Source organism: Oscillibacter sp., from assembly GCF_032018205.1.
In the GTDB taxonomy this organism is placed as follows: domain Bacteria; phylum Bacillota; class Clostridia; order Oscillospirales; family Oscillospiraceae; genus Oscillibacter.
Genome location: NZ_DALZOY010000011.1, coordinates 57,420 through 112,553, shown reverse-complemented (window position 1 = coordinate 112,553; position 55,134 = coordinate 57,420). Strand labels below are relative to the sequence as shown.

62 protein-coding genes (1 of these 62 cut by a window edge) are annotated in these 55,134 nt (G+C 58.5%); all 62 read right to left on the bottom strand.

Translation table 11 applies throughout. The features are described from left to right. On the bottom strand, window positions 1-762 hold a 762-nt coding region (locus RTU96_RS10175; RefSeq protein ID WP_312636476.1), incomplete at its 3' end, for a DUF3794 domain-containing protein. A 168-nt stretch (window positions 763-930) separates the two neighbouring features. Next, complete coding sequence (locus tag RTU96_RS10170; RefSeq protein ID WP_293007591.1) at window positions 931-1,092, bottom strand: hypothetical protein; 162 nt, start codon at window positions 1,090-1,092, stop codon at window positions 931-933. A 143-nt stretch (window positions 1,093-1,235) separates the two neighbouring features. Continuing rightward, entirely contained in the window at window positions 1,236-2,123 is an 888-nt protein-coding gene (gene rsgA, locus RTU96_RS10165) for a ribosome small subunit-dependent GTPase A (protein WP_312636474.1), read from the bottom strand. Continuing rightward, on the bottom strand, window positions 2,116-4,137 hold the full coding sequence (gene pknB, locus RTU96_RS10160; protein ID WP_312636473.1) for a Stk1 family PASTA domain-containing Ser/Thr kinase: 2,022 nt from the start codon (window positions 4,135-4,137) through the stop codon (window positions 2,116-2,118). Before pknB ends, rsgA begins: the two co-directional genes overlap by 8 nt. 1 nt (window position 4,138) lies before the next feature. Then, window positions 4,139-4,894 carry a Stp1/IreP family PP2C-type Ser/Thr phosphatase gene (locus RTU96_RS10155; RefSeq protein WP_312636491.1) on the bottom strand — a complete coding sequence of 252 codons (756 nt, stop codon included), beginning with the start codon at window positions 4,892-4,894 and terminating at the stop codon, window positions 4,139-4,141. Window positions 4,895-4,899: 5 nt separating this feature from the next. Further along, window positions 4,900-5,931 (bottom strand): 23S rRNA (adenine(2503)-C(2))-methyltransferase RlmN, encoded by a 1,032-nt coding sequence (rlmN, locus tag RTU96_RS10150; protein ID WP_312636472.1) that lies wholly within the window; start codon window positions 5,929-5,931, stop codon window positions 4,900-4,902. After that, window positions 5,928-7,265 carry a 16S rRNA (cytosine(967)-C(5))-methyltransferase RsmB gene (rsmB, locus tag RTU96_RS10145; RefSeq protein ID WP_312636471.1) on the bottom strand — a complete coding sequence of 446 codons (1,338 nt, stop codon included), beginning with the start codon at window positions 7,263-7,265 and terminating at the stop codon, window positions 5,928-5,930. Before rsmB ends, rlmN begins: the two co-directional genes overlap by 4 nt. Beyond that, window positions 7,262-7,987 (bottom strand): zinc metallopeptidase, encoded by a 726-nt coding sequence (locus RTU96_RS10140; RefSeq protein WP_312636470.1) that lies wholly within the window; start codon window positions 7,985-7,987, stop codon window positions 7,262-7,264. The genes rsmB and RTU96_RS10140 overlap by 4 nt, the downstream gene beginning before the upstream one ends. A 13-nt stretch (window positions 7,988-8,000) precedes the next feature. Next, window positions 8,001-8,918: a methionyl-tRNA formyltransferase gene (fmt, locus tag RTU96_RS10135; protein WP_312636469.1), complete on the bottom strand. Its 918-nt coding sequence runs from the start codon at window positions 8,916-8,918 to the stop codon at window positions 8,001-8,003. 5 nt (window positions 8,919-8,923) lie between these two features. Further along, window positions 8,924-9,448 carry a peptide deformylase gene (def, locus tag RTU96_RS10130; protein ID WP_312636468.1) on the bottom strand — a complete coding sequence of 175 codons (525 nt, stop codon included), beginning with the start codon at window positions 9,446-9,448 and terminating at the stop codon, window positions 8,924-8,926. A 28-nt stretch (window positions 9,449-9,476) separates the two neighbouring features. Next, the gene (priA, locus tag RTU96_RS10125) at window positions 9,477-11,942 is read right to left on the bottom strand and encodes a primosomal protein N' (RefSeq protein WP_312636467.1); all 2,466 of its coding nucleotides are present in this window, start codon (window positions 11,940-11,942) and stop codon (window positions 9,477-9,479) included. A gap of 24 nt (window positions 11,943-11,966) precedes the next feature. Next, a complete protein-coding gene (gene rpoZ, locus RTU96_RS10120; RefSeq protein ID WP_294854149.1) occupies window positions 11,967-12,212 on the bottom strand; it encodes a DNA-directed RNA polymerase subunit omega in 246 nt (81 codons plus the stop codon). A gap of 57 nt (window positions 12,213-12,269) precedes the next feature. Next, a complete protein-coding gene (gene gmk, locus RTU96_RS10115) occupies window positions 12,270-12,866 on the bottom strand; it encodes a guanylate kinase (protein ID WP_294854146.1) in 597 nt (198 codons plus the stop codon). 1 nt (window position 12,867) lies between these two features. Next, window positions 12,868-13,125: a DUF370 domain-containing protein gene (locus RTU96_RS10110; protein ID WP_293010454.1), complete on the bottom strand. Its 258-nt coding sequence runs from the start codon at window positions 13,123-13,125 to the stop codon at window positions 12,868-12,870. 4 nt (window positions 13,126-13,129) lie between these two features. After that, window positions 13,130-14,008, bottom strand: coding sequence for a YicC/YloC family endoribonuclease (locus tag RTU96_RS10105; protein WP_312636465.1), 879 nt, complete (start codon window positions 14,006-14,008; stop codon window positions 13,130-13,132). Window positions 14,009-14,038: 30 nt separating this feature from the next. Then, window positions 14,039-14,689 carry a DnaJ domain-containing protein gene (locus RTU96_RS10100; RefSeq protein ID WP_312636463.1) on the bottom strand — a complete coding sequence of 217 codons (651 nt, stop codon included), beginning with the start codon at window positions 14,687-14,689 and terminating at the stop codon, window positions 14,039-14,041. After that, window positions 14,686-15,585, bottom strand: coding sequence for a DUF5685 family protein (locus tag RTU96_RS10095; protein WP_312636461.1), 900 nt, complete (start codon window positions 15,583-15,585; stop codon window positions 14,686-14,688). The genes RTU96_RS10100 and RTU96_RS10095 overlap by 4 nt, the downstream gene beginning before the upstream one ends. Before the next feature lie 11 nt (window positions 15,586-15,596). Continuing rightward, on the bottom strand, window positions 15,597-16,004 hold the full coding sequence (locus RTU96_RS10090) for a SoxR reducing system RseC family protein (RefSeq protein WP_312281710.1): 408 nt from the start codon (window positions 16,002-16,004) through the stop codon (window positions 15,597-15,599). 32 nt (window positions 16,005-16,036) lie between these two features. Further along, entirely contained in the window at window positions 16,037-17,320 is a 1,284-nt protein-coding gene (locus RTU96_RS10085; protein WP_312636460.1) for a CdaR family protein, read from the bottom strand. Continuing rightward, the gene (gene cdaA, locus RTU96_RS10080; RefSeq protein ID WP_312636459.1) at window positions 17,307-18,191 is read right to left on the bottom strand and encodes a diadenylate cyclase CdaA; all 885 of its coding nucleotides are present in this window, start codon (window positions 18,189-18,191) and stop codon (window positions 17,307-17,309) included. Before cdaA ends, RTU96_RS10085 begins: the two co-directional genes overlap by 14 nt. Before the next feature lie 235 nt (window positions 18,192-18,426). Further along, entirely contained in the window at window positions 18,427-19,563 is a 1,137-nt protein-coding gene (locus tag RTU96_RS10075; RefSeq protein ID WP_312636458.1) for an aminotransferase class V-fold PLP-dependent enzyme, read from the bottom strand. Window positions 19,564-19,654: 91 nt separating this feature from the next. Beyond that, window positions 19,655-19,906: a DUF3343 domain-containing protein gene (locus RTU96_RS10070; protein ID WP_312636457.1), complete on the bottom strand. Its 252-nt coding sequence runs from the start codon at window positions 19,904-19,906 to the stop codon at window positions 19,655-19,657. 151 nt (window positions 19,907-20,057) lie between these two features. Next, window positions 20,058-20,540, bottom strand: coding sequence for a 2-C-methyl-D-erythritol 2,4-cyclodiphosphate synthase (ispF, locus tag RTU96_RS10065; RefSeq protein WP_397356819.1), 483 nt, complete (start codon window positions 20,538-20,540; stop codon window positions 20,058-20,060). Continuing rightward, window positions 20,537-21,268, bottom strand: a complete 732-nt coding sequence (gene ispD / locus RTU96_RS10060; protein WP_312636456.1) for a 2-C-methyl-D-erythritol 4-phosphate cytidylyltransferase — start codon at window positions 21,266-21,268, stop codon at window positions 20,537-20,539. Before ispD ends, ispF begins: the two co-directional genes overlap by 4 nt. 40 nt (window positions 21,269-21,308) lie before the next feature. Then, the gene (locus tag RTU96_RS10055; RefSeq protein ID WP_312636455.1) at window positions 21,309-21,788 is read right to left on the bottom strand and encodes a CarD family transcriptional regulator; all 480 of its coding nucleotides are present in this window, start codon (window positions 21,786-21,788) and stop codon (window positions 21,309-21,311) included. Between the two features lie 179 nt (window positions 21,789-21,967). Beyond that, complete coding sequence (locus RTU96_RS10050; RefSeq protein ID WP_312636454.1) at window positions 21,968-23,314, bottom strand: butyryl-CoA:acetate CoA-transferase; 1,347 nt, start codon at window positions 23,312-23,314, stop codon at window positions 21,968-21,970. Window positions 23,315-23,701: 387 nt separating this feature from the next. Continuing rightward, window positions 23,702-25,648, bottom strand: a complete 1,947-nt coding sequence (locus tag RTU96_RS10045) for a bifunctional 4-hydroxy-3-methylbut-2-enyl diphosphate reductase/30S ribosomal protein S1 (protein ID WP_312636453.1) — start codon at window positions 25,646-25,648, stop codon at window positions 23,702-23,704. Then, window positions 25,645-26,280 carry a lysophospholipid acyltransferase family protein gene (locus tag RTU96_RS10040; RefSeq protein ID WP_312636452.1) on the bottom strand — a complete coding sequence of 212 codons (636 nt, stop codon included), beginning with the start codon at window positions 26,278-26,280 and terminating at the stop codon, window positions 25,645-25,647. The genes RTU96_RS10045 and RTU96_RS10040 overlap by 4 nt, the downstream gene beginning before the upstream one ends. Beyond that, window positions 26,277-26,951: a (d)CMP kinase gene (gene cmk / locus RTU96_RS10035; RefSeq protein ID WP_312636451.1), complete on the bottom strand. Its 675-nt coding sequence runs from the start codon at window positions 26,949-26,951 to the stop codon at window positions 26,277-26,279. Before cmk ends, RTU96_RS10040 begins: the two co-directional genes overlap by 4 nt. A gap of 11 nt (window positions 26,952-26,962) precedes the next feature. Beyond that, window positions 26,963-28,198: an NAD(P)/FAD-dependent oxidoreductase gene (locus RTU96_RS10030; RefSeq protein WP_312636450.1), complete on the bottom strand. Its 1,236-nt coding sequence runs from the start codon at window positions 28,196-28,198 to the stop codon at window positions 26,963-26,965. After that, window positions 28,191-29,057 (bottom strand): MurR/RpiR family transcriptional regulator, encoded by an 867-nt coding sequence (locus tag RTU96_RS10025; protein WP_312636449.1) that lies wholly within the window; start codon window positions 29,055-29,057, stop codon window positions 28,191-28,193. The genes RTU96_RS10030 and RTU96_RS10025 overlap by 8 nt, the downstream gene beginning before the upstream one ends. A 273-nt stretch (window positions 29,058-29,330) precedes the next feature. Continuing rightward, entirely contained in the window at window positions 29,331-30,038 is a 708-nt protein-coding gene (locus tag RTU96_RS10020; protein ID WP_312636448.1) for a pseudouridine synthase, read from the bottom strand. 130 nt (window positions 30,039-30,168) lie between these two features. After that, a complete protein-coding gene (locus RTU96_RS10015; RefSeq protein ID WP_312636447.1) occupies window positions 30,169-31,281 on the bottom strand; it encodes a D-alanyl-D-alanine carboxypeptidase family protein in 1,113 nt (370 codons plus the stop codon). 42 nt (window positions 31,282-31,323) lie between these two features. Then, the gene (gene ytfJ / locus RTU96_RS10010; RefSeq protein WP_293009119.1) at window positions 31,324-31,722 is read right to left on the bottom strand and encodes a GerW family sporulation protein; all 399 of its coding nucleotides are present in this window, start codon (window positions 31,720-31,722) and stop codon (window positions 31,324-31,326) included. 13 nt (window positions 31,723-31,735) lie between these two features. Further along, a complete protein-coding gene (locus RTU96_RS10005; protein ID WP_312636446.1) occupies window positions 31,736-32,410 on the bottom strand; it encodes a hypothetical protein in 675 nt (224 codons plus the stop codon). Between the two features lie 40 nt (window positions 32,411-32,450). Then, window positions 32,451-33,065, bottom strand: a complete 615-nt coding sequence (gene scpB / locus RTU96_RS10000; protein ID WP_294854810.1) for an SMC-Scp complex subunit ScpB — start codon at window positions 33,063-33,065, stop codon at window positions 32,451-32,453. 19 nt (window positions 33,066-33,084) lie between these two features. Next, window positions 33,085-33,870: a ScpA family protein gene (locus RTU96_RS09995; RefSeq protein ID WP_312636445.1), complete on the bottom strand. Its 786-nt coding sequence runs from the start codon at window positions 33,868-33,870 to the stop codon at window positions 33,085-33,087. A 12-nt stretch (window positions 33,871-33,882) separates the two neighbouring features. Then, entirely contained in the window at window positions 33,883-34,539 is a 657-nt protein-coding gene (locus RTU96_RS09990) for a site-2 protease family protein (RefSeq protein ID WP_312636444.1), read from the bottom strand. Between the two features lie 146 nt (window positions 34,540-34,685). Then, window positions 34,686-35,975 carry an L-serine ammonia-lyase, iron-sulfur-dependent, subunit alpha gene (locus tag RTU96_RS09985; RefSeq protein ID WP_312636443.1) on the bottom strand — a complete coding sequence of 430 codons (1,290 nt, stop codon included), beginning with the start codon at window positions 35,973-35,975 and terminating at the stop codon, window positions 34,686-34,688. A gap of 278 nt (window positions 35,976-36,253) precedes the next feature. Next, entirely contained in the window at window positions 36,254-37,936 is a 1,683-nt protein-coding gene (gene recN, locus RTU96_RS09980) for a DNA repair protein RecN (protein ID WP_312636442.1), read from the bottom strand. A 40-nt stretch (window positions 37,937-37,976) separates the two neighbouring features. Continuing rightward, a complete protein-coding gene (locus RTU96_RS09975) occupies window positions 37,977-38,432 on the bottom strand; it encodes an arginine repressor (RefSeq protein WP_312636441.1) in 456 nt (151 codons plus the stop codon). Then, entirely contained in the window at window positions 38,422-39,312 is an 891-nt protein-coding gene (locus RTU96_RS09970) for an NAD(+)/NADH kinase (protein WP_312636440.1), read from the bottom strand. The genes RTU96_RS09975 and RTU96_RS09970 overlap by 11 nt, the downstream gene beginning before the upstream one ends. Then, on the bottom strand, window positions 39,309-40,133 hold the full coding sequence (locus RTU96_RS09965; RefSeq protein ID WP_312636439.1) for a TlyA family RNA methyltransferase: 825 nt from the start codon (window positions 40,131-40,133) through the stop codon (window positions 39,309-39,311). Before RTU96_RS09965 ends, RTU96_RS09970 begins: the two co-directional genes overlap by 4 nt. 33 nt (window positions 40,134-40,166) lie before the next feature. Then, window positions 40,167-42,035, bottom strand: a complete 1,869-nt coding sequence (gene dxs / locus RTU96_RS09960; protein WP_312636438.1) for a 1-deoxy-D-xylulose-5-phosphate synthase — start codon at window positions 42,033-42,035, stop codon at window positions 40,167-40,169. 23 nt (window positions 42,036-42,058) lie between these two features. Continuing rightward, window positions 42,059-42,622 carry a hypothetical protein gene (locus tag RTU96_RS09955; protein ID WP_312636437.1) on the bottom strand — a complete coding sequence of 188 codons (564 nt, stop codon included), beginning with the start codon at window positions 42,620-42,622 and terminating at the stop codon, window positions 42,059-42,061. 794 nt (window positions 42,623-43,416) lie between these two features. Beyond that, window positions 43,417-44,295: a farnesyl diphosphate synthase gene (locus tag RTU96_RS09950; protein WP_312636436.1), complete on the bottom strand. Its 879-nt coding sequence runs from the start codon at window positions 44,293-44,295 to the stop codon at window positions 43,417-43,419. Next, window positions 44,288-44,545 (bottom strand): exodeoxyribonuclease VII small subunit, encoded by a 258-nt coding sequence (gene xseB, locus RTU96_RS09945; RefSeq protein WP_293009767.1) that lies wholly within the window; start codon window positions 44,543-44,545, stop codon window positions 44,288-44,290. Before xseB ends, RTU96_RS09950 begins: the two co-directional genes overlap by 8 nt. Further along, window positions 44,545-45,801, bottom strand: coding sequence for an exodeoxyribonuclease VII large subunit (gene xseA, locus RTU96_RS09940; RefSeq protein ID WP_312636435.1), 1,257 nt, complete (start codon window positions 45,799-45,801; stop codon window positions 44,545-44,547). The genes xseB and xseA overlap by 1 nt, the downstream gene beginning before the upstream one ends. A gap of 21 nt (window positions 45,802-45,822) precedes the next feature. Continuing rightward, a complete protein-coding gene (gene nusB / locus RTU96_RS09935; protein ID WP_312636434.1) occupies window positions 45,823-46,275 on the bottom strand; it encodes a transcription antitermination factor NusB in 453 nt (150 codons plus the stop codon). 24 nt (window positions 46,276-46,299) lie between these two features. Beyond that, window positions 46,300-46,674, bottom strand: coding sequence for an Asp23/Gls24 family envelope stress response protein (locus RTU96_RS09930; protein WP_293009770.1), 375 nt, complete (start codon window positions 46,672-46,674; stop codon window positions 46,300-46,302). Window positions 46,675-46,766: 92 nt separating this feature from the next. Beyond that, window positions 46,767-47,336: a SpoIIIAH-like family protein gene (locus tag RTU96_RS09925; RefSeq protein WP_294854073.1), complete on the bottom strand. Its 570-nt coding sequence runs from the start codon at window positions 47,334-47,336 to the stop codon at window positions 46,767-46,769. Window positions 47,337-47,359: 23 nt separating this feature from the next. After that, window positions 47,360-47,869 (bottom strand): hypothetical protein, encoded by a 510-nt coding sequence (locus tag RTU96_RS09920; protein ID WP_293009772.1) that lies wholly within the window; start codon window positions 47,867-47,869, stop codon window positions 47,360-47,362. Then, the gene (locus RTU96_RS09915; RefSeq protein WP_312636432.1) at window positions 47,856-48,332 is read right to left on the bottom strand and encodes a stage III sporulation protein AF; all 477 of its coding nucleotides are present in this window, start codon (window positions 48,330-48,332) and stop codon (window positions 47,856-47,858) included. The genes RTU96_RS09920 and RTU96_RS09915 overlap by 14 nt, the downstream gene beginning before the upstream one ends. A gap of 16 nt (window positions 48,333-48,348) precedes the next feature. After that, entirely contained in the window at window positions 48,349-49,422 is a 1,074-nt protein-coding gene (locus RTU96_RS09910) for a stage III sporulation protein AE (protein WP_312636430.1), read from the bottom strand. Then, complete coding sequence (locus RTU96_RS09905; protein ID WP_312636489.1) at window positions 49,419-49,808, bottom strand: SpoIIIAC/SpoIIIAD family protein; 390 nt, start codon at window positions 49,806-49,808, stop codon at window positions 49,419-49,421. Before RTU96_RS09905 ends, RTU96_RS09910 begins: the two co-directional genes overlap by 4 nt. Continuing rightward, a complete protein-coding gene (gene spoIIIAC / locus RTU96_RS09900; protein WP_293009776.1) occupies window positions 49,808-50,002 on the bottom strand; it encodes a stage III sporulation protein AC in 195 nt (64 codons plus the stop codon). The genes RTU96_RS09905 and spoIIIAC overlap by 1 nt, the downstream gene beginning before the upstream one ends. 25 nt (window positions 50,003-50,027) lie before the next feature. Continuing rightward, window positions 50,028-50,525, bottom strand: a complete 498-nt coding sequence (locus RTU96_RS09895; protein WP_312636429.1) for a stage III sporulation protein AB — start codon at window positions 50,523-50,525, stop codon at window positions 50,028-50,030. Next, window positions 50,522-51,427, bottom strand: coding sequence for a stage III sporulation protein AA (locus RTU96_RS09890; RefSeq protein ID WP_312636428.1), 906 nt, complete (start codon window positions 51,425-51,427; stop codon window positions 50,522-50,524). The genes RTU96_RS09895 and RTU96_RS09890 overlap by 4 nt, the downstream gene beginning before the upstream one ends. Before the next feature lie 113 nt (window positions 51,428-51,540). Continuing rightward, window positions 51,541-52,383, bottom strand: a complete 843-nt coding sequence (locus RTU96_RS09885; RefSeq protein ID WP_312636427.1) for a hypothetical protein — start codon at window positions 52,381-52,383, stop codon at window positions 51,541-51,543. Between the two features lie 260 nt (window positions 52,384-52,643). Then, on the bottom strand, window positions 52,644-53,561 hold the full coding sequence (gene tsf, locus RTU96_RS09880; RefSeq protein ID WP_312636425.1) for a translation elongation factor Ts: 918 nt from the start codon (window positions 53,559-53,561) through the stop codon (window positions 52,644-52,646). Between the two features lie 54 nt (window positions 53,562-53,615). After that, complete coding sequence (rpsB, locus tag RTU96_RS09875) at window positions 53,616-54,359, bottom strand: 30S ribosomal protein S2 (RefSeq protein ID WP_312636424.1); 744 nt, start codon at window positions 54,357-54,359, stop codon at window positions 53,616-53,618. 233 nt (window positions 54,360-54,592) lie between these two features. Continuing rightward, on the bottom strand, window positions 54,593-55,134 hold the final stretch of the coding sequence (locus tag RTU96_RS09870; RefSeq protein ID WP_312636423.1) for a methyl-accepting chemotaxis protein. 1,576 nt of this gene lie beyond the right edge of the window; the window shows 542 of its 2,118 coding nt (coding positions 1,577-2,118); its start codon lies beyond the right edge, outside the window — the gene reads right to left on this strand; its stop codon occupies window positions 54,593-54,595.

Genomic DNA, 55,134 nt, shown 5'->3' with positions numbered 1-55,134 from the left:
CACACAGCCCTCGGCCGCGCCGTCCACCTCCATAATCTGAGAAAACGGCAGCTCACCGGAGGTGGAGCAGCATCTTCCCTCCAAGGAGCGGTACAGGAGACAAACTGTAAAGATTCCCTTCAAAATCAGCTTGCTCCCCACCACCTTTGTCTCCGTCACACAAACGGAGACGCGACTGGAGAGGATTTCCGCAGCGCCCTCCCTGCCCGGGGACAGGTCCAGCTCGTCGGAGAATGTAAAATCTTTTTCTGCGATATGTGTCAGTGCGGTGGTATGCTGCACCTCCCGCCGCTTTTCAACGCACAAGGCTGCGTCTGTCTCCGCGTCGGTGCAAAATTCCGTCTCCGCCCGGCGATATCCGGTAAGGCGGGTGACAAGCCGACAACGGGTAAACACCTTACGGGGATTCAGCGCACGGGTTTCCATCAGCTCAGGCTCTGTGTCCGCTGCCAAAAGCACACACTCCGGCATGGCCTTGGCGTCCGACTCGGCGGAAAAAGGCATGGCAAAATCCAGCGTGCGCACGCCGCTCTCCCCATCCGGGGTATAGAGCACCGTTATCCGCACGGTGCCGGAAATTTCCGCCTTTCCGTCCCTCAGCTCTCGGCTGTGGAGATAGATTTTTCCCTCCGTGTCGATGATGCGGGCAATGTCGGGGCAGTAATCCGGCACAATTGTCTCCGCCGTTTCCTCCTGCGTCAGCACAAGCTCCCCGCCCACGTCATAGGCGTCGAAGCGGGCTTTTTTTAAATCCAGTTCCATTCAGACCATCCTTTCCCGGCCATTGTGATTCTGGCCTATCCTATGCCGGGAGGATGAGGGTTATTCCTTGATCCCGAACAACCTGCGCAACAGGCCGCACAGCGCTTTCGGCGACTTCCAGACGACGATTTTCATATACACGCACTCCTTTTCCAAATCAAACTCATCTCAGCGCCGAAGACAGGCGCTCCCGCAGGCGATCAGGAGCAGTGCGACGATAAACAGCAGAAAGCCCGTAGGAAAAATCGCCGCAATTAAAATGCCCAGCCCCAGCGACACCGCACATACGCCCAGCCAGCAGCCTCCTCCCCCTCCACGGCCACACCACATATCCGCCGCACCTCCTCTCGTACTCCAGTATATACCCGGAAAGAAAAAAGCGTGCGGAACAAAGTTCCAAAGCGGGGAAATTTCTACGCGAAAAAGAAAAAAAAAAAAAGGGCGGATACCGAAAATGAGTTACCCGCACTTTTTTATTTCTTCTGCTCCGTCCATTCCTTGAGGGGCTTCAACTCCTCGTAAAGCCGGAGATAGCTGTCGTGGCGGCTCTTTTGAAGCTTTCCGTCCATAAGGGCCTCCAGCACCGCGCAGCCCTTTTCCTTCGTATGGCTGCACCCCACAAACCGGCAGCCCTCCACATACGGCGCAAAGTCCGGAAAAGTCTCGGGAAGGCGGTGTTTCAGCTCCAAATCCAGTTCCTCGGAATCAAAAGACGCAAAGCCCGGGGAATCCACCACCTCTGCGCCGCAGGACAGGTGAAAAAGTTCTACGTGACGGGTGGTGTGCCGTCCCCGGCCGAGGGCCACGCTGATTTCTCCCACCTTCAGCCCAAACTCCGGGTCCAGCGCATTTAAAATGCTGGACTTTCCCACGCCGGAGTTTCCTGTAAAGGCAGATAGCTTTCCAGCTATTAACGGCTTCAGCTCCTCCAGACCCGCCCTTGTTTCCGCGCTGACGCGGACCGTGGAAAAGCCCGCGGCGCGGTAAATCTCATACAAACCGTCGGCACTGTTCAAATCGCATTTGTTCAGCACCACCACCACGCCGCAGTCCTTCAGCGCCGCGATGGCGGAGAGCCGATCGATGAGATAAGGGTCGGTTTTTGGAAGGGCCTCCGAGGCAATGATCACAATCTGGTCCACATTTGCCACGGAAGGGCGGCGAAAGGTATTCTTTCGGGGCTTTATGGCCTCTACATAGCCTTCGCCGCCGCCAAGCTCCCGGATTTCCACCCGGTCCCCCACCAAGGGAGAAACGCCCTCTTTGCGAAATTTTCCTCTGGCGCGGCAGCAAAAAAGCTCCCCGTCGCACTCCACATAGTAAAACCCGCTGAGGGCCTTTTGAATCCGGCCCTCACGCATCAAAGCTTACCGTGCGTGTTTCAAACAGCGTTCCGTCGTAATACACCTGTACCGTGCCGGTGCCGGTGCCATACAAGTCCACGGTAGTAGTTCCGTCGCTGCAATTCACATTGCCGTCAAACTGTGACTGTCCATCCAGCAACACCACCATATGAACGGTTTCCCGCCCATCCTGCGGCAGCGAGAAGGTCGCTGGCTGGAGAATCAAATTTTCCGAGGGGGGATTCGTACCCGCAGGACCCTTGCTGACGGAGAGGATAATTTTGTCGCCCTTGTTGGCCTTCGTGTTTCCGGCGGGGTCTTGCGCCACCACCATACCGACAGCCTCGTTGCTCTCCACATCTTTTACCTCTACGTCAAGCCCCAGACTTGTGGCCAGTTCCTTTGCCTTGTCAACGGGAAGCGCGGTCAGGGGAAGCACATCCACCGGAATTTTCTCCGGTCCCGTGCTAACGTACAGTATTACGGTGTCGCCCTTTTTCAGGGTAGCCCCCGCCTCCGGATCCGTGCGAATGATGGCGTCCGCCGTCACGTCGTCGCTGCTCTCCTCAATCGATTGAATATCCAGCTTCAAATCGGTGATGAGTGTTTTCATATCCACCTTTGCAACCTGAATATTCTTTCCAATCAGGCCGTCCGGCATCGTGTCGGTTCTCTCCCCGGCGCTGACGGTGACATCAATGACAAGGTTGGTCTTTTTCGGCATGTTCTCCGATGGGTCCTGCTTGAGAATCACATCCACAGGCGCATCGTCATAAACCCTGCTCACCACATTGATTGTAAAAATCCCGTCAACCTCGGGAAGCGCATTGGCCTCGTCCACCGTCAGTCCCAGCACATTTGGAACGAGATATTTGTCTCCCGCATCCATGGAGCCGAACACCGCCCTGGCCACAAAAAACACCGCCACCAGCGCCACCACCACCACACCGACAATCATTGCCGTGCGTTTTTGAGGGGACAGCTCTCCTTCGGACTTTCGGGGCGGGTCCCGGTCGTAATCCGAATCGTACTTCCGATCTCTGCTCCGTCCGTATTCCCGCCCGGTATCCCTTTCGCGGGAAAGCTCCCTGGCGGCATGGTGCTGCGCGGCGGCAGCCACCACGGCGCCGGTGCGCAGCGGGCGGGTTGGCTCGTCAGGCTCCTCCGGGCGAAGGTCCTTGGGATCAATGTCCAAATCCACGCCGGGATTTTTACGGAAGGCATCTAGATCCAGAATCATGGCTTCGGCGGAGTCATACCGCCGATCCCGGTCTGGGGCCATGGCCTTCATGCAGATCAACTCCAGCGGCTCGGGGATACCAGCGTCAATCTCCCGGGGCGCCAGCGGAATGGAACTGAGATGCTGAATGGCCACCGACACGGCGGAATCACCCTCAAAAGGCAGGCGGCAGGTGAGCATCTCATAAAGCACCACTCCGGCGGAATAAATGTCGGAGCGTGCGTCTGTCCGGTCGCCCCGGGCCTGCTCCGGAGAGATATAGTGGACGGAGCCAAGGGCCTCCTGCGTCAGGGTCTGGGCAGAGTTTTCAAGGCAGGCAATGCCGAAATCAGCCACCTTCACGCTGCCGTCCCGCAGAACCATGATGTTCTGGGGCTTGATGTCCCGGTGGACAATTCCCCGGCTGTGGGCGTGGGAAAGGCCGCGCATAATCTGGGTGATAAAGTGCAAAGACTCTCGCCAGTCCAGTTTTTCCCGCTTCTCCATGTACTGCTTGAGAGTAATGCCGTCAATTAGCTCCATGACGATGTATTCTACCTCCGCGCTTTGGGACACGTCATACACCGAAACGATATTGGGATGAGACAGCATGGCGACAGCCTTGGACTCCGCGTGGAACCGGCGGCGAAACTCCTCATCCTGCGCCAAATCGCTCTTGAGAATCTTCACGGCCACCAGCCGGTTCAGGCGGTGGCATTTGGCTTTGTATACCACGGCCATGCCGCCGGTCCCAATCCGCTCCAGAATTTCGTAGCGGTTGTCCAGCATTTTTCCAATATAAGAATCCACCATGTCACACACCCCCCTTTCCGTCTGTTTCGCGCATCAGCACGGCGGTTACATTGTCGTTTGCGCCGCGCTCCTTAGAGAGATCCAGAAGCCTTGAAAGGCAGTCCTCTCCCGTCTTGGCACGGTTCACCTCGTCCAGCATTTCCTGATCCGACACGGTGTCTACCAGCCCGTCGCTGCACAGCAGAATGATTTCCCCCGGCTCCATGGGGCATATGTAGCCGTCGCACTCGATCAGCTCATCCGGCCCCAGCGCCCGGGTAATCAGATTGCGGTTTGGATGGCGGCGGGCCTCCTCGGCGGTAATGTCCCCCCGCTCCACCATGCTCTCCACCAACGAGTGGTCCCGGGTAATCCGCTGGATGCACTCTTTTGTAATATGATACGCACGGCTGTCGCCCACGTTGCTCACCACAGCGCCGCCTCCATAGCCCACGGCAGCCACCAGCGTGGTTCCCATGTTCTGAAATTCCTCGCTCTGCCGCGCCGCTTCCCAGACTGCCTTGTTTGCAAGAGACACCGCAAAGGATGACGCCTCCCGGAGCTGACCCGGCGTCATCTCCGGGCGCAGAACGCGCCGCACCTCCCGCATATAGGTATCCACCGCGATATGGCTTGCCAGACGGCCGCCGGCGGTGCCGCCCATGCCGTCGCATACCACGCAGACGGTGTGTCCGCTGTCCGTGCGCTCCCGCACGGCAAAAGCGTCCTGATTGTCTTTACGGACCAGACCCACGTCCGTAATGCCCCAAACCTGCATGTCGGTCACACTCCTTTCCTCTCTTCCATGGCCTTCCGACGGAGCTGACCGCAGGAGGCGTCGATATCCCCCCCCAAGCTCCGCCGCACTGTGGCGGTGACACCATGGGACTCCAGCCGCTTTTGAAACGCCGCCGTCCGTTTGGAAGGCTTGAACGGGCTTTCCACCACGTCGTTCAGCGGAATGAGATTCACATGCCCCGGCATCCCTCTTAACTTTTGGGCAATGAGGTCCGCCTGCCAGTCACCATCGTTCACGCCGTCGATCATGGCGTACTCAAAGGAAATGCGCCGCCCTGTTTTTTGAAAGTAACGATGGCATGCGGCAAACAGGTCCTCCACGGGATAGGCCCGGTTCACCGGCATGATTTTAGAGCGGGTTTCCCCATCCGGCGCGTGGAGAGAGACGGACAGCGTAAGCTGAAGACTCAACTCGGCAAGGCGCTCGATGCCGGGAATGATGCCGCAAGTAGACAGGGAAATATGCCGCATGCCGATGTTCAGCCCCTCCGGGCAGTTCACCAACTCCAAAAACCGCAGCACGTTATCAAGATTGTCCAGCGGCTCCCCAATCCCCATCAAAACGATATTGGAAACCGGCAGACCGGCGTCCTTCTGGGTAAAAATTACCTGATCCAGTAGCTCCCCCGGCGTCAGGTTTCTGACCTTTCCCGCCACAGTGGATGCGCAGAATGCACAGCCCATCAAACAGCCCACCTGAGAGGAGATGCAGACGGTATTCCCGTGGTGATAGCGCATGAAAACCGATTCTATGCAGTTTCCGTCGCTTAGCTCCCAAAGGTATTTCACGGTGCCGTCCAGCTTGGAAACCTGCTTGCGCACGGCCACGGGCGGCGTGAGAATGCATGTACGCTCCAGCTTTTCCCGGAGAGACTTTGGCAGGTTTGTCATCTCATCAAAGGAAGTCGCGCCCCCATGGAGCCAAGAGAACACCTGCTTTCCACGAAAGGAAGGCTCTCCCATGTCCTTCAGGGTACAGGTCATTTCCTCCGGCTTCTGGGATTTCAAGTCAATCATTGTGGGACGTCCCCTTCAGCACGCCGCAGGCGGCAGATGTAGAATCCATCGGTCCCATGGCGATGGGGCCAGAGGGTCAGCTCTCCCGGCTGCTCCCCGAGAGGGCGGGGCAGCGTAAAGCTTTCCCGGGAAAATTCCGGGTGGGCGGCGAGAAATCCGTCCACAATCTGGCCGTTTTCCTCCGGAAGCACGGTACAAGTGGAGTAGATCAGCGTACCGCCGGGCTTTACATACCGCGCCGCGTTTTCTAAAAGCGCGGACTGAGCTACGGTAAGTGTAAACAGGTCGTCGGGGGATTTATACCGAACGTCCGGTTTTTTCCGAATAATACCAAGACCAGAGCAGGGTGCATCCACCAGCACCACGTCGGCGCTGGTAGCCCACACAGGACGGAAAACCGTCCCGTCTGCGGCAACGGTCTCAATAGATGTAATTCCCAGCCGCGCAGCGCCCTCTTGAATGCGGACCAGCTTCTTTTCGTGGAGGTCACAGGAAAAAAACTCTCCCCCGTCCCCCATCAGCACCGCCGCGCCAAAGGACTTTCCTCCCGGAGCGGCGCACACGTCAATGACCCGCTGCCCCTTTTCGGGCGCGGCAACCAAGCCCACCAGCTTCGCTGCGGGGTCCTGCACGAAAAACTCGCCCTGTCCAAACGCCTCCAGCGCCGTCAGATCGCCGGAGGAAGACAGCTCCAGACAATCCGGAACCCACGGATGTGGCGTGACTCCTACTCCTGCTGCTGTGAGCTTTGCGGTTAGCTCTTCCGGCGTGGTTTTCAGCGTGTTGACCTGTACCGTCAGGGGCGCAACACCGTTGTCGGCAGCAAGGAAAGCCTCCGCTTCCTCCCGGCCCAGCAGCGCCAAAAGCCGCTTTACCAGCCACTTGGGGTGGCTGTACTTGATGGAAAGATACTGCGCCTCATCCCTGTCTGGAATGGCTGGAAGCGTGTCCCTGTTCAAAGATACCTTCCGCAAAACAGCGTTCACCAGCCCGGATGCCGCACCACGTTTATTTTTCTTTGCCAGCTCCACGGCTTCGTTTACCGCCGCCCGGTCCGGCACCTTGTCCAGAAACAAAATCTGATATGCACCCAGCCGCAGAATGTCCGTAAGCGGTATCTGTAAATGGCTCACCTTCTGGGAGCAGTAGGCCCCCAAATAAAAATCCAGTAGGGCGCGGTTTTGCAAAACGCCGTAGACCATGCGGGTGGCCAACGCGGCCTCCGCGCCGGTCAGTCCGTCTCTCCGGAGCTGGGCCTTTAAAGAAGCGTCCGCCCATGCGGCATTGGACGAGACGGCGCCCAGCACTCGCAGGGCGGTATCCCGGGCGCTCATCTGCGGCCTCCCCGTCGGTTGCCGCCCCGGGCCGCAAAAATGGCCACGAACCGCATAAGCTGCAAAAGGCTGGTTAAAAGCGCCGCCACATACGTCAGCGCAGCCGCCTGCAGGACCTTTTTCGCGCCTCCAATCTCCTCTTCCGCCAACAAACCCTCATTCTCAATGGTTTCGATGGCTCGGGCGGAGGCGTTAAACTCCACCGGCAGCGTCACAAGCTGAAAGAATGTGGTGATTCCGAACAAAATGATGCCCGCCAAAAATAAAGACTGGCTGTACATCAGCATTCCGATCAGCAGCAGGATAAAGGAGAAGCGGGAGCCAAAGCTGGTTGCGGGAATGATGAGATTGCGCAGCCGGACGGGGGCGTACCCAACGGCGTACTGCACCGCGTGCCCCGCTTCGTGACAGGCAACGCCCACCGCCGCCACCGTGGCCGCGCCGTACACGTCCTCGGACAGATAGATTGCGTTGGACCGAGGGTCATAGTGATCGGTAAGCCGTCCTTGAGTGGGATGAATTGTCACACCGGTGACCCCGTGGGCCCGCAGTACCGCATCGGCGGCTTGCGCCCCGGTCATACGGCGGCGGTTGGTTTCTTTGCTGTAACGGTTGAAGCTGCCGGAAACCTGCGCCTGCGCGTACAAGGACAGCAGAAATACCGGAATCAGCAGAATCCAGTACAGGTTGTTCGCAAAGAAATAAGCATAATCGTTTTGCATCAAATTCCTCGTTTCAAAGTTGGATAGGATGGCCCCGCAGATAGTCGGCAACGGGCATCTTCTTTCCCCCATCGGCCTGTATCTCCGTTAAGCAAAGGACCTTGCCATCTCCACAGGCAACTGCAATTCCTCTCTTATCCGCTGAAAGTACCGTTCCCGGTTCGGCATAGGTTTTCTCCCCAGTCTCCTGAGATTTAAAAATCTTCATCGCCCGTCCGTCCAACACGGCGGAGGCCGCGGGCCAGGGAATCAGACCGCGAATCTGGCAGTTGATGGCGAGGGCACTCTTCGTCCAGTCAATGGGCGACAGGTCTCGGGATAGCATGGGCGCATAGGTGGCCTCGTCCTCGTTTTGAACGGTCCGGACCGCAGTGCCTTTTTCAATCCCCGCAATCACTCCGCTTAAGGCCTCTGCCCCAAGCTCTGCCAGTCGGGCGGTCAGGGCCTGCGCGTCCTCATCCGGTCCGATGGGCGTTTTGACTTTGGAGATCACATCCCCTGCGTCCAGCTTGTCCACCATATACATAATAGATACGCCCGTTTCCCTGTCTCCGTTCAAAATCGCCCAGTTGATGGGGGCCGCGCCCCGGTATTTGGGCAGTAGGGACGAGTGGACATTGATGGAGCCGTATTTCGGATAGTTTAAAAGCTCCTCCGGCAAAATCTTGCCGTAGGCTGCTGCCACAATCAGCTCCGGCGCAAGCCGCCGCACAAGGTCCATTGCCTCGCCGTCCCGCGCCTTCTGCGGCTGAAACACGTCAAGTCCAAGCGTCATGGCATATTCCTTGACAGGGGTTGGTATGAGCTTCATGCCCCGGTTTTTCGGCTTGTCCGGCTGCGTGACGACCCCACAAATCTCATGCCCGTCCTCCGCCAATCTTCTTAAAGAAGCCACGGCAAATTCGGGAGTTCCCATAAACAATACGCGCATCAGCGTTACGCCTCCGGTTCTACGTTCTCGTCCTCTTCGGCCCCCTCGGCCTCCAGATATTCCGACAACTCCTCGTCAGTCAGAAAATGGTCCACGTACTCAGAGAACAGGTGTCCGTCCAAATGCTCAATCTCATGGCAGAAGGCTCGTGCGGTCAGGCCCTCGCCCTCCACCTCAAACCAATTTCCCTCCCGGTCCTGTGCCCGGACCCGCACATGGTCGGGCCGGGTGACCACGCCCCATTTTCCCGGCAGGCTCAGGCAGCCTTCAAGGCCCGTCTGCTCTCCATCCTGAAAGATGATTTCCGGGTTAATCAACTCGATATACTCCTCGGAATCCTCATCCAGCACCAGGCATACCCGCCGCAAAACGCCCACCTGCGGTGCGGCAAGGCCGGCGCCTCTGGCGTCGGTCAGCGTCTCCGCCATGTCGTCCAGCAGTTGGCGCAGGCGCCCGTTAAATTCTGTCACGGGACGGCTCTTCTTCAGCAGGGAATCGTCCCCCGCCTCTATAATTCTTCTCAAAGCCATTGCGTTGTCCTCCAATCGAAAATCGCAATCAATCCATTGCGTTGCAGTCTGCAAACAGGTTCAGGCCCCGGTTTTCCCGCCGCTTTCCAAACTCGCGCAGCAGCCATGCCACTCGGTCCCGGGTTGGTTTGTCATTTTTGCCGGAGAGAAACACCCGGTAGCGAAACCGGTTGTTCACCTTCAGCACGGGCGCGGGCGCAGGTCCTATCATCTCCGGCTCGGTTTCCTGCACCGCTGTGTCCGCCATCAGTGTCACCAGCTCGTCCCGCAGAGCCATCGCCGCGCGGAACACCGCGCCTTCGTCTCCGCCGGAGACGGTGAAGGTAAAGAGGTCCGCAAAGGGCGGATAGCGTCGGATACGCCGCAAAGCAATTTCACTGTCGTAAAACCGCTCGTAATCCTGCAACGCGGCACTCTGAATGACTTCGTTGCCGGGGGTGTAGGTCTGGATAACTGCCCGGCCGCTCTTTCCGCCCCGACCAGCCCGGCCAACCACCTGCGTCAGCAGGCTGAACGTCCGTTCGGCGGCACGGTAATTGTCCAAATATAAAGACGCGTCGGCGCTGAGTACGCCCACCAGCGTCACATTTTCAAAATCAAGGCCCTTGGCTACCATCTGGGTTCCCAGAAGGATGGGAATCCGATCCCGCTCAAAGCGACTCAGAAGCATCTCATGGTCTCCGCCGGCGGTATCCGCGTCCATTCGCAGCACGCCCACGCCGGGAAATAAATCCCGCAGTTCCTCTTCCACCCGCTGGGTCCCCGCTCCGATATGCTTCATAATACCGCCGCACTCAGGGCAAACGTCGCTGGCGGGGCGGGAATGGCCGCAGTAGTGGCACATCAGCCGCCCGTTGGCGGAGTGATAGGTCATGGAAACGCTGCACCTTGGACAGGAAGGAATGCTGCCGCATTCGCCGCACACCAGCATCCGGCTGTTGCCACGACGGTTTAAAAACAGAATGCTCTGCTCTCCCCGCTCTAGATTTTCCTGAAGCTCCTGCCGCAGTGGGCCGCTGAGCGCGCCGGAATTTCCAGCCTTGATCTCCTGCCGCAGGTCCACCACCTGAACGTCTGGCAGGCTCTGTTCGTTGTAACGCCTGCGTAGCAACTCGTGGTGATACTGTCCCTGCTTGGCGCTCCATGCGGTTTCCACCGCCGGGGTGGCGGAGCCCAGCACCAGCGCCGCGCCGCTTTGAGCGCAGCGGAATTTTGCCACATCTCGGGTATGATATCGGGGCGCGTTTTCCGAAGCATAGCTCCCCTCCTGCTCCTCGTCCATGATGACAAGGCCCAGATCAACCAACGGCGCGAATATCGCCGACCGGGTGCCCAGCACCAGCCGGGCTTCTCCCCTGCGGATGCGCTTCCACTGGTCATACCGCTCCGTCATCCGCAAAGAGCTGTGGAGCATAGCCACCGACCCGCCGAAGTAGGAAGAAAACTTCTCCATCATTTGGGGCGTCAGCACAATTTCCGGAACCAGCACCAGCACGGACCTGCCCTGCTTAAGGACTTCCTGCGCCAGACGGATGTAAATTTGCGTCTTTCCGCTACCGGTGACGCCTTGTAAAAGCGCCGCCTCGGCTTTTCTGGATTGCGTCAGAGCCAAAATCCGCGCAAAAGCGGATTGCTGCTCATCATTAAGGACAATGGGCGGCCCCGGCTCGACCTCCTTCGGCTCCGGAATCCGAAGCCGTTCTTCCTCCGAAAACGCCACAATACCGGACTTCTCCAATCCCTTCAGGGTCTGGACGGAAGCTCCGGTAAAATAACAGATGTCCCGCACCGAAGCCCGCCCGGTGGCGCTCAGCAGCAATACCACCTCGTAGCGCATCGGCGCGGATTTTTTTCTGGGTTCCACCAGAGCCAAAGCTTCTGCTCCGTCCATGGTCAACTCCGCCATTCGGCGCTGCTTGTCGCTCACGCGCCGGGTAGAGGTGACGCTGGAAGACAGCACGCCCTTTTTGCACAAAACCCGCAACGTGGGTTCCGCGTCTTCGCCACAGACGGCCTTTAGCTGGGACAGCTCGGCGCTGCCTCCGGAGGCAAAGACCGCGTCCAGCACCGGCTCCGCGTTTTTGATTTTTCCGGCAAGGCTTCCGGCGGCAGCGCGGTCCAACCCCTCCGTCAGCGTAAAAACCTCACGCAGGCGATACCAAAGACCCGCTGGAAGAATGGTTTTCACCGCTTCGTACATAGTGCAGAAATACCGCTGGCGCATCCACAGCGCCAGCGATACGCCCCAGCCATCCAGCACCGGCTCGTCGTCCAGCACGGATGCAAGCGGCTTCACGCCGGCGCGCTTAGAGCCGGTTTCCCGGGCCAGAATCACACCCTCGCAGCTTCGGTTTCCCCTGCCGAAGGGTACAGACACCCGCACCCCCGGCCTCGCCTTTTCCAGCATCGACTGGGGAATCAGATAGTCGTAGGGTCGATCGATGGAAAACGTGGCCGCGCTGACGGCTACCTTTGCAATCTCTGAGCGCTCCATCTTCGTCCCTCCCCATCCGCAAAATTATTCCTGCGGCGTCCTCTTCTGGTCGGCATCTCCCTCTGCGATGGTCAGGTTCATGCCCCGGGAATCCAGCTTGCCGTCCGCCACCTCATGAATGGCCAGAGTCACAGGCTTTTCGCACAGTGACTCGCCGGAGCTTTCCGCAGCCTCGGAAATTTGACGGGCCCTCCGGGCCACCACGTTCACCAGCATATAGCGGTTGGGGATGTAGCTGTTAAGCTGGGTCATTGCAGGATAAAGCATCATAGTAAAGTTCTTCCTATCTGCCTTTCGGCTTAAAATAATCTCCTGATGGGCCGTGGCTCATCTTCCGCTGATAATCTCCATACGATCGCTGGGCTTGCAGTGCTCCGCCGTCATGATGGCGTCCAGCTCTGCCACCGCGGTTTCCACGGTGTCGTTAATAACAAAGTAATCATAGGTATGAGCCGTTTGAAATTCCACCTTGGCACGCAGCAGACGCTTTTGAACTTTTTCCGGGGAGTCGGTTCCCCGCTCCGTCAGCCGCCGCTCCAGCTCCGCCCAAGAGGGCGGGGCGATGAAAATACGGGGTGTCCCTGGACGTTTGTCGCACACCTGTAACGCGCCCTGAATCTCAATGTCAAGAATTACGTCTTGCCCGGCCTCCATGGCCTCGTCCACATATTTCTTCGGCGTGCCGTAGAAGTTGCCCACATACTCGGCATACTCCAAAAACTCCTCGTTGGCGATTCTCTCCCGGAACGCGTCCACGTCCATATACCGGTAGTGCACACCGTCCACCTCGCCGGGACGCGGCTCCCGGGTGGTGGCGGAGATGGAAAAGTACAGATTGGAGCGCTTTTCCAAAAGCGCCTTCAAAACTGTGCTCTTTCCCACCCCGGAGGGTCCTGAAATAATGAAAGTCTTTCCCTTTTGCATCCTATTCTTCCTCTTCCTTCGGGATTTCAGTCCCCAGCCGCCCAGCCAGCTTTTCCACCGGCAATGCGGAGAGGACCACATGGTCGCTGTCCATGACAAAAATCGAGGCGGTCTTCCGCCCATAGGTCGCGTCGATCAGCATTCCCCGCTCCCGGGACTCCTGAATCAGGCGCTTCACCGGCGCGGAATCCGGACTGACCACCGCCACCAGACGGTCTGCGGATATCAGGCTTCCAAAGCCGATATTGATAAGCTTCACGGCCTTACTCCACGTTCTGGACCTGCTCGCGGATTTTTTCCACCTCCGCCTTCAGGTCCACCGCCACCTGCGCGATGGAAACATCGCAGCATTTGGAACCGATGGTGTTGGACTCCCGATTCACCTCCTGAATCAGAAAGTCCATCTTTCGCCCCATGGGTTCGTCGGAGCGCAGCATTTCCCGAAGCTGGGACAGGTGACTGCGCAGGCGGACCGTCTCCTCGTCCACGGCCACCTTGTCGCTGTAAATCGCGGCCTCGGTCAAAATCCGCTGGGGGTCGATGGAGGCGCTTTGCAAAACCTCCTCCATCCGGGCCGTCAGCTTCCGGCGATACTCCGCCACCGTCTCAGGAGAACGCTCCTCCACCCGCTTGGTCAAATCCTCGATTGCGTCCAGACGGCCGCCGATATCGGCGGCCAGCTTTTCGCCCTCCAAAGCCCGCATGGTATTGTACGCGGACAGCGCTTCATCCAGCACCAAGCAAATATCCGCGCCCAGCGCGTCCAGATCTTCCTCCGCCTTGGTTACATTCAGCACGTCGGGAAACCGGGCCAGCGTCTCGGGATAGATTTTTGCCTCTGTACCGCAGAGTTCCGAAAGCTCTCTCAGCGCGGCGGCATAGCTTTCCGCAAGGCCGCGGTCCACCGTCACCTTGGCAGTGTCCGCCCCCGTGGAATCAATGCTGAAAAGGATATCCACTTTCCCTCTTGAAACGGCCTGCTGCACGTGCTTGCGCACCGCATCTTCCGCAAAAACATAAGCTCTTGGCAGCTTCACCGTGCAGTCCAGATACCGGTTGTTGACGGACCGGACCTCCACGGTAATATCCCGATTTTCAAGTGTTTTTCTCGCCCGGCCATAGCCGGTCATACTCTTAATCACTTCTGTTTCCTCCCTATCAAAAGCCGCGCCTTACAGGCAGCGGAACCCAAGGCCGCAGCCGTTGCACAAAAGGTACGTGCAGCAAAGCTGTTGGCAAAGTCCGCCGCTTCCGCACTGCTCCATTCCAAAGCCGCCCTGCGGGCTGTAAGCCGACGCTCCGGCGTTGTCCATAAATTCCAGCGCCTGCCGGTATTCCCGGTTGCCCGGATCCATCCGGGCGGCGGTTTCGTAGTATCGCCGTGCCTCATCCAGCCAGCCCCGGCGGTAGCACACCGCGCCCCGGAGAAAGTTCCACTCCGCATTGTGGTCCGAATAGTTGGCGAGCAGGGCTTCCGCCCGGCTCAAATCTCCAGAGTTGACAGCCATACGCACCTGCTGCAAAACAGAGCTTTGTGACGACTGCTGGGCAGACCCGCCCGCACCATAGCCGTAACCGCCGGAATAGCCGCCGTAGCCGGAGCTGGGGCGGCTTGTGCTGCTGCTTCGTCCACTGCCCCGCCGTTTACTCACTTCCTCATAGGCGGCGTTGATCTCTTTCATCTTCTCCTGCGCAAGATCCGCCAGAGGATTGTCGTGGTAGTTGTCGGGATGGTACTTCCGCGCCAGCTCCAAATATGCTTTTTTCACTTCCGCGTCCGACGCGGATTCGGGAACGCCGAGTACCTGATAGGGATCGTTCATGTGGTTTCCTCAACTTTTCTGTCTTTCTTGCGCGGCGGCTTGCCTGCCCGGTAGGTACCTGAAAGCACTGCCTTTCCCACCTGAAACAGCCCCGTGTAAACAGTCTGCTCCAAAATAGGGGTCCAGCACCCGAAATCCCACAGCTCATAGGCCGTGGCCAGAAGCCGGACGGAGTGGTCCAGCGTCTTTGTGAAGGCATCCCGGCTCTCCGGCGTCCACGCGCCGTTATTTAGGCCGTAGCGGTAGATCAGCGGGTTGTAGTTTCCAGAAAGAGCGTCTTCCTTTAAATCGTCCGCCGCATCCGTCAGGTAGACCCAGCGGCCCAAATGGTATAAAAGCTGATGGAGAATGCGGCGCAGCGAGCCGTCCTCCGCCTCGTCGGCGGCGGCGGCCAAAATTTGGGCAAAGGCGTCTGCCGGAGCGTCCAGCGAAGGGGCCTTCTCCCGCTCCAGCTCCGCAAGCCGACCGAGCTGCTCCCGCGTCACCCGGTCAAATTCCGGACGGGCGGCAGCCGCCTTTCGATAGCCGCCCCGCAGGGCCAGAGCCACCGCGCGATATTTAAACCCCTTCCAGAACCCGTGGTCCGCCACGCCGTCCCTCGCCTGCCAATAGGCCAGAATCACGCTCTCATCCGCCGCCAAATCCAGCGCCGGGTGCGCGCCGCAGCACGTCCTCTTTTTCAGCGGGCTTGCCACGCACCGTTCACAGCGGATTTCCGGCTCCTCTCCGCCTGAGAGCAGGATTGCCAGAAACGTGAAGTCGTAGTTCAGAATGAAGCGGGCGGGAAGCCCGCACCGGCGGCGCAGCGTGTGGCACAGTCCGCAGTAGGCCCTGCGGAACCGCTCCTGCTCCTCAGCGGGAAGCAGATCCAGTGGGGGCCTGACGTAACCAAACATCGCGCCCCGGCTTAAAACAGCCTGACGATGGTAAACTCCATGCCGCCCTGCCGCCGCAGGCGGCGGTCATAGAGCGCCGCCGGAATCATCCCCAGCACAAAGGCGATGACCGCCGTGGTATACCGCGCCGCCGCTGTGGCAAAAAATCCCCCCAGCGCATATCCAAGAAAAAACAGCACCACCGGAACCATATAGACCAGCAGGAGAATGCCAAGGATGTTTTTGGTGCTGCTCTCCACCACCACCTTCTGCCCAGGCCGTGCCCCAATGGAGTTTTTCGCTCTGGCATAGACCGACGCGCCGGAAACGCCGCAGCCGGCGCACTCCTCGCAGTCGTGTCCGCAGGCGGACTGCCGCGCCACGGAAATTTCCGCGTGGCTTTCGTCCAGCAGTTTTTCAATTGTTGCAATTTGTGTCATTTGATCGCTCCTAAATCCGCTGATTGTTTACGTTAAGGGACTGTGGGATCAGGGGTCTCCTCCTGCCCGGTGTCTTCGGAAATGGTGATCTTCACCTGATATTCACCCACCACGCCCACGTCCGCGCCATTGCCCACGATGACTTTTGCGGGGACTGTATAGCTCCCGCCCGCGGCGAGAATATCCGTCAAATCCGCCGTCACCGTAATATCCTCCGCCTTGACAGACGCCACATCCGCTGCGGTTCCCCGCAGGGACACCGGCAATTCCGCGGTCAGAACGGTTACAGTTTTCCCTTCCGGTACGTTTTCACACGTAAAATTCACGGCATTGAAGTCGGCGGAGGCCATGTCCTTGAATCGGACGGTCATGGTTGCCCGGGCAGCTCCGCTGAGATTTTCACAACCCGCGGGGACGTTGATGGTATACCGATAGGTGGAGGGTCCCACAAATTCCGCCAGTTCAAAATCGTCCAGCGTGATATACTCCACGTCTTTCAAAAGCTCTGCCGCACCCGAAACCGTAATGCTGGCGGGGGTGATGGAATAGTCCAGATTCTGTACTCTGGCCCCGGCCGTCTCAATGAAGTTTACCCGAAGGGGCAGTTCCTTTTCCACGTTCACGGGCAGCGTCACCTGAATCTGATCGGAGGTTGCGCGAAGGTTGGAGGTGTCCTCAATCAGCTCTCCGGCCTCGTTGTAAAGCTCATAGTCCAGCGCTTTGGAGACGGTTTCTGTGGCGTTGTCCACCGCAAGCGTCACCTTGGCATAGGCCACTGCGTCCACCTCGGTACGCGGGCCGCGCAGCTCCAGCGTCTCGGGCTCCAGACGGAGCTCACCGGCAATATACCCCTCGGCCACGGTGCCCGTCAGCGTACAGCGGATATCTACGTTTCGCCGATAAAGCTCACCGATTTCCACATGGGCGGCATAGGAGGCGTTGGAATAGGAGACGGCGTCTCTCGGAATATTGCTGGGATAGCGAACCGTATAACCCACGTTATGGGCCCCGGTTTCCGTAATATCGGACAGATTTGCCTGAATGCGGATTTTATCAGGGTCCAGTTTGGCCAGAATCAGCCGCCGCGCCTTAATGGTCAGCGTCATGGTCTGGTCGCTTTCCGGCAAAAGCATCAGCCCCCGGTCGGCCAGAATGGTGTCCGACCCAACATATTCGATGGGGATATCGCTGATGGTTTTCTCCTTCTCGGGGTTGTTGATGCTGTCCACGTACAGCCAGATGGCACAGGAGAACAAAACGGAGAGGACGACGTACAGCACCTTGCTTTTGTTCCAACGTTGTTTATTGTTCTCCATTGCGGCCGCCTCCTTCCTTGCGGACGCGCAGCAGACCGAAGAGGCCCGGCTTCCGGTCCGACGGTTCTTTCTCCTGAGGCAGCAGTTCGTTGCGCAGGAGGTTTTCCAGCGTTTCCGGCATCAGATGCCGCTTCAGCATCCCGCCCACGGCTACGGAAATGGACCCCGTCTCCTCGGAGACAATCACCACCACTGCGTCGGAGTTTTCGCTCATGCCGATACCGGCCCGGTGGCGCATCCCCAAGTCCCGTGAGAGATTCACGTTTTTGCTCAGGGGTAGCATACACCCCGCGCCCAAAACCCGGCCCTTGCGAACGATGACCGCGCCGTCGTGCATGGGCGCCTTCACGAAAAAGATGTTTTTCAAAAGCTCGCCGGATACATCCGCGTTCAGCACCGTACCACTGCGGACCATGTCGTCCAGCAGAATCTCCCGCTCAAAGACAATCAGCGCGCCGGTGCGGGATTTGGACATCTCGGTGCAGGCCAGAACAGTCTGTCCGATCATGCGCTCCAACGTGCTCTCCGTCTCTCCTCTGGTGAAGAAAAAGGCCAGCCGACGGCTGCCCATCTGCTCCAGCACCCGGCGAAGCTCCGGCTGAAACAGGATGATGAGGGCCAGAACGCCCCACTCCACCATCCGGCCCATGATGTAACTGATGCCGTTGAGGTGAAAGATGGAGGACAGCCACAGCACCGCCAGAAAAATCAAAACGCCCTTTAAAAGGTTTGCCACCCGCGAGGTCTTGACAAAATTCAGCAGCTTGTACAAGACGATGGCCATCAGAAGAACGTCCAGAATGTCCGTGATTTCAATTGTCAGCAGATACCGGGCAATAATGCCCGGCAGAAGCGAAAATTTTGCACTCATCGCTGTATCAGCTTCCTTCCCGGGTCAGGGCGGGATTCCGCCCACGGAGAAAGCCGTGGGATTCGGAGCACACCCAAATTACAAGAACGTTTATATTATATAGAAAATGACGCCGAATTGCAAGGCAAAAGGCGTCAAAATTCATAGTATGTTCACCGCTTTTCAGGATTTTTCCTCCAAACGCAGCTTTGCCGCCCGCGACCCGAAAGGCGGGTGCGGGCGGCTGTGGGGGAAATCAGTCGGAAAGGCGCTTCAGGATTCCGGGCAGGGCCTCCAGAAGCAAATCCACCTCTTTTTCCGTGTTAAACGCGGAGAAGCTGAGACGGACGGTGCCGCTATCTATCGTTCCGGCCGTGCGGTGGGCCAGCGGCGCGCAGTGCAGACCGGATCTGACCGCGAAGCCCGACTCCGTCAGAGCGTTGCCCACAAATTCAGAATCCACTCCGTCCACCACAAAACTGAGCACACCGGTCTGGTCAAAGAGGTCCCTTCTCGCGCAGACGCAGACGCCGGGGAGCTTTCTCAACCCCTCCGAGGCCTGCAGGGCCAGTTTTCGCTCGTGGAGGCAGATGGCGTTCTCCCCTTTTCCTCGGACAAAGCGAATCCCCTCCAATAGACCTGCGATGCCGGGTACATTATGAGTTCCGCTTTCCAGCCGGTCCGGAAGAAAATCCGGCATTTCCTGCTGGATGGAAACGCTGCCGGTCCCTCCCTCTATGAGAGGACTTCCATCCATCTTGTCGCCGCAGAGCAGAACGCCGGTGCCCTGCGGTCCGTACAGCCCCTTGTGCCCGGGCATGGCGGCAAACGCCGCGCCCATTTCCGCCATGTCCAGTGGCATTACTCCCGCGGACTGGGACGCATCAATGATAAAGGGCACGCCCCTCTCCCGGCAGAGCGCAGCCACGGCCTCCACCGGCTGCACCACGCCGAAGACGTTGGATACATGACTGCAAACCACGGCATCCACGTCGGGGGTAATGGCTTTTTCAAAGGCCTCCGTGGTCAGGTCCGGCCGGAACAGCGGCGCGCCGGCCACAATAATTTCCGCGCCCAGCGCCGCAAGGGGCCGGGTGACGGCGTTGTGTTCATAGCCGGAAATCACCACACGCCCACGGCGGGGGACAAGGCTTTTGATGGCGATATTCAGCCCGTGGGTGGCGTTCATGGTGAATACCACCCGATCCGGCTCCGATATATGAAAGAGCTCGGCCAGTTCCGTGCGGCAGGAGAACAGCGTATCTGCCGCCTGCATGGCCGCCGGATAGCCGCCGCGCCCGGGAGAGCTCATGGTTTGCAGGGCCTTCACCATTGCCCGGCCAACCGTCTCCGGCTTTTGGAAGCTGGTGGCCGCACTGTCCAGATAAATCATAGTCAACCTCCTAAAAAAGATTCCAAAGCGGCGTTTATACCCCGCGTTCCAACGCTATCCGGGGTCCGGCGGCAAAGCCGCCGGACGCGGTTCACAGAGAAATCTCCACGTATTTTCCCTGTTGTAACAAATATAATTTAGCGGGGTAAAGCCCCGCCGACCGAAGAATCGACAGTGCGGGACGCAGCGCCCCGCCCGTCACTTCCACAGCATACGCACAGCCCAGATTGCTCAAATCTCTGGGAGCGCGGAAGATGCGCGTCCGGATCCCCGCGGCCATCAGTATTCTTTCCATCCGTTGGGCATAGGTCACAGAGCGGGCGATCATCCAGTATTGTTCCACGGACACTCCTCCTCTCCCCATAGTTTATGCGGACCGAAAAAAGGGGTGAGAATAGAGACAACAAAACATTGACGGACCGCCGCAAGCCTTTCAGGGCCTTAAAAAGCAACCGGGAGACCCGTCCTTCCGGACAGGCCTCCCATATCAACTATCATTCCTTTTCCAAAAGCACCACGGCCTGCGCCGCCATGCCGGAGCCGTCTCCCGTGAAGCCAAGACCTTCTTCCGTAGTGGCCTTTACATTCACGCGATCCCGCTCCACACCCAGCGCCACGGCCAGATTTTGCGCCATTTCCTTTTTGTAGGGGGCAATTTTCGGTTGCTGGGCAATCAGCGCGGCATCCATGTTCACCACCGCATAGCCCCTCTCTCGTAAAAGTGCCGTCACCTGCCGCAAAAGGGCGATACTGTCGGCTCCCGCGTATTGGGGATCATTGTCCGGAAACAGGGTTCCAATGTCGCCAAGCCCCGCCGCTCCGCACAACGCATCCATCACCGCGTGGGTCAGCACGTCCGCATCGGAATGGCCCAGAAGTCCCTTTTCCCAGGGAATTTCCACGCCTCCCAAAATCAGCTTCTTCCCTTCTACCAGACGGTGAACGTCATATCCCTGACCAATGCGCAGCCCCGTCATAGCCGATCCTCCCTGGCGTCCAAAATTGCCTGAGCCAGAATCAAATCCAGCGGCGTGGTAATTTTCAGGTTCTCTTCGTCTCCGTCCACCAGATACACAGTCTTGCCCAGTCGCTCCACGGCGGAGCAGTCGTCCGTCGTCTCCGCCCCGGCTTCTATGGCGGACTGAAGCGCCGCCTTCAACAGATTGGCCTCAAACACCTGCGGCGTCTGCACCGCAGCCAGAGCGGAGCGGTTCAGCGTTTCTTCCACCTGCCCATCCCGCACGGTTTTCACTGTGTCCTTCACTGGGATCGCCGGAGCGGCGGCGTTGCACCTTGCTGCCTTTTCAATCACACTGTCAATCAGCTCCGGCGGAGTCAGCGGACGCGCCCCGTCCTGCACCGCCAGTAGCTCCGTTTTCTCATCAGCCTCCAACGCTGCCAGCAGCACCGAATGGGTACGGGACTCTCCGCCCCGAATCACCTTGACGCATTTTGAAATATCATATGTACGGCACAGCTCGGAAAAGGGCAGGATATCCACCTCCCGGGCCGCCACGATGATGGCGTCCACCCGCTGCGCCCTTTGAAGGGCCAACAGAGTCCGAGCCAAAACGGGGATGCCGTCCAGCGGCTCCAGCAGCTTGTTAACGCCCTCTCCCATCCGGGAGGAAGCACCGGCGGCAGCTACCAGAGCCGTGCAGAAGGGACGCTGCGCGTCCCTGAAACGGTGAAAGAAACGGAACATTCGATCTCCTCTTCCCCGACCGGCTTTCTCCGGTCCGTATTTATACCTCCATGGACCCGTCCAGCCGCTGCTCCACCTGCTCATAGCTACCCACGCCGGTAAGCACAATCTCCGAAATCAAAATCTGCTTGGCGTTATGGAGCATTTTCCGCTCCCCGGTGGAAAGGCTTCGTTCCCTGTCCCGCATGGTAAGGCTTTTGATCACCCGGGCCAGCTCATAAAGGTCCCCACTTTTCAGCCGCTGGAGATTTTCGCGGTAGCGCTTGTTCCAGTTGGTGCTCTCCTCAATGTTCATGGTGGGAAGCGCGCTGAACAGTGCCTCCACTTCCGCCCGACCCGACACGGGCCGCAGGCCGATGGCGTCACTGTTGGCCGTTGGAATTTTCAACAGAAGGCCACCCACCATCATCTTAAAGACATAGTAATCCTGCGCTGCGCTGCCGAGCTTCTCACACACAATGCCGTCGATCACACCGGCGCCGTGCATGGGATGAACCACCATATCTCCGACACTGAACATTTCAGGCTCCTTTCATGTCCCGGATGCGCTTATCGCAGTTATTAAAATTCCAAAAATCTCAAATAGATGATATCACATTTCGGATAATCTTACAAGTATATCCTGAAAAATGTTGCGTAAACCGTAAAAAACTGCCCTCCACAACACTGTGAAGGGCGGTTTTTATCAAAAATAGAGCTTTATTTCTTGTTGGACCGGCGCCAGATGTGCATTTTCTCCGCTTCGGCGATCAGCTCTTCCCGGAACTGAGGATGCGCAATGCTGATGATGGCCTCGGACCGCTGCCATGTGGCCATGCCCTTGACGTTGACTTTGCCGTACTCTGTCACCAGATAGTGCAGGTTGGTGCGGGTGGCAGTGACGACGGAGCCATTGAGCAGCGTGGAACGGATGCGGGAAGACAGCTCTCCGGTTTTCTTGTCCTTTACGGAGGAGGAGCAGCAGATAAAGCTCTTGCCGCCCTTGGACAGATATGCACCCATCACAAAGTCCATCTGGCCGCCCGCACCGGAGATGTGGGTGGTGCCGGAGGACTCGGAGGAAACCTGCCCGTACAGGTCAATGTCGACCGCGCCGTTGATGGAGACAAAGTTGGGGATCTGAGACACCCGGGCAACGTCGTTGGTATAATCCACGGGAGCCGCCATGCACTGGGGGTTATTGTCCAGGAACTCATAGAGCTTCCGGGTACCCGCGGCAAAGGTAAAGGTCTGGCGGCCCTTGTCAAAGGGCTTGTACTTGCCGGTGATTTTTCCAGCCTTGGACATATCCACAAATGCGTCCACGTACATCTCGGTATGTACGCCCAAATCCTTCAAATCGGACTCGGCAATCAGCTTGCCCACTGTGCCGGGCATGGCGCCGATACCAAGCTGGAGGCAGGCTCCGTTAGGAATCTCCTCCATGACAAGGCGAGCGATGGCGAGATCCGTTTCGCTGGGCTGGGCTGCGCCGCCCAGCTCATCGGGGAGACTGTTGTCTCCTTCGACAATCATATCCACGTCGTCGATGTGAATGCCGTTTTCAAAGCCGCCGTGGCAATAGGGCAAGGAGGTGTTCACTTCCAGAATAATGCATTTGCTACGCTCACAGGCAGCCTTCAGGTGGGAGCAACTGGGCCCGAAGTTAAACCAACCATGGGAATCCATGGGGGTAACCTGTATCATCAGGACGTCGATGGGAGCCATATTTTCGCGGTAGTACCGAGGAAGCTCGGAATACCGGATGGGAACATAAAATGCCAGACCTTCCTTGGTCATCTTCCGCTCCAGACCGCCCATATGCGTGGAGTTCCATGTAAAATGCTGTGCCGCATCAGGAATGTTCATCACGGCGGGACGATGGGTCAGAACGCCGCCGCGGATATTTACGTCGGTCAGCTCGTCCGCGCGCTTTGCCAAAGCCTTATCCAACGCGTCGGCAGTACCCACGCACCAGCCGTAATCAATCCAGTCTCCGGATTTGACGACCTTGACAGCCTCGTCCGCAGTTGTCAGTTTCTGTTTGTATGTCTCCTGATAGCTCATGAAAAATTCCTCCCTGTTTTTTCAATAAAACCATGCAGTTTCAAAGATTGTCAATATTGTAACATAATCATTTTTGGAATGCAATCAAATCTGTGAAATTTGCGCGCCGGATTTCCTAAGCCATGTTATCCGGCAAAGCCCTGCGAAGGAGGAGCACCATCCGTCGCTACGCTTGATTTTCCCGGAAAAAACCGGAATTTATAAAAAGCGGTTGCCGGTTGCCTGCCTTCCGTCCGTCGGTATTTAAAAAATTTCGGCAATTCGCCAGAGGCGCTTCGTCCGCATTCAGCGGAATAAGCATATTCCATCAAAAAGTCGGATACAAAGAAAGCTCCGGAAATGCAAGAGCATTTCCGGAGCAACATTGTTTATAAATTGGCGGGAGACTTACTCAGCGTCTGTGCTCTCCTCAGCCGGAGCCAACAGGGAGCGGATAGACAGGGAAATCTTCTTCTTCTCCTCGTCCACAGCAATGATCTCGGCATCTACTTCCTGACCCTCGCTCAGCACATCACCGGGCTTTTCAATGCGCCGGTCGGCAATCTGGGAAATGTGAATCAGGCCGTCCACGCCGGGGACAACCTCGGCAAATGCACCGAAGGTCATCAGCTTGACGATGCGGACCGTAGCCACGTCGCCCACGCGGTACTTGCTCATGAAGTCCTCCCAGGGGTTCACGCCGCGATCCTTTACGCCCAGAGAAATCTTGCGCTTCTCAGCATCAAAGGAGATGACATAGACCTCCATAGCATCGCCCACTTTGCAGACCTCGGAGGGGGTCTTGATGCGGCTCCAGCTCAGCTCGGAAATGTGCACCATGCCGTCCACACCGCCGATGTCCACAAACACGCCGTAAGCGGTCATGGATTTGACAGTACCGGTATAGCGCTTGCCAACCTCGATGCTGTTCCACACCTCGTCCTGCGCGGCCCTGCGGGCCTCGTCCGCCACAGAGCGGATGGAACCCACCACACGGCGGCGGGCACGGTTGACCTCGGTGATGCGGAGCTGCGCTTTGGACTTGACCATGGTTTCAAGATCCGCACCGCGGGGCATACCGCTCTGAGAAGCGGGCACAAACACGCGCACGCCCTTGACGGAAACGACAACACCGCCCTTGTTGACCTCGGTGACGACGCCTTCCATCACGGTCTTGTCCTCGACGGCCTGCTCAATGTTCTCCCAGACCTTCACGGTGTCAAGACGCTTCTTGGACAGCTCGGCATAGCCCTCGATGTCGTTGACGCGGACGATATATGCCTCGATCTCGTCGCCCACCTTCAGAAGCTCCTCAGGCTTGGCGTTGGGATCGTCGCTTAACTCGCTGGCCTTGATGTATGCGGCCTGCTTGGCACCCACATCCACCTGCACCTCCGTGGGACCCACGGCCGTGACGATGCCGGTTACCTTTTCGCCTGTATTTAAAGTCTTAAAAGATTGATTCAGCAGTTCCTCAAAGGATTCCTCGCCGCTTTCGACGTTCTTGATTTCTTCACTCATCGTTGCATATACCTCCTTAATGATGCCCGCAGGCGTGGAGGCACCGGCCGTCAGACCTGCAACAGAGCAACCATTGAAAAAATCCGGCGAGAGCTCGTCCGCCCCCTCGATTTGGAGAACGCGCGGGCATCTCTCAATACAAATTTCCGTCAAATGTTTGGTGTTTGCACTTCTGGGGTCTCCAACCACCACCATTGCGTCCACCCGCCAGGCAATCTCTGCCGCCTCGGATTGACGCTTACGCGTAGCATTGCATATTGTATCAAATATTTTGGCGTTTGTACACTGTTTTTTTAAGATTTTTATGGAAGTCTCAAAAAGTTCACGAATACAGGTGGTCTGCGCCGCCACCGTGATGGGAAGGTCCCGCCGTGCTGAGTCCTCCGCAAGCCAGGCGGCAAGCTCCTCCGGTCCGCCGAAAATCAGCGGATGCCTGCAATAGCTGGCAATTCCCTGAATTTCGGGATGGTTTCGCTCGCCGATGATGATGACCTGCCGTCCGTCTTCCTCTGCCTGGCCAACAAGGGTTTGAATCCGCAGCACGTTGGGACAGGCGGCGCTGACGCAGCGAAGTCCCCGTGCTGTCAGTTCCTCCACCATCTCCCTTCGCTCTCCGTGAGAGCGAAGCACCACGGTGGCACCCTCCGGCGCGTCGTCCGGCCCTGCGATTTTCCGCACGCCCAGAGCCTCCAACTCCGCCACCACATGGGCGTTGTGAATCAGGTCCCCCAGCATAACGCAGCAGCCGCTCTCGGCGGCAGCTTTTTTGGTCAGCTCCACCGCTCGCTCCACGCCATAGCAAAAGCCGGCGCTTTGCGCCAAGAACACTTTCACAGCGGCTTTCCTCCCACGGCCTGCCCGCCCAGAGCATAGGCCGCCGCCAGAACCTCGTCCGCCACCGTCTGAATCTCCTCTGCCGTGCCGTGCTTCCCGGTAATCCTCGGCTCATAGGGCTCGCCAAAGATAATACGGGTACGCCGGAAGGGCTTCTTCTCCCCGTCCACAAACACCGGCACCAGCTTTGCTCCCGTGCGGATTCCAATCATGGCCACGCCGCCGTGGGCGTGGGCAGGCAGGCCATCTACATGACCAATGCCGTTCCGAACGGTGGTTCCCTCCGGAAACATCAAAAGATTGTCTCCGGATTTAATAGCCTGCATTGCGGTTTTGACCGACTGAATGTCTCCGCCGCCCCGGCTGACGGGAAATGCCCCCACCCGGCGCAGAATCCAGCCCAGAAGCGGATTGCGGAACAGCTCTTCCTTTGCCATAATGTGCAGCCGGTAATTCACCGGCAGCACCAGCGCCACCATCACCGGGTCCCAGTCGCTGGCGTGGTTGGGGCACAGCAGCGCCCCCCCTCTGGGCAGGCGGTCCATCCCCTCTACCTTGGCTGGATGAAGAAGATGCGTGATAAAACCCACCACGTAGTAGATAAACACAAAAAAACCGTTGAAAGGCTTCATTTCAGCGCCTCCTCCACCACCCGGGAAAGCGCGGACAGGCTCTCCTGAAAATTCATGCCCGTGGTATCCACTGCCACGGCCCCCTCTGCCTGCCGCAGTGGCGCGGCAGCACGGTGGGAGTCGTCCCAGTCCCGCTGGACAATCTCGCTGCGCACCTGATCCAGCGCTTCGGGTGTTCCCCGCTCCGAAAGCTCCAGATACCGGCGCTTCGCGCGGACCTCCACCGAGGCGGTAAGAAAGATTTTCACGTCCGCATCGGGCAGGACCACCGTACCGATGTCCCGTCCGTCCATCACCACGCTGTGATTCCGGGCCAGTTCCCGCTGCATTTCCAGCAGATACGCCCGAACCTCCGGGTGGGCGGAGACAACGGAGGCATATTTGGAAACCTCGGGAAGGCGAATCTCTTCCGACACGTCTTCCCCGTTTAAAAACATGCGCTGCGCTTCATCCTCACCCCGGCGCAGCTCCACCTTTGCCTGCGGAAGCAGCCGCAGCACCGCCGCCTCGTCTGCCGGGTCCACCCCGCAGCGGCGGACATAGCAGCCGACAGTCCGGTAAATGGCGCCGGTATCAATGTACAAATATCCTTTTTCCTTTGCCAGCGCCCGGGCCAGGGTGCTCTTCCCCGCGCCGGAGGGCCCGTCGATGGCAATGCTCACGTTCTTCATGGGAATGCTCCTTACTCCTTGGTATCCGCCGCTGCAAAGCCTGCGGCGCGCCCGGTGGCCCAGGCAATTTGCAGGTTAAAGCCGCCGGTATAGGCGTCCACATCAACCAGTTCACCCGCAAAGTATAATCCCTTTACAACCTTTGATTCCATTGTGTATGGGTCAATCTCGCGTACCTTTACGCCACCGGCGGTGACAATGGCCTCCTCCACAGGGCGGGGCGCTTCGACGGCAATGGGAAACTGCTTCAAAAGGCGCAGCAGCCCCTGCCGTTCCTCCCGCGTCACGTCGTGTACCTTTCGATGCGGGGAAATTCCGCAGCACTCCACCATGACTGGAATCATCTTTTGGGGAAGCAGGTCGCTCAGCGCGTTGCAGAAATCGCTGTTGGCGTATTTTTCAAAGTCCGCCAGCAGCCGCTTGTCCAACTGTCCCTCGTCCAGCGCAGGCTTCAAATCAATTTCCAGCCGATACGCCTTTTCTCCGAAATGCCGCATATGGGCAGAGGCGGACAGGACCAACGGGCCGCTGACACCAAAATGGGTAAACAGCAGCTCGCCAAAATCGGTATGGATTTTTTTGTTATTTTCAAAAACCGATAGCTCCACGTTTTTTAGAGAAAGACCCTGCAAATCGGCGCAGAGGTTCCCCACTTCCTGCAGGGGAACCAGAGAGCCGCACAGGGGCGTGACCGTGTGGCCCGCCTGCTCTGCGAACCGGTGTCCGTCTCCTGTGGAACCGGTGGCGGGGTATGAAATTCCGCCGGTGGCCAGAATCACCGCGTCGGCATTCAACGGTCCCCGTTCCGTTTCCACACCTCGGACCGCACCGTCCTTAAGCAGCAGGCTTTCCGCCCGCCGCCGCAAAATGGAGACGTTCAGCTTTTTCAGCCGCCGCTCCAGCGCACCGCTGACATCAAAAGAGCGGTCGGACAGGGGAAATACCCGCCGCCCCCGCTCCACCTTCAGCGGAACCCCCAGTTCCTGAAAAAACGCCATGGCGTCCCGTCCGTCAAACCGGGAAAAGGCGCTGTAAAGAAACTTTCCGTTGCGGGGAACGTTGGCCAGCAGTTCCTCGCACCCGGAATCGTTGGTGACGTTGCACCGGCCCTTGCCGGTGATATTCAGCTTTTTTCCAAGGCGGTCGCCCGGCTCCAGCAACGTCACGGACGCGCCCCGCTCCGCCGCCGAAATCGCAGCCATCATACCGGCGGCTCCGCCGCCGACCACCAGAACCTTTTTATTCATCTTCTGCCTTTCCAAACACGCCGTAGGTTTCCCAGATATCCTCCAGCTCGGAGAAGATGTTGGATACGTCTTTCCCCAGCCGGAAGCCCAAGGCCACCAGCAGGGCGTTTACCATGGACATGGGGGCCACCATGGAGTCCACAAAGGAAATCATTTCGCTGGGAGCCAACACCGCCGCACTGGACATCTGCCCCAGAGGGGACAGTTCGTTGTCGGTGATGCCCAGAATTGTCGCGCCCCGGTCCTTGGCAAATTTCGCGGTATTGATGGTGGCTTTGGAGTACCGGGGGAAGCTGATGGCCAGCATCACGTCGCCGGGTCCGATGCGGAAGAGCTGTTCAAAAACCGCTCCCGCCTCGTTGGATTGCACCAGCGTTACGTTGTCAAGCAACAGATGCATGTAAAAGTTCAGATACCCCGCCACAAAGGAGGACGATCGCACGCCTAAAATATAGATGTGCCGCGCCCGCACCAGCTCATCCACCACAAGGTCAAATTCCCTGCGATCCGCCTTGTCCGCCACCATACGCAGCCGGTCAAAATCAGAACGCATCACGGAGGACAGCACGTCATGCCCGCTCATCATGCTGTCCGCCACCTGAATGCGCTGGGTAGAGGTCAGGCGGCTGCGGATCATTTCCTGCAGCGTCCGCTGTAAGGCAGGATAGCCCTCGTAGCCCAGCTCATAGGCAAAGCGGACCACCGTGGATTCACTGACGCCCGAGAGTTGCCCCAGCTTGCTGGCCGTCATAAACGCGGCCTTGTCATAGTTCTCCATAATATAGGAAGCGATGCGCTTTTGTCCCTTTGAAAAGCCGCTCATGCCGCTCTCCAGCGTATATAAAATGCCTTTCGCCACGATTTTCCCCTCCGCCGTATCTCTTCTTCCGGGTCAGCGCACCGGGCGCTGACCAAGTGTGATGAATAGCTTATCATATTTCCTGCATTTTTTCAATAAAAACCTTTGTTTTTTTAATACGGTGGCCTTGAAAAAACGGTATTTTTTTGAAATTTCTTGGCATTGCAATGGATTCCTAATATGGAAGCAAACATAAAAATTGCAGGATTTATAAAAATCCTGCAATCATATCTCTTCCGGCAGCGGAGAAGGTGCGGCAGCAACATCCCGCTGTCACTGCGCTTGCAGCGCAGACAGCTCTTCCTCAGTCAGATACCGCCACTTCCCCTCCGGCAGCGCGCCCAGCTCCAAAGCGTGCTCCCGCACCCGCCGCAGCCGAAGGACCGTCAGCCCGCATTGGGTGCACATACGCCGAATCTGGCGATTCTTTCCTTCGTGAATGACCACGCTTAGCCGCGCCCGGTCCCCGTTTTTGAAAAGCACCGCCACCGTGGCCGGAGAAATACGCTCCCCTTCAAGCTCCGTAACAGCCCCAAGAGCCGCGTCCGCCCCAGCCCGGAAACCGGAAACCTCCACCTCATAGGTTTTATCAATCTGAAAGCTGGGGTGAATCATCCGCTGCATCAGCGCCCCATCGTTGGTCAGCAGCAGCAGCCCCTCAGAATCCATATCCAGCCGCCCCACCGGGAACACCCGCGCCCCCGCGTCCTTTACCAGCTCTGCCACCGTGGGACGACCCTTCTCGTCGGAAAGAGTGGTCACATAGCCCCGGGGCTTGTTCAGCAATATGTACGTTTTGTGTTCTTTCAGCCCAAGCGGAGCGCCGTCCACACGCACGTCGTCCCGATCCGGGTCGGCCCGGTCGCCCAAATAAGCAATCTGGCCGTTCACCGTCACCCGCCCGCCGGTAATCCATTTCTCCGCCGCCCGGCGGGAGCACAGCCCCGCGGCGGACAGCAGCTTTTGCAGACGTTCCTCCATGTCCGCCGCTCCCTTCTGTGTGTCAAAATTGGAAAGGCCGCGCTTGCCGCGCGGCCCCAGACCGTCGGGATGGGTTTCCCGCGCCAAACGGTCTGAATATTTCGGAACTCCGCGCCGCCTGACGGCGCACTCAGCACTTTTTCAGCAATTCACCCATGCGACGCAGCAGGCTTGAAGGAGGCTGGATGGCAGACAGCGCATCGCCGCCGCACAGCAACTCCACCCGACCCATCTCCTTACCGCTCAAGGTAAACACAGCATGTCCGACTTTCGTTCCCGCCGTCACCGGGGCCTTTACACTCTCCGGCAGCTCAAATCGAACCTCCAGCTTCTCTCCCTGCGCCAGAGGCCAGGAAAAGCTCTCCGCCGCCACCACAGGGATTGCGGTGCTCACGCCCCCGGTCACCGCCAGCGTCCCAACCGTTTCGCCGATGGTCATGGCCCGGTAAGCAGGATATTGAGAAAACCCATAGTCATACAGCGCGGCGTGATCCGCCCAGTCGTTCCCATCCTGCAGCGTCACCGCCACCAAGCGCTGTCCGTTTCGCCGCGCGCAGGATACCAGCGTGCGGCCCGCCGCCTTGGTGTAGCCGGTTTTCAGGCCGATGCAGCCATCCACATAGGAGAGCAGCTTGTTATGATTGGTCAGCGTCCGCCCGCCGACGGTGACGCTGCGGGTGGAGACGATGCGGGCAAATGATTCGTTGTTCATAGCGGCACAGGCAAGCACCGCCATGTCTCTGGCGGTGGAATAGTGCTTTTCGTCGTCCAGCCCGTTGGGATTTGCAAAGGAGGTGCCGCTCATTCCCAGCTCCTTTGCCTTTTGGTTCATCAGCTTCACGAATTTTTCCGTGCTGCCCGCCACGCCCTGCGCCACAGCCACGGCCGCGTCGTTTCCGGAGGAAAGCATCAGCCCGTACAGGAGGGTTTCCAGCGTCAGCTTCTCCCCCGCCTTCAGGTACATGGAGGAGCCCTCCGTGTTGGCAGCTTCCGCCGTGACCTTTACGGCGCCGCGCAGCTCTCCGTTTTCCAGCGCCACCAGCGCCGTCATAATTTTTGTGGTGCTGGCAATCAGCATTTTTTTGTTTTCATTTTGGGCGTACAGAACCCGGCCTGAATCCACGTCCATTAAAATGGCGGACGTAGCAGAGGTGCTGACAGCCGCAACCTTGCAAGGGAAAATGCTATACAGACATAAAAGGGCGCAAAGCAGCGCCGTGAAGCGTTTGAAGCGAGTTTTCATCCACGATCACCTTTCCACTGAGGTGACCTTAGTATACCCCCGTCAGAACTCCTCTTTTTCCTTCTTTTTGTCGAAATATTTTTCCACTTTGTCCAGAATATCCGGAGCCATATCCACCAGCCGATCCACGGTGGATACCGGCGGCAGGGAAACCGGCAGAACACGGGTGGTTCCGTCCTTAATCACAAGAAACGCCACGGGGACAATTTTTACGCCCGCGCCGCTGCCGCCGCCAAAATTTTGGGGCTGGGTCGCGCCATAGTCTCCTCCGCCGCTGCCAAAGCCGAAGCTGACCTTGGAGATGGGGATGAGGGTCACGCCGTCGGGCGTGTTAATCGGCTGGCCCACGATGGTATTGGTGTCCACCATTTCGCGAATTTTTTCCATAGTGGAGCGCATCAGGTCGTTCAGCGGGTGCTTCTTCTCAACAGTATTATCCATAGCAATTTCCTTTCTATGCGGCAGATTCCGGCGCTTCCGTCTCCGCCGCTTTTTCCTGCCGCGGTTTGTCGTTTTTATGAGCCCGATAAAATTTTATAAACCAGCGCGCGCTTGGAATCAGCGCGCCAAAACCCATGGACAACAGCGTTCCCACGCGAATGGAAACGCCCACATGCCCCCGGATGTAAACATGCTCTAAGTCGTAATCCACTCCCACATGCAAGGACGGCTTGGGAATATCGATCAGTTCTTCCAGCAGCGGCATCACCGTCCACATGGCTGCGCAGACACGGCCATAGTTCTCCGCCGCGGCCGCGGGATCCTCCCGCCCTGGAAGTGTTGCTGACAGCGACAAGGGGTGGATGCGGATGCCTCGTCCAATCCGCAGCAAAATTCTTCTCATTGGCCCCCGAAAGATATGATATGCGGATTTTAAGTCCTCCACCGTGGGTATAGGAATTTTCTTCACGGCTTTTGTCAGGTCTTTCGGCTTTTTTTTCTTTTTTTCTTTTTTGGGCTTGGCAATTATTTTTACCCCGCCCTTGGCGGGCGCAACGCGAAAGCGCAGAAAACCAACGACCACGTCTGCCGAGACAATCTCAGCAATGTCCACCCGGATGCCCAGCCGCACCCTGCACAGCAGGAGAAATAAGATCGCCAGACCAACCAGAATTTTCAGTAAGAGCAAGGTTCCCCCCTCCTTCCGCGGCATTCCCGGGCGGCAAGGCTTATTCGCCTTGTTCCGCCCCGTCGTTCTCCTCGGTCTCCCGCAGTTCGCCCTCCGGGTCCACAATCTCGCCGTTATCCCCCAGGCGCATCTGTCCGGCACCGCCAAAATCCGGAAGTTCCGGCAAATCCTCCAGCGAGTGAAGATGAAACGAGCGGAGAAAATTTTTCGTGGTACGGTACAGCCGAGGACGCCCCGGTACCTGAAGCCGCCCGCAATCCTCAATCAGCTTTCGGTCCAGCAGCAGCCCCACAGTGTAGGCGCTGTCCACTCCCCGAATCTGGTCCACATATGCCCGGGTCACGGGCTGATAATAGGCGATGACCGTCAACACCTCCAGCGCGGGCTGGCTGAGCTTGGCGGGCTTTCGGATTTCAAAGGCCCTGCGGATTACCTCCGCATAGTCCGGCGCCGAGCATAGCTGCCACGTATCCTCCACATGGAGCAGCCGTACGCCACGGCGGTCATAGGCATAGTGATCCATCAGGTTTTGCAGCACCCGCTCCGCCGTGGGACGGTCCGCCTCCAGCGCGATGCAGATGCGGTCGATATGCACCGGGTCGCCGGAGGCAAACAAAATACCCTCCACGGCGGACTCGATTTCCTTCATGTCCAAATTTTCCATGCCGTTTTCCTTACAGTGTCAGATTTTCGGGAAGCTCCTGCTCCTGCTTCACGGTGCAGTCCGTCTCGGACCCGGCCAGCCGAATGATGCTGGCGCGGCACAGCTCCAGCACCGCCAAAAACGTGGCCACCACCTCGCTGCGGGTCCGGTTTCCCCGGAACAACAGCAAAAACCGGGTAATTCCCTCGCTTTTAAGCCTCTGGATAATATCCCTTGCCTTGCTCTCCACGGGATATGGTTCATGGCGTACGATGTCTGCAAAAGCCGCTCTGGGGGGCGGCAGTGTCCGCTCCGAACGCTCCCGAATGTCCGCCATGGCCAGAATCAGATCTACCGGGTCCTGATCATATTCAAAAATCTTTCCCCGCTCCACCGGTTCCGGCTGGCGGAAGACGACGCTGCGACCAAACTCCCCCATGGGCTCCAACCGCTTGGCCGCCGCCTTCACAACGCCATAGCTCTCACTCCGGCGGCGCTCTTCCAACGACTTGATCAGAGCGTCCATTTCGCCCCGAGCCTCCTCGTCCTCAATGGACAGAAGCATCCGCGTCTTGAGATAGATGAGATGGGAGGCCATGGAGATAAATTCGCTGGCCACCTCCAAATCCATCTGCTTGCGGGCCTCCAGCCAGCAAAGATACTGGCCGCAAATCAGGGAGATGGCGATGTCCTGAATTTCCAGCTTGTTTTTGCCCAACAAAAATAAAATTAAGTCCAGCGGCCCCTCAAAGTCCTGCATTTCTTCCTGCGCTTTGGCCCGGACCACTTTTTCCAGCTTGAATACAGGACTGTCCAACAATCGTTCACCTCAATAAATCAGGTTCACCATAGCGGTGTACACGCCGTAGATACCTTGTCCAATCAGTCCTCCACCCACATTTGCAAAGGAAAGCAACAACAGCAGCAGCATTCCGTACCGCTCGTAGCGCATCAGCGTGAAATAAGCCTTATCGGGCAACAGTGCGCCCAAGACCTTTGACCCGTCCAGCGGCGGAATGGGGATCAGGTTAAACAGCCCCAGCCCGATGGAGAGAATGGCGGTGGAGTGCAGAAAATTGAAAATGCCGTCCCACGCCGGCGTATACTCCGCGTACATGTAAATTCCACGGCTGGCAAAAAGCAGCGCCAGCGCCAATGCTAAATTAGAGAGCGGCCCCGCCAGCGCCGTCAGCGCCATTCCCCGTTTCGGGTCCTTGAAATAGCGCGGGTCCACCGGCACGGGCTTCGCCCAGCCAAAGCCCACGGTAAACATCATGGCAAGTCCAAACCAGTCGATGTGCCGCAGGGGATTTAAGGACAGCCGGTGCAGTTCCTTTGCGGTTTTATCTCCTAATGACAGGGCGGCCAGACCGTGGCACGTCTCGTGCACCGTCAGGCACAGAAGGACGGACGCTACCCGCAGCACCGCATCCAGCATGGAGGAAAGGTCAAGCTGCACAAGCAGCGCCTGAATATAATGCAGCAAAGTAATCTCCTTGCGTTAAACGCATTTTAAAGTCAATGCCCATATTATAGCAGTTTTTCCCTTTCATGACAAGGAGAATCCTTGGAAAAGCGCGCAAAAGAACGGGCGGGGAAAGCATAGCCTTCCCCGCCCATCCGTATCCGACGTTATCTTCCCTTTTGCAGCAGCATATCCAGCACAAGGTCGTCCATTTTGGGCGAACCGTCGTTGCCAAGCTTCACAAAGTTGGCGATGGTCACCTCCGGGTCCTTCTCCACAATGCCGTCGGTGTGCTTCACGGTCTCGTCCCGCAGAGCCATTGCCGCGCAGTGGAAAGAGGTAAACACGCAGGTGGAGATTTTCAGCGCGCAGTCAGCCTTTGCCCCGTCGCACAGCATCCCCGTCACGTCTCCCAGCATATTGTTGACAGCGTAGCCGACCTGTTGTAAGCTGCCTCCCAATAAGTACACCAGTCCGCAGGCAGCGCCCGTGGCGGCGATGGTGGCGCCGCAAAGGCCGGAGAGAAGACCGAAGTCCGCGTGAATGTGGATGGATATGAGATGGCTCAGCGTCACGGCTCGGAACATTCGCTCGTCGTCAATCTTCAGGGACTTTGCCGCAGAGACAATGGGCATCGTTGCGGTAATCCCCTGATTCCCGGAGCCGGAATTTGTGACCACCGGCGCGTTGGCCCCCGCCATGCGGGCGTCCGCCGCGCTGGATGTGACGGCCACGGCCTCCAGCATCACATCGCTGCCCATCAGCCCGGATTCCTGACTTTTGCGGATGTGCCGCCCCACGTTCAGACCGAAGTTGCCCTCCGCGCCCACCTTTGCAATTTCACTGTTGATTTTGATGGCCTGCTCAATCATGTGCAGGTCGTCTTTTTCCCGGTCCAGCGTTTCCACGAATTCATAAATCGTCTGAATACTCAAGGTATCCTTAATGACCTGCGGCGTGATGGGATCGGCGGCAGCCTCCTGCGCAGCCGTCTCCAGCGCTTTGTGGTCCGCCTCCACCAATGTCACATTGGTGTGGGCCCCCCGGATAATCGCGCGGGACTGATGCGCGTCGTTGGTCAGCTCCACCTCTACATAAAGCTTATCCGGTTCCTTCGTCCGGCCCATCTCCACCTGACCGCTTTGCACCAGCTCCAAGGCCTTGGCCACATCCTCCGGCGAAGCGCCGTCCACCACCTGTAATCGGCGCTCCACCCGTCCGCATACGGCGCCCAGCGCCGCCGCGTAGTTCATGCCGGTGCACTCCGTTCCCGGTATGCCGGCAGCCATTGCGTTCTTGATGATGTTGACGCTGGCCAGCACCTTTACGTGGGTGGGTTCTCCCATCAGGTGCTCCCGGGCGACAGCAGCGGTCAAGGCAATCGCCGCCGGCTCCGTACACCCGGTAGCCAGCATCATTTCGTGGTTCAGTATCTGACAGATCAAAGTACGATTCATGACAGTCCTCCTTTTAACATTTGTTTTCGTGGAAAAGACGCATCTGATTCTGTTCGTATTTTATCACCGCCCGCATCAGAAAGCAAGAATAGATAGATACCTCCGCCCCTGATTCCGGGAGGGTTTGAGAAGTCTTACATTCCATTCAATTTGTGCCAAAGGAAGGCGTCAAAAAAGCAGCGGACATTCCTCCGTCAGAGAAACGTCCACTGTCTCGTATTTATCTTTTTGCGTGCTTTCCACCTCTGGGAGAATCTGTTTTAACCAATACGCGAGGGTTATAGCTTGCTTCGGTATGCCTCTGCCCCGTCCAGCAACTCTCCCGCGCTTTGCAGCAACGCATCTGTCACCTTGCTGCCGCCGGTGATGCGGGCCAGCTCTTCCATACGCCGCCGACGGTCCAACTGAAGCACCTCAGTAAAGGTCCTTCCGCCCCGCTCTCCTTTTTCCACGGAAAAATGTACGTCTGCCATGGCCGCAAGCTGAGGAAGGTGCGTCACGCACAGCACCTGCTTGTGCCGGGAGACTTGGGCCAGCTTTTCCGCCACCTTCTGTGCCGCCCTGCCGGAAACACCGGTGTCCACCTCGTCGAACACCAGCGTGCCAATCCGCTCCTGCTCTGCCAGTACATTTTTCAGCGCCAGCATAATGCGGGCCAACTCGCCGCCGGAGGCAATCCGGGCAATGGGCTTCAAGTCCTCTCCGGCGTTGGCGGACATCAGAAAGCGGATGGCGTCGCATCCATCGGGCCCCGGCTCACCAGGCGTAAATTCAATGGAAAACCGGACCCGGCCCATGTCCAGATCTTCCAGCTCTTTCAAAATCCGCTTCTCCAGCTCTCCGGCGGCAGATTTCCGCGTCTTTGTCAGCGCTGCGCCCGCTACAACGGTCTTCTTCTCAGCGGCAGAAAGCTGGCCTGCCAGACGAGCCAGCGTGTCGTCCGCTGTCTCAATCTCGTCCAGTTCTCGGCGGCTCCGGTCCAGATAGGTCAGCATGTCCTCCACCGTGGCACCGTATTTTTTCTTCAGGCGGTAGATCTGGTCCGCCCGGCTCTCCACCGTGTCCAGCTCCTCCGGTGAAAAGTCAAACTCCCCCAGCATATCCCGCACGGAATCCGCAAGGTCATATGCTTCACAGCGAAGCTGTTCCAGCCGATTCCAAACTTCTTCTAGTCGTCCATTGCGCCCCTTGACATGCGCAAGACTGTTTGCCGCCTCTTGAATCAGGGACACCGCACCGCCGGTTTCATCGTCCCCGTTCAGGCAACCGTCTGCCCCCTGCACCGCCGAAAGGTACTTCTCCCCGTTGCGTAGAAGGTCCCGCCGCTCCAAAAGCTCTTCTTCCTCGCCGGGACGCAGCCCCGCCCGCTCCAGCTCTTGAATCTGAAACGTCAGGCTGTCCACTTTGCGGGCCTTTTCCGCCTCGTCCATCCGCAAGGCGTCCATCTTGCGGCGCAGCTCCGCCATGGAGCCGTAAGCGGCACGGTATTCCCCCAGTGCGCCCTCCAGTCGACCGAACGTATCCAGATACGCGCCGTGCCGCTCCTCGTCCAGAAGCTGCTGCCCGTCGTGCTGACCATGGATATTCAAAAGCTCCGCGCCCAGTATCCGCAGCTGCGACACCGTCACCGGTCGCCCGTTGACCCGGCAGAGGTTTTTGCCGTCCGCATCCAGCTCTCGCTGGAGAATCAGAAGCCCCTCCTCGTCCAACGCCCCGCCGCACTGGGCAAGGCCGGGAAGGTCTGCCTCCACTCCGGAAAACTCCGCACTGACCAGCGCCCGCTTGCTGCCGGTGCGAATCAGGTCCCGAGAGGTTCTGCCCCCCAGCACCGCTCCCATAGCGTCAATGACAATGGATTTGCCCGCGCCGGTTTCGCCGGTGAGGGCGTTGAAGCCCGGGCGGAACTGAATGTCCGCCTGCTCGATAACTGCGATATTTTCAATGTGCAGCAGCTCCAGCATGGCTTCCTCCCCCTTTTCTATTCTGTAATGATACTTCCCTTTACATGTTGATCATTTCCTGAATTTCTTTACAGAAGGTTTCTGCCGAAGCGATGTCCCGCATCACCAAAAACGCGGTGTCGTCCCCCGCCAGACTTCCCAGCATATAGCCCAAATCCATGTCGTCCAATGCGGCGCAGGCGGCGCTGGCCAGTCCCGGCATGGTTTTCACCACCACGATGTTTTGTGCGTTTTCAATACCCGTGATGCTCTCCCGGAAGATGGTGCGCAGCTTCTCTGCGAAATTCAGACGGGTTCGGTTTCCAGACACAGAATATTTATACACCCCGTGCCCCACCGGCTCCTTTATGAGGTGCATCTGCTTGATATCCCGGGAAATGGTGGCCTGCGTGCTGGACACGCCTCGGGCCTGCAGCCGCTCCAAAAGCTGCTCCTGCGTCTCAATATCCTCCTGCCCGATAATCTCCAAAATCAGCATTTGCCGTTCATTTTTCATCTTCCTGTCCTCCCGGCAGCATTTTTCTTGCAAAGATTTCACAAAAACTTTTTTCGGTCAGCCGCACCAGCTTCAGCTCGTACTTGGACCGGCGCACCTGTACCTCGTCTTCCGCATGGAGGGAAAATCCCCTGCTCTCGTCCACAAACAGATACACCGGTTTGCGTCCGTTTCGCTCTGTGCGGATGGACAGTGTGTGTCCAGGCGAGAGAACATACGAAGAAAACCGCATATTATGCGTACAGATAGGGCAGACCACCATGGCCTCGGCCTCCGGCTCCACCACGGGACCACCGGCAGAGAGGGAATAAGCCGTGGACCCGGTGGGCGTGGCGATAATCACACCGTCTCCGGCAATGTCTGCCAGATGATGACCGTCAGACTCAATCCGCAGATGAATCACATGAGAGATGGGACCTTCCCGGATCACAGCGTCGTTCAGCCCCAGATTCGTGTAGACGGACCGACCGTTCCGCAGGACATTCACGTCCAGCATCATCCGACTCTCCGTTTCAAAATCCCAGACTGCCAGCCGCCGCAGCATCTCCAGCTCGCCCAGCTCCAACTCTGCGATGAAGCCAAGACTCCCTGTGTTGACGCCCAGCACCGGCACCTTATTCAGCGCCGCCAGTTTGGCAAGGTGCAGAATCGTGCCGTCTCCGCCCAGCGTAATCAGCAGATCCGCCGAGCGCAGCTCGTGGGTCAGTGGGCGCACCTCCAAATCCGCAAAGGAGGTTCCCTCCCGTTGGTCGCGGAAAGGCGAACACACCACCGTCCGATAGCCACACTCGTGCAAAATGGCACGAGCGGCTTTTGTGGCGCTCATATCCCGATCCCGACTGGGGTTGGGACAAAGAATGATCTTTTTGCCCTCTTTCATGTCTCCGCGCCCCCCTTCTCCGGCAGGTCCGTGTGCGATTCCTCTACCAGAGCACGCAAATCAAAACCCGGCGCCTCCTCCGACGCGCCACAGCGCAGGAACCCCAGATACTCGATGTTGCCCTCAGGTCCTCGAATAGGAGAGTATGTCAATCCAGCCACTATAAAGCCAGATTCCTTTGCATGGTCCAAAAAATGCTCCAGCACCTCGCGGTGTACCTCCGGGTCCCGGACCACGCCTTTTTTACCGACCTTTTCCCGGCCTGCCTCAAATTGCGGTTTCACGAGACACACCGCGCCGCCTTCCTGCTTCAAAAGCCCCCTCAGGGCGGGCAGAATCAGCTTTAGGGAGATAAAGCTCACATCCACGCTGGCAAAATCCAGCTCGTCCGGCACCTGCTCGTGGGTGAGATATCGGGCGTTTGTCCGTTCCAGACATGCCACCCGCGGGTCAGACCGCAGCTTCCATGCAAGCTGACCATAGCCCACATCCACGGCGTAAACTTTCTTTGCTCCGCTTTGAAGCATACAATCGGTAAAGCCGCCGGTGGAGGCCCCGATGTCGCCGCAGATGCTCTCTTTCAAATCAATTGGAAACACGGACATGGCCTTTTCAAGCTTCAGTCCGCCCCGGCTCACATAAGCAAGCCCGCCACCCCGAACTTCAATTTCCTCGTCCACGGAATAGGCGGTTCCGGGCTTGTCCGCCCGCTGGCCCTTTACAAATACCAGACCGCTCATGATAACAGCCTGCGCCTTTTGCCGACTTTCCAGCAAGCCCCGCTCCACCAGCAGCAGGTCCAGCCGTTTCTTTTCACTCATGCTATGTCCTCCCCGCGAAATAACGCGGTATCCTCAACGGATTCCCTCTAAAACGGCCTTTACAACGCCCTCTGCGTCCAAACCAAGACTGTGCCGCAGCTCTTCAACGGACCCCGCCGGAACAAAGCTGCGGCCAAGGTTCTTGAAAAGCATCCGCTTGGGCGCGCTGCCCCGGGCGGCAAGAATGCCGCCGACTCTTTGTCCTACGCAGCCGGAGCCGCAGCAGTCCTCCACCGCGAGAATGCATTCGCAGCCGGAGAGCGCGGGCGCCAAATCCTCGTAATCCAGCGGCGCAATGCGGTTCAGCTTCACCACACCGGCGTGGACCCCCTGCTTCTCCAGTAAATCAGCCGCGTCCAACGCCTGATTCACCAGCACACCGTAGGTCAGGATGGTCACGTCCTTCCCTTCCCGCAGCCGCACGGCGGCAGCTTCTCCGCCGTCCTCCCGGTAGCGGCCCTCGCCGCCTCTGGGATAGCGGACGGCCACCGGCCCTTCGCACTCTAAAACCGCGCTGCGCAGCATTTGCCGCAACTCTGCAAAGCTGGCGGGGCAATACACCGTCATCCCCGGAACGGTGGGCAAAAACAGCGCGTCAAACGCGCCGTGGTGCGTCTCTCCGTCATTTCCCACAAGACCTGCCCGGTCCACCGCCAGGACCACATGAAGCCCCTCCAACGCCACATCGTGGAGCAGCATGTCATAGCTTCGCTGTAAAAAGGTGGAATACACCGCGAATACGGGGATCATCCCCTGCGATGCAAGGCCCCCGGCCATGGCCGCGCCGTGTCCCTCGGCAATGGCAACATCAAAAAATCTCTTTGGAAATTCCTTTTGGAAGAGGTCCAGCCCCGTTCCGTCCGCCATGGCGGCGGTGATGGCGCACACCCGTGGGTCCCGGGCGGCAAGGGAGACGAGGGTCTTTCCAAAAACAGAGGAAAAGCTCTCTGTCTCCGGCTTTTTTAAAAGTCCGGTCGCCGCGTCGAACGGCCCGATGCCGTGGAACCTGCCCGGATCCCGCTGGGCAGGGGCATAGCCCCGCCCCTTCTCCGTGTGTACGTGGACCACCACCGGGCAGCGCAGCTCTCTGGCCCATTGGAGCATGTCGCACAGCCGGTCGATATCATGTCCGTTAATCGGCCCTAAGTAATTGAAGCCCATGTCCTCAAACAGCGTACTTCCGGGCCACAGGGCTTTTTTCAAAGAAGTTTTCATCCGGTGATTAAAGCGGTAAAGCCCACTTTTCATGGGTTCTGCGCCAAACAGGCTTCGATACCACTTTTTAAAATGATAATAGGCAGGCTTGCTTCGGATTTTCCCCAAATGCCTGCTCACCGCCCCCACGTTGGGGTTGATGGACATGCCGTTGTCATTCAAAATCACAATTAACGGCTCTTTAGAGGCGCCTGCATTGTTCAGCCCCTCATAGGCAAGTCCACCGGACAGCGCCCCATCCCCGATGAGGGCCAGAACGCTGTGGTTCTTCCCCGTCAATGTTCTGGCCCGGGCCATGCCCAGCGCCACGGAGACGGAGTTGGAAGCGTGGCCCGCCACAAACGCGTCGTGCTCGCTCTCATAGGGCTTAGGGAAGCCCGACAGGCCCCCGAACTGCCGCAAAGAGCCGAACAGCTCTTTACGTCCCGTCAACGCCTTGTGGACATAGCACTGATGCCCCACATCAAACACCAGCCGGTCGCTGGCGGTGTCGAACACCCGATGGATTGCCACCGTCAGCTCCACCACACCAAGATTGGAGGCCATGTGACCGCCGGTTTGGGAAACCTGCTCAATCAAAAACCGCCGGAGCTCGTCGCACAGCGTATCCAGCTCCCCGCGGCTCAGCGCTTTCACGTCCGCGGGAGAATTGATGGTTTCAAGAATCATAGGTGTCTCTCTTTTCAAAAATTACAGAGCACCCCCGCTCTTCATTTGGAGAAGCGATGGAATACGTGCAAAAGCTTTCCCGCAAGGAAAACCACGCGGGTGCTCTGATTGATGGCCAGTGATTTGCCCAGCGCCTTCCCGCCGATGGTCAGGCCGGAAATAACCGCTGTGACCCCCGCGCCCAAAAGCACGCTGTGTACATCCAATAGCATCTGAAGCCGGGCCACAATGACGGCGGCGGTGGTGCCGGAGACGATGCCGCAGATGTCGCCCACCACGTCGTTGCAGAAGCTGCTGACGCGCCCGGCGTTGCGAAGAAGCATAATTGCCTCCGACGCACCCGGCTCTTTATGGGCGGCCATGGAGTGAAAGGGCCGCTCGTCGGCGGCGGTAACGGCAACGCCGATGATATCAAATAAAATGCCAAGTCCGATAAATCCTGCCAAAACCAGAAGCGCCGCCGCGATCCCCGCCCCGGTGAGCGCGCTTTCAGAAGCAAGGCTCAGCGCGGCAGACAGCGCCACGGCGATGAAAAAGATCCGCAGTGCCCAACGGTACTGCGGCAGCTCCGCGTCGTTTTTTCGTTTTCGTTTTGTTTTGCTCAATCTGTTGCCTCCCCGGGCACAGCAAAATTCCGCCTGAATCGGCGGTTTAAATAATTAGAATACTAAGTCGGCGGCGGTGAAAAAAGTAAATCTTACGGCTTAGGTACGGGTTGGATTTCCCCGCAGCACACCTCTCGTTGCCGATGGAGGCGGTTCCCCTTTCGGCGCTGCGTCGCGGCGTTGCCGTCCGCACGACCCGATTGCCACTTAGTCCGCACTGTAATCCTTTTTTCGCCCTTGCGACAGCCTAGATGATTTCCACCTCAGTCTGTGCGTCTTTTTAGCCTCTTTTGCAGACGGGGTTTCAAAAGGCAATAGCATCTTCCTCTCTGGCCAGAGCGGAGTCTGCCTGAATCCTCTATCCACCGCGCCCACGCAAGGCAGGCTACATCTGCACACAGCGTTACGGACGAAACCGCCCGATGCACCGCATTGCAGGTTCATAATCTGTTTCGTACGCGGGCCGGGTACCCACATGGGATTACGTCCGCGCACAAGAACAGGTCTCCACAGAAACAGGGTCGGGTTGACCATGCCATTGCTCATCGCCCTGAGTCCGCAAGCGTGAAATCACGCTTCCCCCCAGCATCCACCCAAAACTGGGCGTTTCAAGCAGACACCACGGGTTTCATCGATATGCCCTTCAGAGGATTTTTAGCCCCTCCTTGAAAGACGCAGTACTGACTAGGATACTGCGCCGCCGCTTAGCATGCTTATTATATCACGTTCCTAATAAATATACAACGATTTTTGTATATCCAAAGTGTGAATTTTTAGAACACCGGTTTGCTTTCTCAGCCAGTCCGCTCCGCCAGAGAGTCCGCCAGAGAGTCCAAAAATTCATGCTCCGAAAGCCGCGCCAGCGCAGCCTTTGCCGCTGCGGTGCACATCCGCACCGCGTTTTCGCAGCCCTCCAGCCCCAGCAGGTCCACGTAGGTGGTTTTTCCATCCGCTTTGTCGGAGCCAAGGGTTTTGCCGAGGCTTTGTTCGTCTCCCATCACGTCCAGCATGTCGTCCCGAATTTGAAATGCCACGCCCAGCTCCCGGGCATAGCTTCCAAGGGCCGTGCGCAGATCCTCTCCCGCGCCTGCCGCGGCGCAGCCCATCAGCGCCGCGCCCCGGAGCATGGCCCCGGTTTTCAGACTGTGGACCTCCAAAAGCTCCTCCCGGGTACAGGGGCTGTGCAGCGTGTCCAGCACCTGACCGGCCACCATGCCGTCCGCCCCGGCTGCCTGCGCCAGAAGCAGTGCGCAGTCTGCCCGACGAGCCGCGCCAAGGCCGGGAGCCGTTAAAATCAGACGGAACGCCTCTGGCTGGAGAGCGTCTCCCGCCAGCACCGCCAGCGTCTCGCCGTAGACCTTGTGATTGGTGGGCTTGCCCCGGCGCAGGTCATCGTCGTCCATGCAGGGCAGGTCATCGTGGATGAGAGAGTAGGTGTGTATCAGCTCCACCGCGCAGGCGGGGGGCAGCGCCAATTGCCAGTCCAGCCCGCACAGGCGGGCCGCTTCCAACGTCAGCACGGGCCGCAGCCGCTTCCCCCCGGCAAGAAGGCTGTACCGCATGGCGTCGTACAGGTCCGCCCAGTGGGGCTTGTCCAAAAACAAGCCTTCCAGATAGTCCTCCACCGACTGACGGTATTCTCCGTATCGCGCGTCAAACGCCGCCTTATCCATCCGATTCGTCCTCCGTATCAAAGGGCAGCTCCACCGGCGCCCCGTCCGCGCCCTTCATCAGCCGCACCACCTTTTGCTCCGCCTCGTCCAGAAGCTTTCCGCAGGAGTGAATCAACCCCGTTCCCTCGTCGAACAGCGCAAGGGAGTCCGCCAGCTCCGCGTCTCCTTTTTCCATCCGGGCCACAATCTCCTCCAGACGGGCAATCTGCTGCTCAAAGGTCTGGGGTTCTTCTTTTTTCTTTCCAGCCATCACGGTCTTCCTTTCTCAACGGTACATTCAAGGGACCCCTCTCCCAGCGCCACCTCGATGCGGCTGCCTGGAAGCGCGTCCCGATAGCTTTTGAGGATGCCCTGCCCGTTCCGGGCCACGGCGTAGCCTCGGCCCAAAACCTTTAGAGGACTCATGGCGTCCAGCGACGCGGCAAGCGCGGAAAATTTCTGCCGCTTCGCCCCCACGCTTTTCTCCGACAGGTCCCCCAGCCGCTGCTGCAAATGGGTCAGTAGCATCCGCCGATCCTGCACAAAGGCAAGCTGGTCCTTCATCACCCGCTTTTCGGACAGCGTCTGAAGACGGCGGCGGCACAATTCCAGCTTCATTTCCTCCGCCTGCGCCATGCGCTCTCCCGCGCCCCGAAGCCACCGAAGCAGCTCCAATTGGTCAGGCACGGCGATTTCCGCCGCATTGGAGGGGGTGGACGCCCGTACATCCGCCACAAAATCGGAGATAGTCACATCCGGCTCGTGGCCCACGGCGGAGATCACCGGAAGCTCAGACTCGTAGATGGCCCGGGCTACCCGCTCGTCGTTGAAGGCCCACAGGTCCTCCATGGACCCGCCGCCCCGGCCCGTGATAATCAAGTCTCCCACGTTCCAGCGGTTTGCATACCGAATAGCTCCCGCAATTTCCGCCGGGGCCTCCGCCCCCTGCACCCGCACCGGCAGCAGCGCAACCTCGGCGGCAGGGAATCTGCGCCGCAGAATGCGAAGCATATCATGAATTGCTGCCCCGGCGGAGGAAGTGACGATGGCAATTCGCCGGGGATAGCGGGGCAGAGGCTTTTTGTGGGCCGCGTCAAACAGGCCTTCCTCCAGCAGCTTTGCTTTGAGCTGCTCAAAGGCCACCGCCAGATCGCCCACCCCGTCCGGCGACAGGCCGCCGCAGTAAAGCTGATAGGCTCCGTCTCTCGGGAAGACGGAAATCCGCCCCTGTGCGATGGCCTTCATGCCGTTTTCAGGGCGAAACCGCAGTCTTTGGGCCTGAGATCGAAACATGACGCACCGCAGCGCGCTATCCTTATCCTTCAGCGTAAAATAGTGGTGTCCCGAGGGGTAAATCTTGTAGTTGGACAGCTCCCCCCGCACCAGAATGTCCTGTAAAATCGGCTCCCCGTCCAGCAGAGCCTTCACATATTCGTTGACCTGAGAAACCTGATAGACAGGCTGTTCCACAAACGCACCTTCTTCCTTGCGGTTCTTTCGTATTTGGGCAAAAAACAGGGCGGGCATGACTGCCCGCCCTGTTTTTAATCAATCCTGCGGACATTCCTGGCGGGCAAAGCTGCCGAGAATCCCGTTGATAAACTTCACCGTCTCCGGCGTCTCGTATTTTTTGGAGATTTCCACAGCCTCGTTGATGGCCGCGCCGTTGGGAATGTCCTGCATGTAGAGAACCTCGTACATGCACACCCGCATAATGGCGGAGGCTACCAGAGGAATCCGGGCAAAGCTCCAGCCCACCGCATATTTGGAAATGTAGCCGTCCAGCTCGGCCGCGTGCTCTCGCACGCCCAGAACCAGTCGGCGGATATAGTCCGCCTGCTTTTCGTTGGGCGCATCGGCGTAAAGCGGGTCTTCCCCCGCAAGGGTTGCAAAGCGCTCCGCCGTCAGCCGCTCATCCAGCAGCTCCTCCGCCGTCACATCCGTAAAGCTCAGTTCATAGGCCAGATGAATGGCGATTTCCCGTGCAACGTTCCGTACCATAACCCGTTTCTTCCTCTATCTTTCTCAGTCCAGCGTCACGCCGTCCACATGAATGTTCACTGTGCCCACCGGGCAGCCGGTCATGGCCTCCACCGAGGAAACGACGGCCTTTTGCGCGTTCTCCGCCACCTCGGGAATGGGGTGTCCGTAGGAAATCGTCAGGTACACGTCCAGCGCAAGAGAAGCGCCGGTCATGTCAATTTTCACGCCCCGCGTGCCCTTTCTGGCGTTTTTCTTGTTCATCAGGTCGGTCACGCTGCCGCCCATGCCGCCGATCATCCCGGACACGCCCTCCACGTCTCGGACGGCGCCCACAGCGATGGCGGCGATCACTTCCTCCGCGATATTGATACTGCCGTTTTCCTCCGGCAGAATCATGTATTCCCGGCCTTCACCCATGGCATTCACGCTCCTTTTCGTCGCCCGGCCATTGGCCGGGTTCCTTCTTTCGTGCATATTAGTTTACCATGCTTCTTTAAAAATTACAACAGCTAATTTGCCGCCATGATCTTGATATTTCCGGCGGGATACCCCGTCTCCGTCATGGCGATATCTGTGATTTTCGCCACGTCCGTGTCTGCAAGCTCTCCGCTGGCGGTGGACACCACCACACTGAGGCTGTCCTCGCTCATAAACGCCACGCAGTCGGTATAGCCCTTGGCCGTCACCAGATTTTCGATCTGTGCCTCCGCCATGGTGAACTGCGCCATGGCCTGAATTCCCTCCGCCGCCTGATCAAGCGCGCCCTGAGACGCACCGTCCTCCTCCGCTGCCTGCTGCAGCAGCGACACGGCGGAATCCCGTGCCTGCTGGCGGGTCAGGCGGGCAGAGGCAAAATAATCCGACCCCGTGTAAACTCCCGTCTCGTCCACCGGCGCGGCGGAGCCGTCTCCGCCGGAGACAAGGGCAGCCTCGCCCAGCAGCTTGCCACCCGATTGCCCGGAGCTTCCGGCTCCCGTCGGAGCGGCGTTCTGCGTTGCCTGCCAGTTCAGGGCCGCCGCCGCACAGATCAGCACCAGCATGGTCACCACCACGGTATAGCGTTTCCAGTTTCCTCTCATGTTCCGCTTCCTCCTCCAAAATATCACTGACATTTAACCACCGTAATCCGATCCGAGCCCAGACCCGTCAGCGCAGCCACCGCAGCCGTCACCGCCAAACGAACCTGTGCGTCTCCCGCGCCCTGGCATACCACCAGCGCGCCCCGAAATGTGGGACATCGGGTCCCCGTCACCACCGGCTCCTGCGCGCCGCTTTTTCCCGCAAGCACCGTTTCGCTTTTTCGCTGATAATCCGTGGGCGCGGCGGTGTCTCCGCTGTAACTCAAATCCGTGTCCTGCGCCAGACTGCGCTCCGTACCCGTGTCCGCCGTTAGCATCAGATGCAGCTCGCCCACGCCGTCAATTTTTGTCAATATTTTCTCCATATTTGCTTGCGTCTCCTGCACCACGTCCTGCACATGCTCTTCCGGGACCGTGTCGGCGCTTTTGTTGTTCCCGGAGGGCAGCAAAAGCAGCGCCACGCCCGCCGCCGCCACCAAAACCGCGTATTTCCAGCGGTTCCAGAGCTTTTTTACCGTCTCAGCCTGTTTCATGATAGACCTGCCTCTCCTTTGGAATTCCAAGCTCCCGCTCCATGTAGTCCGCCAGCGCGTCCGATTTCTCCCCGGTCAGTTCCGCCCCCGTCGGAACGGGCGTGCCATCCTCTCCCGGCTCCATCAGGACCCTGACGGTGCATGAGACCCCCAGCTCCGCGGCTTTGTCCAAAATATATGCTTCCGTCTTGTCCGCTATGAGTTCTCCCATCGTCTGATTGCTCTGCTCCTTGAGCTCCGTCTGGCGCTGCCGGATTTCCACCGCATAGTCTTCATAGCCCAGCTCCAGTCCGCTTACGTCTACCCCCGGGAAGGGCTTCAGCATCACCAGCAGCAGCACCAGGCCCCCGGCGAAACCCGCAATTTTCCGCACCGTCCCCTCCGGAATCAGGCTTTGGGATAAAGACACGAGAAAGGCCGCCGCTCCCACAGAAATAATCCAGCCTCTGATTGCCTCGATCATTGCGTCCCTCCCTCTTTCACGCAACCGCTGCCATGGAAGACAAAATCGCGATCAACAACAGCAGCGCGCTGGCCCCCGTCATCCCCAGCACCAGCCCGAAAGCACTGCCAAGGCCGTCGATGAGCTTGCACAGCTCCGGAGAACCGATGACCCCCGCCAAAAAGCCCGCCAGCTTGTACAAGAGGTATTGAATACCCAAGTGCAAAAAGGGCCACGCGCAAGCCGCCAGCACCGCCAGCGTTCCAAAAATGCCGATGGCATTTTTCAGCATTCCCGCCCCGGCCAGCACCGTTTCCGCCGCCTCGGCGATAATGCTTCCCACCACGGGTACCATCCCGGCAACCGCAGAACTTGCCAGCTTCACCGCCGTTGCGTCCGTCGCGCCGGAGATGACATGGGCGATGGAAAGATAGATGGTAAACGCCGTCAGCGCGCCGCACAGAATCCATGAGATGCACTTGCGCATTGCCTCAGCGATGTTTCCAAGCCGCCCGCCGGGAAGACACGCGGCGGCGGTGAGCGTTCCGATGTAAAGATATGTCAGCGGCAGCAGCAATTCCTGAATCAGCTTTAAAAGCAACCCCGTAAACAATACCGCCGTCACCTGCTGTACCGTGGCGGTGGTGATGGAACCGCTGACGGCCGTGGCCGCCGCCAGCACCGGCAGCAAAATCCTTGCAAATTCGTTCAATTCCTGAATGGTTCCGCCGCCCATGCCGATCAGACTTTCAAAGCTTCCCGCCGTCAGCAGCGTCACCGACAGCGCCCCCGCCGCCAGCACCAACTTGGGTCCCGTGCCGCCAGCGGTCTGGGAGAAGCCTTCCACCGCGCCGCACAACAGCACCACCAGCAAAATGCTTACGGCGCCCCGCAACCGCTGAAGCAATACGGACCTTGCCTGTCCCATGAGATTCTGAAAAATCTGAGCCGCGCCTCCGCCCAGCGGGTCCGCGCCGGACAGGTCCGCATTTTCCAAAATTGATTCCGTCCCCTCCGGTAAAGCATCCCACAGCTCGTCCGGCACCTCAGCGGCGGAAACAGGAAGGGTAACCAGCAGCGCCAGAACCAGTGCCAAAAGCCATCGTTTCATCCCATCAGCTCCAGCAGGACGTCCATCGCCTTTTGCAGCAGCGGCAGCGCCGCCAGCAAGGCGCACACCGCCCCCGCAATTTCCACAGCGGAGGCCAACGCCGCTGCTCCCGCATCCTTGCACAGCCCGCTTCCAATCTTCACCACCAGCGCGATGCCCACGGTTTTGTAAAGCGGCACAAACAGCTCGTTGGATACCCCGGTCCGGGCCATAAGCTCCCCGAAAAAGTCCATCAGGCTCCGCAGGCTTTCAGACAGAGCAAGCACCGCCGCCACGGCGGCGGCCAATCCCAGCAGCAGAGCCGCCTCAGGTGCGCCCCGACGCACCGCCGCAGCCAGCAGCGCCGTCACCACGCACACCAGCGTGATCTGCATGACCTGTCCCATCAAAAGCCAAACAGCGTTTTGATGAGCTCAAACAGATCGCTGATCTGCCGCACCATCATCATCAGAACCACCACCAGACCCGCCAGCGTCGTCATCATGGCCTGCTCCTCCCGGCCGGATCGCACAAGGAGCTGGTTCAGCACCGCCACCAGAATCCCGATAGCGGCAATCCGAAAGATTAAATCAACGTCCATGGTAAATATTCCTTTCGTATGTCCTTTACAGCAGGAGAATCAACAGCAGCGCGGCGGTGGAAAAGCAGACCGCCGTGGTCTGCCTGAAGCAATCCCGTTTTTCCTTTCGACGCTCTTCCGCTCTTTTTCTAAGCCAATCTGTGGAAAGCGAAATCCCCTTACAAATTTCAGTTTCATCACCCGACAGTCTGTACCCCAATCCGGCGACAATTTCCTGTGCGTCGTCCTCGATTGGAAGACGGCGGCAGGCGTTTTCCCACGCGGGGCGCAGCGACTCTCCCCTCTCCAGCGAATCCGCCGCCCCGGTCAGCCATACCACCACGTCTTCACTTCGCCGGGACCGGCCCACCTGCCGCAAAAGCCGGGGCAGAGGCGTGCGGGTCAGGCGGATGCCTGCGGAGAGTTCCTCCAGCGCGGTGATCAGCTCGTCCAGCGTCTCCGTTTCCCGCTGGCGGCGGCGCAGCTCCCCCAGCCAGATTGCGCCAAAGCCCAACAGCAGCAGCAAACTGCCCAGCGCTTTCACGGCAGCTCCTCCAATTCATAACTCCGCCCCTCCGCAGTTCGCCGGATGCACACCGCACGGCGAAATACCTTCGTCTTCAAAAGCTGCCTATACAGTGGCCTATGCGAAAGCTCTTCCACATTGGCGGCATGGACGGTGGCCAGTAACCTCACACCGCAGCCCGCAGCCATGGTCATGGCCCGGATATCCTCCTCCGCGGTGATTTCGTCGGCGGCCACAATCTGGGGGTTCATAGTCCGCAGCAGCATGGGGATAGCGGCAGCCTTTGGGCAGCCATCCAGCACATCGGTGCAGGGGCCAACGTCCATCTGGGGCCGTCCCCGATAGCAGACCGCCACCTCTCCCCGCTCGTCCGCAAGACCCACCCGCAGTCCCTTTTGAGAGACACAGCGAATCAAATCCCGCAGCAGCGTGGTTTTCCCCCCTCCCGGCGGGGACAGCAGCAGCGTACTTTCAAACTTACCGTCGGATAAAAGCCGCTCCGAAAGCTCCTCCGCGATGCCTGTCTTTTCCCGGGCAATCCGCACGTTGGCGGAGGACAAGTCCGTCAGGTTGGTGCACACTCCGCCCTTCATGACTGCGGAGCCGCAAAAGCCGATGCGAAAGCCACCCCGCACAGGCAAAAATCCCTCTCGCAGTGTTTCGGCAGCGGCGTAGCGGGAAAATTCGGCGCCTAGATCACATAGCGTCTCCAACTCCTCCGGCTCCACCGAAGGCTCGGTCCCCCAGGGGCTGCTTTCCCCCTCGGGCAGCAGCACCGTCATGGGCCTGCCTGTCCTAATGCGAAATTCCTCCGCCACCGCCTTTTTTTCTTCCGGCAGTGTGTCCGCCAGCTTGCGCAGCCGCACCGGCAGAAAGGCAGCAGCCTGCCGGTATCTGGCAATCTCTTCCCGTTCCTTCATCTCCGCTCCTCCTTGTCCGATACCCAACCATATGAAGGCCCGTCCCTCTTTATGCCGGAAAAATTGAAGGAAAAAAGCGCCCGGTATTCGAAAATACCGGACGCTTTTTGTATTTACTTGCAGCACTTGCAGTAGTTTTTCGTCTCCTCGTAGGTTTCGCAGCGGCTGACCGTGTTGGGCGGGAAGAACTCGCCCACAGGGAAGCTGATGTTGCGGAACAGGCCGCATGGGTCTTGGGCGGGGTCGGTTCCACCGGAACCGGAGCACTCCTTCTGGGGCATGCAGTAGTCGTACACGGGGATCAGCAACTGGGTATCCCGCTCCAGCCGCACGATGGAGAACTGGCCCAGAGTGACGTACACTCTACGCCCGTCCTCGCCGGAGCTGAGCTCGCCGTCGAAATAGTCGCTGATAAAGGTCGGAATTTCGCACAGGTCGCAGTCGCAGGGACGGCAGCCACACACGTCTACCAGCTTCGCGTCCAGCACGATGGGGTCGACAGCCTCAACCACTGCGGTGGGCGTACTCCCGGTACGCAGGCACTGGCTATCCACGGTGCAGGTATCAGAGGAAAAAACTCTGGCGCCGCCCTCGCTGCCAAACAGCAGGACGCGTTTGTCGAACACGCACAAGCCTTCCACGGTCACGGGACTTGGCGTGCACAGGTATGCCTGGAGCGTCACCTGATAGAAAAATCGCATGTCGACGGTGTAGCAGCCCCGGTTGAAGGTCACCGGCTCCACGTCTACGTACACATAAAGCAGCTTTGCGGTGCCGCCCTTCAGAGAAACCGCGCGATTGAGGACATCCACGTACTGCAGCTTGGGATAGAAGCGCAAGTCTTCGATACAATCCTTGTCTTTGCACGAGTCAAAAATCTTCTTGGTGTGAATGCAAACCGCCTCGCGGATGCAGCGAGAGTCATCCACAGGTCCGGGCATGATCTTTTCAGGCATTGCAATACCTCCTATTTAAGTAGCTGTGAAAGAAAATTTCTTTCAGTCCAGTCTATGCTTCCCGGGAAAAAAAGTGAGCGGGCCGGAAAATGTCCCGGCCCACTTAAAAAAACAGAAAATTCAACCGCCATTCCCATGGAGACAGACTGTTTTCGCCGCATAATTCCGAATAGTAAAGCCCATGCGGAAAAAGCACGGCGACAGGAAAAGCTCCTGACGCCGTGCTCTTTATCTTTATAAAACAGATTCCCGAAAAGAAATTAGCCCTTCACCATGGAGGCGATCTCGTCGGCAAAGTTCTCCTGCTTCTTCTCAATGCCCTCGCCCTTTTCAAAGCGGGCTGCGGAGACAAACGTGACGGAACCGCCCAGCGCCTTGGCGGAAGCGGCGATATAGCCCTCCACGGTCATGCTGCCGTCCTTCACAAACTCCTGCTGGAGCAGGCAGTTTTCCTCGTAGAACTTGTTCAGCTTGCCAGAGGCGATCTTCTCCTTCACCGCGTCGGGCTTGGAAGCCATCTTGGGATCGTTGGCCATCTGGGCCACGAGAATCTTCATCTCCTCGTCCAGAATCTCCTGAGAAACCTCGGACTTGTCCCAGAAGCGGGGATTCAGCGCGGCGATCTGCATAGCCACATCCTTACCCACAGCCTCCACCTTCTCGGCGGGCAGGTCGGTCTTGAAGTTCACCAGCACGCCGATTTTGCCGCCGGCATGGACATAGGGAACGGAAATGCCCTCGGCAAAACGGATGAAACGGCGGACCTTGATGTTCTCGCCGATGACCAGCACCATCTCCTGCTGCTGCTGGGTGACGGTGAGATCACTGCCATTGTACTTGCACTCCATCAGCGCGTCCAGGTCGGCGGGATTCTGCTTTGCCACGGTGGCGGCCACGCCCTTGACGAAATCCACAAACTTCTCGTTCTTGCCCACGAAGTCCGTCTCGGCGTTCACCTCAACCAGAGCGCCCACGCCGTCGATCACCTCTGCCATGGCCACGCCCTCGGCAGCGATACGGCCGGCCTTCTTCGCAGAAGCGGCCATGCCCTTTTCACGCAGCCATTCAACGGCCTTGTCAATGTCGCCGTCGGTGGCGGCCAGAGCCTTTTTGCAGTCCATCATACCCACGCCGGTCATTTCGCGCAGGTTCTTTACGTCAGTAGCTGTAATAGCCATCTTCGTTTTTCCTCCAATTTTGATGATTAGATATACCCGTGCCAGAGAGCCGTCTTACTGGGCGGACTCGGCTGCGGGAGCCTCGGCGGCAGCGTCCTCCATCTGCTCGCCCTGACGGCCTTCCAGCATGGCGTTGGCCATGATGGAGGAGATCAGCTTGATGGCGCGGATGGCGTCGTCGTTGCCGGGGATGACGTAATCAATCTCATCGGGATCGCAGTTGGTATCGGCAATCGCCACCACGGGGATGCCCAGCTTGTGGGCCTCGGCAATGGCGTTGCGCTCCTTGCGGGTATCCACAATAAACAGCGCGCCGGGAAGAGACTTCATGTTCTCCACGCCGCCCAGATACTTCTCAAGCTTTGCGATTTCGCCCAGGTGCTTCATGACTTCCTTCTTGGGCAGCATGTCGAAGGTGCCGTCCTCCTGCATGGTCTTGAGCTGATGCAGACGGTCCACGCGGGTACGCATGGTCTTGAAGTTGGTCATCATGCCACCCAGCCAGCGGGCATTCACAAAATACTGGCCGCAGCGCTGAGCCTCCTCACGAATGGCATCCTGCGCCTGCTTCTTGGTGCCCACGAACAGCAGGCTCTTGCCGTCGGCGGAGAGATCGCGGACAAAGTTGTACGCCTCTTCCAGCTTGCGGACGGTCTTTTGCAGGTCCACGATATAGATGCCGTTGCGCTCGGTGTAGATATAGGGAGCCATCTTGGGGTTCCACCGACGGGTCTGATGCCCGAAGTGGACGCCTGCCTCCAGCAGGGATTTCATGGATACGATGCTAGAATTTGCCATGACTTTAGTTCCTCCAAAATACAAATTTAGTTTACCCTCTGGCGCTTCATCCCATCCGCCAGTTTCCGAAGGAAACACAGACGGACAGTCCACCACCATGTGTAATGCTGTAATATGATACCACAGGATTCCCCCGGGTGCAAGAGCTTTTTATAAAAGCAGGAAGAAAAATCCCGGGATTCCCCGGGATTTTTCCGTTTCTTTGTATTTTGCCGCCGTTTCTCTTCCGAAACTCAATATTTGGAAGCCGCACTCCCTGCCATCGGCTCTCTTTGAGCCGGACTGACAGCGCGCTCTTCCGCCGGGGCAGGGCGTGCGCCGGTCGCAGGCGCTTCCTCTCCGTCGACAAATTTGAACTGCCCCACCAGCTCCTTGAGCATCTGCGCCTGCGCGGACATCTCCTCGCTGGCGGCAGCGCTTTCCTCGCTGGTTGCGGAGTTGTTCTGCACCACGGAAGAGATCTGCTCCACACCCAGAGACACCTGCTCCAAAGAGGTGGACTGCTGGGCAGAGGCTGTGGAAATTTTCTGGACAATCTCCGCCACGGCGGCAGAGTTTTCCTGCAACCGCTCCATGGCCTGCGCGGTGGAGCCCATGGCCTGCGTCCCCTTTTCTACGGAGGAAACGGCTGCGGCAATCAACTCAGAGGTGCTTCTGGATGCCTCGGCGGACTTGCCCGCCAGATTCCGCACCTCGTCGGCCACCACGGCGAAGCCCTTGCCTGCTTCACCTGCCCGGGCGGCCTCCACAGCGGCGTTCAGCGCCAGAATGTTGG

Excerpts from the sequence above, each read along its gene's own strand:
- RTU96_RS10050 (WP_312636454.1), bottom strand. The coding sequence starts at position 23,314 with ATGAGCTATCAGGAGACATACAAACAGAAACTGACAACTGCGGACGAG.
- def (WP_312636468.1), bottom strand. The coding sequence starts at position 9,448 with ATGGCTTTGAGAAGAATTATAGAGGCGGGGGACGATTCCCTGCTGAAG.
- pknB (WP_312636473.1), bottom strand. The coding sequence starts at position 4,137 with ATGGTGGATTCTTATATTGGAAAAATGCTGGACAACCGCTACGAAATT.
- RTU96_RS09920 (WP_293009772.1), bottom strand. The coding sequence starts at position 47,869 with ATGAAACAGGCTGAGACGGTAAAAAAGCTCTGGAACCGCTGGAAATAC.
- RTU96_RS10155 (WP_312636491.1), bottom strand. The coding sequence starts at position 4,894 with ATGCAGGTTTGGGGCATTACGGACGTGGGTCTGGTCCGTAAAGACAAT.
- xseB (WP_293009767.1), bottom strand. The coding sequence starts at position 44,545 with ATGGCTGGAAAGAAAAAAGAAGAACCCCAGACCTTTGAGCAGCAGATT.
- RTU96_RS10140 (WP_312636470.1), bottom strand. The coding sequence starts at position 7,987 with ATGCAAAACGATTATGCTTATTTCTTTGCGAACAACCTGTACTGGATT.
- ispD (WP_312636456.1), bottom strand. The coding sequence starts at position 21,268 with ATGTTCCGTTTCTTTCACCGTTTCAGGGACGCGCAGCGTCCCTTCTGC.
- ispF (WP_397356819.1), bottom strand. The coding sequence starts at position 20,540 with ATGACGGGGCTGCGCATTGGTCAGGGATATGACGTTCACCGTCTGGTA.
- RTU96_RS09985 (WP_312636443.1), bottom strand. The coding sequence starts at position 35,975 with ATGAATCGTACTTTGATCTGTCAGATACTGAACCACGAAATGATGCTG.
- xseA (WP_312636435.1), bottom strand. The coding sequence starts at position 45,801 with ATGCCCGCCCTGTTTTTTGCCCAAATACGAAAGAACCGCAAGGAAGAA.
- RTU96_RS10100 (WP_312636463.1), bottom strand. The coding sequence starts at position 14,689 with ATGAACGATCCCTATCAGGTACTCGGCGTTCCCGAATCCGCGTCGGAC.
- spoIIIAC (WP_293009776.1), bottom strand. The coding sequence starts at position 50,002 with ATGGACGTTGATTTAATCTTTCGGATTGCCGCTATCGGGATTCTGGTG.
- RTU96_RS10075 (WP_312636458.1), bottom strand. The coding sequence starts at position 19,563 with ATGATTTATCTGGACAGTGCGGCCACCAGCTTCCAAAAGCCGGAGACG.
- ytfJ (WP_293009119.1), bottom strand. The coding sequence starts at position 31,722 with ATGGATAATACTGTTGAGAAGAAGCACCCGCTGAACGACCTGATGCGC.
- cdaA (WP_312636459.1), bottom strand. The coding sequence starts at position 18,191 with ATGAGTGCAAAATTTTCGCTTCTGCCGGGCATTATTGCCCGGTATCTG.
- RTU96_RS10085 (WP_312636460.1), bottom strand. The coding sequence starts at position 17,320 with ATGGAGAACAATAAACAACGTTGGAACAAAAGCAAGGTGCTGTACGTC.
- rlmN (WP_312636472.1), bottom strand. The coding sequence starts at position 5,931 with ATGATTGACTTGAAATCCCAGAAGCCGGAGGAAATGACCTGTACCCTG.
- tsf (WP_312636425.1), bottom strand. The coding sequence starts at position 53,561 with ATGGCTATTACAGCTACTGACGTAAAGAACCTGCGCGAAATGACCGGC.
- rsgA (WP_312636474.1), bottom strand. The coding sequence starts at position 2,123 with ATGCGTGAGGGCCGGATTCAAAAGGCCCTCAGCGGGTTTTACTATGTG.
- RTU96_RS09950 (WP_312636436.1), bottom strand. The coding sequence starts at position 44,295 with ATGGATAAGGCGGCGTTTGACGCGCGATACGGAGAATACCGTCAGTCG.
- priA (WP_312636467.1), bottom strand. The coding sequence starts at position 11,942 with ATGGAGCGCTCAGAGATTGCAAAGGTAGCCGTCAGCGCGGCCACGTTT.
- RTU96_RS09905 (WP_312636489.1), bottom strand. The coding sequence starts at position 49,808 with ATGGGACAGGTCATGCAGATCACGCTGGTGTGCGTGGTGACGGCGCTG.
- RTU96_RS09930 (WP_293009770.1), bottom strand. The coding sequence starts at position 46,674 with ATGGGTGAAGGCCGGGAATACATGATTCTGCCGGAGGAAAACGGCAGT.
- RTU96_RS10055 (WP_312636455.1), bottom strand. The coding sequence starts at position 21,788 with ATGTTCAGTGTCGGAGATATGGTGGTTCATCCCATGCACGGCGCCGGT.
- rsmB (WP_312636471.1), bottom strand. The coding sequence starts at position 7,265 with ATGAGCGCCCGGGATACCGCCCTGCGAGTGCTGGGCGCCGTCTCGTCC.
- RTU96_RS09975 (WP_312636441.1), bottom strand. The coding sequence starts at position 38,432 with ATGAAAAATGAACGGCAAATGCTGATTTTGGAGATTATCGGGCAGGAG.
- RTU96_RS10020 (WP_312636448.1), bottom strand. The coding sequence starts at position 30,038 with ATGGAGGAACGTCTGCAAAAGCTGCTGTCCGCCGCGGGGCTGTGCTCC.
- RTU96_RS09925 (WP_294854073.1), bottom strand. The coding sequence starts at position 47,336 with ATGAGAGGAAACTGGAAACGCTATACCGTGGTGGTGACCATGCTGGTG.
- RTU96_RS09890 (WP_312636428.1), bottom strand. The coding sequence starts at position 51,427 with ATGAAGGAACGGGAAGAGATTGCCAGATACCGGCAGGCTGCTGCCTTT.
- RTU96_RS09970 (WP_312636440.1), bottom strand. The coding sequence starts at position 39,312 with ATGAAAGAGGGCAAAAAGATCATTCTTTGTCCCAACCCCAGTCGGGAT.
- nusB (WP_312636434.1), bottom strand. The coding sequence starts at position 46,275 with ATGGTACGGAACGTTGCACGGGAAATCGCCATTCATCTGGCCTATGAA.
- RTU96_RS10015 (WP_312636447.1), bottom strand. The coding sequence starts at position 31,281 with ATGAAAACTCGCTTCAAACGCTTCACGGCGCTGCTTTGCGCCCTTTTA.
- gmk (WP_294854146.1), bottom strand. The coding sequence starts at position 12,866 with ATGCAAAAGGGAAAGACTTTCATTATTTCAGGACCCTCCGGGGTGGGA.
- RTU96_RS10090 (WP_312281710.1), bottom strand. The coding sequence starts at position 16,004 with ATGACACAAATTGCAACAATTGAAAAACTGCTGGACGAAAGCCACGCG.
- RTU96_RS09885 (WP_312636427.1), bottom strand. The coding sequence starts at position 52,383 with ATGCCTGAAAAGATCATGCCCGGACCTGTGGATGACTCTCGCTGCATC.
- RTU96_RS09915 (WP_312636432.1), bottom strand. The coding sequence starts at position 48,332 with ATGATCGAGGCAATCAGAGGCTGGATTATTTCTGTGGGAGCGGCGGCC.
- RTU96_RS10095 (WP_312636461.1), bottom strand. The coding sequence starts at position 15,585 with ATGTTTGGTTACGTCAGGCCCCCACTGGATCTGCTTCCCGCTGAGGAG.
- recN (WP_312636442.1), bottom strand. The coding sequence starts at position 37,936 with ATGCTGGAGCTGCTGCACATTGAAAATATCGCAGTTATCGAGCAGGCG.
- rpsB (WP_312636424.1), bottom strand. The coding sequence starts at position 54,359 with ATGGCAAATTCTAGCATCGTATCCATGAAATCCCTGCTGGAGGCAGGC.
- RTU96_RS09910 (WP_312636430.1), bottom strand. The coding sequence starts at position 49,422 with ATGAAACGATGGCTTTTGGCACTGGTTCTGGCGCTGCTGGTTACCCTT.
- RTU96_RS10040 (WP_312636452.1), bottom strand. The coding sequence starts at position 26,280 with ATGAAGCCTTTCAACGGTTTTTTTGTGTTTATCTACTACGTGGTGGGT.
- RTU96_RS10170 (WP_293007591.1), bottom strand. The coding sequence starts at position 1,092 with ATGTGGTGTGGCCGTGGAGGGGGAGGAGGCTGCTGGCTGGGCGTATGT.
- RTU96_RS10030 (WP_312636450.1), bottom strand. The coding sequence starts at position 28,198 with ATGAATAAAAAGGTTCTGGTGGTCGGCGGCGGAGCCGCCGGTATGATG.
- cmk (WP_312636451.1), bottom strand. The coding sequence starts at position 26,951 with ATGAAGAACGTGAGCATTGCCATCGACGGGCCCTCCGGCGCGGGGAAG.
- fmt (WP_312636469.1), bottom strand. The coding sequence starts at position 8,918 with ATGCGCGTATTGTTTATGGGAACTCCCGAATTTGCCGTGGCTTCTTTA.
- RTU96_RS09965 (WP_312636439.1), bottom strand. The coding sequence starts at position 40,133 with ATGAGTGAAAAGAAACGGCTGGACCTGCTGCTGGTGGAGCGGGGCTTG.
- rpoZ (WP_294854149.1), bottom strand. The coding sequence starts at position 12,212 with ATGATGCTTTATCCTGCAATGACCCAGCTTAACAGCTACATCCCCAAC.